The 57,671-nt window shown below is 65.2% G+C and carries 42 protein-coding genes and 6 tRNA genes; 16 read left to right on the top strand and 32 right to left on the bottom strand.

Annotated features, from left to right (window positions below):
* Positions 1-110 precede the first annotated feature (110 nt).
* Both Uis4E_RS01460 and Uis4E_RS01465 read right to left on the bottom strand, forming a co-directional pair.
* Complete coding sequence (locus Uis4E_RS01460; RefSeq protein WP_034528002.1) at positions 111-1,061, bottom strand: magnesium transporter CorA family protein; 951 nt, start codon at positions 1,059-1,061, stop codon at positions 111-113.
* A 148-nt stretch (positions 1,062-1,209) separates the two neighbouring features.
* Complete coding sequence (locus Uis4E_RS01465; protein WP_101621490.1) at positions 1,210-2,055, bottom strand: histidine phosphatase family protein; 846 nt, start codon at positions 2,053-2,055, stop codon at positions 1,210-1,212.
* Positions 2,056-2,164: 109 nt separating this feature from the next.
* Between Uis4E_RS01465 and Uis4E_RS01470 the strand changes: the two genes are divergently transcribed.
* Complete coding sequence (locus Uis4E_RS01470) at positions 2,165-3,457, top strand: THUMP-like domain-containing protein (protein ID WP_101621491.1); 1,293 nt, start codon at positions 2,165-2,167, stop codon at positions 3,455-3,457.
* 700 nt (positions 3,458-4,157) lie between these two features.
* On the opposite strand, the gene Uis4E_RS01475 is transcribed toward Uis4E_RS01470, so the two are convergent.
* Positions 4,158-4,409, bottom strand: a complete 252-nt coding sequence (locus Uis4E_RS01475) for a DUF2442 domain-containing protein (RefSeq protein WP_165784801.1) — start codon at positions 4,407-4,409, stop codon at positions 4,158-4,160.
* Between the two features lie 11 nt (positions 4,410-4,420).
* The gene (locus tag Uis4E_RS01480) at positions 4,421-4,663 is read right to left on the bottom strand and encodes a DUF4160 domain-containing protein (protein WP_101621493.1); all 243 of its coding nucleotides are present in this window, start codon (positions 4,661-4,663) and stop codon (positions 4,421-4,423) included.
* Positions 4,664-4,932: 269 nt separating this feature from the next.
* Here Uis4E_RS01480 and Uis4E_RS01485 point away from each other — a divergent pair, with 269 nt between their 5' ends.
* The gene (locus tag Uis4E_RS01485) at positions 4,933-5,280 is read left to right on the top strand and encodes a hypothetical protein (RefSeq protein ID WP_133125370.1); all 348 of its coding nucleotides are present in this window, start codon (positions 4,933-4,935) and stop codon (positions 5,278-5,280) included.
* Positions 5,281-5,431: 151 nt separating this feature from the next.
* On the opposite strand, the gene Uis4E_RS01490 is transcribed toward Uis4E_RS01485, so the two are convergent.
* Positions 5,432-5,836: a pyridoxamine 5'-phosphate oxidase family protein gene (locus Uis4E_RS01490; RefSeq protein ID WP_101621496.1), complete on the bottom strand. Its 405-nt coding sequence runs from the start codon at positions 5,834-5,836 to the stop codon at positions 5,432-5,434.
* Positions 5,837-6,008: 172 nt separating this feature from the next.
* Between Uis4E_RS01490 and Uis4E_RS01495 the strand changes: the two genes are divergently transcribed.
* Entirely contained in the window at positions 6,009-6,944 is a 936-nt protein-coding gene (locus Uis4E_RS01495) for a DMT family transporter (RefSeq protein ID WP_101621498.1), read from the top strand.
* 183 nt (positions 6,945-7,127) lie between these two features.
* Positions 7,128-8,240, top strand: coding sequence for a hypothetical protein (locus Uis4E_RS01500; protein ID WP_243394266.1), 1,113 nt, complete (start codon positions 7,128-7,130; stop codon positions 8,238-8,240).
* 239 nt (positions 8,241-8,479) lie between these two features.
* Here Uis4E_RS01500 and Uis4E_RS01505 read toward each other — a convergent pair.
* The 9 genes from Uis4E_RS01505 to guaA all read right to left on the bottom strand — a co-directional run bounded on the left by Uis4E_RS01505 (position 8,480) and on the right by guaA (position 16,414).
* Positions 8,480-8,552: transfer RNA gene (locus tag Uis4E_RS01505), tRNA-Ala, on the bottom strand.
* A 71-nt stretch (positions 8,553-8,623) separates the two neighbouring features.
* A tRNA-Ala gene (locus Uis4E_RS01510) sits at positions 8,624-8,696 on the bottom strand.
* 126 nt (positions 8,697-8,822) lie between these two features.
* Positions 8,823-9,533 (bottom strand): histidine phosphatase family protein, encoded by a 711-nt coding sequence (locus Uis4E_RS01515; RefSeq protein WP_101621500.1) that lies wholly within the window; start codon positions 9,531-9,533, stop codon positions 8,823-8,825.
* Positions 9,533-9,916: a ribosome silencing factor gene (rsfS, locus tag Uis4E_RS01520; RefSeq protein WP_034526502.1), complete on the bottom strand. Its 384-nt coding sequence runs from the start codon at positions 9,914-9,916 to the stop codon at positions 9,533-9,535. Before rsfS ends, Uis4E_RS01515 begins: the two co-directional genes overlap by 1 nt.
* Positions 9,917-10,002: 86 nt before the next feature.
* Entirely contained in the window at positions 10,003-11,394 is a 1,392-nt protein-coding gene (gene glmU / locus Uis4E_RS01525) for a bifunctional UDP-N-acetylglucosamine diphosphorylase/glucosamine-1-phosphate N-acetyltransferase GlmU (RefSeq protein ID WP_101621501.1), read from the bottom strand.
* A gap of 101 nt (positions 11,395-11,495) precedes the next feature.
* A tRNA-Gln gene (locus Uis4E_RS01530) sits at positions 11,496-11,566 on the bottom strand.
* 41 nt (positions 11,567-11,607) lie between these two features.
* Positions 11,608-12,627, bottom strand: a complete 1,020-nt coding sequence (locus Uis4E_RS01535) for a ribose-phosphate diphosphokinase (protein ID WP_165784802.1) — start codon at positions 12,625-12,627, stop codon at positions 11,608-11,610.
* 103 nt (positions 12,628-12,730) lie between these two features.
* A complete protein-coding gene (locus Uis4E_RS01540) occupies positions 12,731-14,524 on the bottom strand; it encodes an acyltransferase family protein (protein WP_243394267.1) in 1,794 nt (597 codons plus the stop codon).
* Positions 14,525-14,851: 327 nt separating this feature from the next.
* Positions 14,852-16,414 carry a glutamine-hydrolyzing GMP synthase gene (guaA, locus tag Uis4E_RS01545; RefSeq protein ID WP_101621506.1) on the bottom strand — a complete coding sequence of 521 codons (1,563 nt, stop codon included), beginning with the start codon at positions 16,412-16,414 and terminating at the stop codon, positions 14,852-14,854.
* Positions 16,415-16,872: 458 nt separating this feature from the next.
* On the opposite strand from guaA, the gene Uis4E_RS01550 reads away from it, so the two are divergent.
* The 3 genes from Uis4E_RS01550 (at position 16,873) to Uis4E_RS01560 (ending at position 22,585) form a co-directional block, all read left to right on the top strand.
* The gene (locus Uis4E_RS01550) at positions 16,873-19,350 is read left to right on the top strand and encodes a phosphoketolase (protein ID WP_101621508.1); all 2,478 of its coding nucleotides are present in this window, start codon (positions 16,873-16,875) and stop codon (positions 19,348-19,350) included.
* A 208-nt stretch (positions 19,351-19,558) separates the two neighbouring features.
* Positions 19,559-21,229 (top strand): phosphate acetyltransferase, encoded by a 1,671-nt coding sequence (pta, locus tag Uis4E_RS01555; RefSeq protein WP_165784803.1) that lies wholly within the window; start codon positions 19,559-19,561, stop codon positions 21,227-21,229.
* Positions 21,230-21,355: 126 nt separating this feature from the next.
* Complete coding sequence (locus Uis4E_RS01560; RefSeq protein ID WP_101621511.1) at positions 21,356-22,585, top strand: acetate/propionate family kinase; 1,230 nt, start codon at positions 21,356-21,358, stop codon at positions 22,583-22,585.
* A 151-nt stretch (positions 22,586-22,736) separates the two neighbouring features.
* Here Uis4E_RS01560 and aroA read toward each other — a convergent pair whose 3' ends face one another.
* From aroA to Uis4E_RS01575, 3 genes are all read right to left on the bottom strand, one after another.
* Positions 22,737-24,074 carry a 3-phosphoshikimate 1-carboxyvinyltransferase gene (gene aroA, locus Uis4E_RS01565; RefSeq protein ID WP_423734898.1) on the bottom strand — a complete coding sequence of 446 codons (1,338 nt, stop codon included), beginning with the start codon at positions 24,072-24,074 and terminating at the stop codon, positions 22,737-22,739.
* Positions 24,075-24,131: 57 nt separating this feature from the next.
* Positions 24,132-25,283: a hypothetical protein gene (locus tag Uis4E_RS01570; protein WP_101621514.1), complete on the bottom strand. Its 1,152-nt coding sequence runs from the start codon at positions 25,281-25,283 to the stop codon at positions 24,132-24,134.
* Positions 25,284-25,435: 152 nt separating this feature from the next.
* A complete protein-coding gene (locus tag Uis4E_RS01575) occupies positions 25,436-26,605 on the bottom strand; it encodes an ABC transporter permease (protein ID WP_133125371.1) in 1,170 nt (389 codons plus the stop codon).
* A 72-nt stretch (positions 26,606-26,677) separates the two neighbouring features.
* Between Uis4E_RS01575 and Uis4E_RS01580 the strand changes: the two genes are divergently transcribed.
* The 4 genes from Uis4E_RS01580 to Uis4E_RS01595 all read left to right on the top strand — a co-directional run bounded on the left by Uis4E_RS01580 (position 26,678) and on the right by Uis4E_RS01595 (position 29,200).
* Positions 26,678-26,751, top strand: a tRNA-Pro gene (locus Uis4E_RS01580).
* 375 nt (positions 26,752-27,126) lie between these two features.
* Positions 27,127-27,708 (top strand): Abi family protein, encoded by a 582-nt coding sequence (locus Uis4E_RS01585; RefSeq protein WP_165784804.1) that lies wholly within the window; start codon positions 27,127-27,129, stop codon positions 27,706-27,708.
* 122 nt (positions 27,709-27,830) lie between these two features.
* Positions 27,831-28,478 carry a hypothetical protein gene (locus Uis4E_RS01590; protein WP_101621517.1) on the top strand — a complete coding sequence of 216 codons (648 nt, stop codon included), beginning with the start codon at positions 27,831-27,833 and terminating at the stop codon, positions 28,476-28,478.
* Positions 28,479-28,627: 149 nt separating this feature from the next.
* Positions 28,628-29,200 carry a hypothetical protein gene (locus tag Uis4E_RS01595; protein ID WP_133125372.1) on the top strand — a complete coding sequence of 191 codons (573 nt, stop codon included), beginning with the start codon at positions 28,628-28,630 and terminating at the stop codon, positions 29,198-29,200.
* A 396-nt stretch (positions 29,201-29,596) separates the two neighbouring features.
* On the opposite strand, the gene Uis4E_RS01600 is transcribed toward Uis4E_RS01595, so the two are convergent.
* The 6 genes from Uis4E_RS01600 to Uis4E_RS01625 form a co-directional block, all read right to left on the bottom strand.
* A tRNA-Leu gene (locus tag Uis4E_RS01600) sits at positions 29,597-29,684 on the bottom strand.
* A 218-nt stretch (positions 29,685-29,902) separates the two neighbouring features.
* Positions 29,903-32,044 (bottom strand): glycogen debranching protein GlgX, encoded by a 2,142-nt coding sequence (gene glgX / locus Uis4E_RS01605; RefSeq protein WP_101621520.1) that lies wholly within the window; start codon positions 32,042-32,044, stop codon positions 29,903-29,905.
* Between the two features lie 142 nt (positions 32,045-32,186).
* Positions 32,187-32,804 (bottom strand): NUDIX hydrolase, encoded by a 618-nt coding sequence (locus Uis4E_RS01610; protein ID WP_101621522.1) that lies wholly within the window; start codon positions 32,802-32,804, stop codon positions 32,187-32,189.
* Between the two features lie 4 nt (positions 32,805-32,808).
* A complete protein-coding gene (locus Uis4E_RS01615) occupies positions 32,809-33,741 on the bottom strand; it encodes a Nif3-like dinuclear metal center hexameric protein (RefSeq protein WP_101621523.1) in 933 nt (310 codons plus the stop codon).
* Between the two features lie 50 nt (positions 33,742-33,791).
* A complete protein-coding gene (gene polA / locus Uis4E_RS01620; protein WP_101621525.1) occupies positions 33,792-36,626 on the bottom strand; it encodes a DNA polymerase I in 2,835 nt (944 codons plus the stop codon).
* 33 nt (positions 36,627-36,659) lie between these two features.
* Positions 36,660-37,451 carry an ANTAR domain-containing response regulator gene (locus tag Uis4E_RS01625; protein ID WP_101621526.1) on the bottom strand — a complete coding sequence of 264 codons (792 nt, stop codon included), beginning with the start codon at positions 37,449-37,451 and terminating at the stop codon, positions 36,660-36,662.
* Positions 37,452-37,636: 185 nt separating this feature from the next.
* Here Uis4E_RS01625 and Uis4E_RS01630 point away from each other — a divergent pair.
* A tRNA-Leu gene (locus Uis4E_RS01630) sits at positions 37,637-37,710 on the top strand.
* Between the two features lie 74 nt (positions 37,711-37,784).
* On the opposite strand, the gene Uis4E_RS01635 is transcribed toward Uis4E_RS01630, so the two are convergent.
* The 9 genes from Uis4E_RS01635 to Uis4E_RS01675 form a co-directional block, all read right to left on the bottom strand.
* Positions 37,785-39,647, bottom strand: coding sequence for a SpaA isopeptide-forming pilin-related protein (locus tag Uis4E_RS01635; protein WP_101621528.1), 1,863 nt, complete (start codon positions 39,645-39,647; stop codon positions 37,785-37,787).
* A 224-nt stretch (positions 39,648-39,871) separates the two neighbouring features.
* A complete protein-coding gene (locus Uis4E_RS01640) occupies positions 39,872-43,594 on the bottom strand; it encodes a prealbumin-like fold domain-containing protein (protein WP_101621529.1) in 3,723 nt (1,240 codons plus the stop codon).
* Positions 43,591-44,175: a hypothetical protein gene (locus Uis4E_RS01645; protein ID WP_133125373.1), complete on the bottom strand. Its 585-nt coding sequence runs from the start codon at positions 44,173-44,175 to the stop codon at positions 43,591-43,593. The genes Uis4E_RS01640 and Uis4E_RS01645 overlap by 4 nt, the downstream gene beginning before the upstream one ends.
* A 302-nt stretch (positions 44,176-44,477) precedes the next feature.
* Entirely contained in the window at positions 44,478-45,920 is a 1,443-nt protein-coding gene (gene pyk / locus Uis4E_RS01650) for a pyruvate kinase (RefSeq protein WP_101621533.1), read from the bottom strand.
* A 260-nt stretch (positions 45,921-46,180) separates the two neighbouring features.
* A complete protein-coding gene (locus Uis4E_RS01655; protein WP_101621535.1) occupies positions 46,181-47,200 on the bottom strand; it encodes a TerC family protein in 1,020 nt (339 codons plus the stop codon).
* Between the two features lie 54 nt (positions 47,201-47,254).
* The gene (uvrB, locus tag Uis4E_RS01660; RefSeq protein WP_101621536.1) at positions 47,255-49,366 is read right to left on the bottom strand and encodes an excinuclease ABC subunit UvrB; all 2,112 of its coding nucleotides are present in this window, start codon (positions 49,364-49,366) and stop codon (positions 47,255-47,257) included.
* Positions 49,366-50,007, bottom strand: coding sequence for a dephospho-CoA kinase (gene coaE, locus Uis4E_RS01665; protein WP_101621537.1), 642 nt, complete (start codon positions 50,005-50,007; stop codon positions 49,366-49,368). Before coaE ends, uvrB begins: the two co-directional genes overlap by 1 nt.
* A 199-nt stretch (positions 50,008-50,206) precedes the next feature.
* Positions 50,207-51,679: a 30S ribosomal protein S1 gene (gene rpsA, locus Uis4E_RS01670; protein ID WP_034526447.1), complete on the bottom strand. Its 1,473-nt coding sequence runs from the start codon at positions 51,677-51,679 to the stop codon at positions 50,207-50,209.
* A 219-nt stretch (positions 51,680-51,898) separates the two neighbouring features.
* A complete protein-coding gene (locus tag Uis4E_RS01675) occupies positions 51,899-52,792 on the bottom strand; it encodes a bifunctional methylenetetrahydrofolate dehydrogenase/methenyltetrahydrofolate cyclohydrolase (protein WP_101621539.1) in 894 nt (297 codons plus the stop codon).
* A gap of 145 nt (positions 52,793-52,937) precedes the next feature.
* Here Uis4E_RS01675 and Uis4E_RS01680 point away from each other — a divergent pair, with 145 nt between their 5' ends.
* From Uis4E_RS01680 to Uis4E_RS01695, 4 genes are all read left to right on the top strand, one after another.
* The gene (locus Uis4E_RS01680; RefSeq protein ID WP_101621540.1) at positions 52,938-54,131 is read left to right on the top strand and encodes a metal ABC transporter solute-binding protein, Zn/Mn family; all 1,194 of its coding nucleotides are present in this window, start codon (positions 52,938-52,940) and stop codon (positions 54,129-54,131) included.
* 120 nt (positions 54,132-54,251) lie between these two features.
* A complete protein-coding gene (locus Uis4E_RS01685; RefSeq protein WP_101621542.1) occupies positions 54,252-55,166 on the top strand; it encodes an ABC transporter ATP-binding protein in 915 nt (304 codons plus the stop codon).
* On the top strand, positions 55,163-55,999 hold the full coding sequence (locus tag Uis4E_RS01690; RefSeq protein WP_101621544.1) for a metal ABC transporter permease: 837 nt from the start codon (positions 55,163-55,165) through the stop codon (positions 55,997-55,999). Before Uis4E_RS01685 ends, Uis4E_RS01690 begins: the two co-directional genes overlap by 4 nt.
* 683 nt (positions 56,000-56,682) lie before the next feature.
* On the top strand, positions 56,683-57,639 hold the full coding sequence (locus Uis4E_RS01695; protein ID WP_101621545.1) for a hypothetical protein: 957 nt from the start codon (positions 56,683-56,685) through the stop codon (positions 57,637-57,639).
* Positions 57,640-57,671 lie beyond the last annotated feature (32 nt).

A 57,671-nucleotide genomic window follows, 5' to 3' on the forward strand; every position in this document is an offset into this window, starting at 1 on the left:
CGTCGCCAGCGCGGCGGCGACGCCCCGCGCGACGCGCGTGCGCGCGCGGGACCGCCGGCGCGTGCGGCGCGGGCGATCGTCTCGATTGCGGATGGCCGTCATACGCCTCCTCACTTGAACATGCGCGAGCGGGTGAGGAACCAGGTGACGGCGACGGAGAGGGCCACGGAGATGAGGATGATGACGGCGAAGCCCCATGACTTGTCGGTCAATGGCATGCCGAGCATGCCGTCCTGGAAGTTCATGCCGTACATGGAGAAGATGAGCGTCGGGATGGACAGCGTGATGGAGATGATCGTGAAGATGCGCATCACGTTGTTCAGGTTGTTGGACACGATCGAGGCGAACGCGTCGGTCATGTTCGCGAGAACGCCGCTGTAGATGTTGGCCATCTCGATGGCCTGTTTGTTCTCGGTGATGACGTCGTCGAGCAGGTCCTCGTCGTCCGGGTACTGCTTGATGCGCTGCAGGGTGGTGAGCTTCTCCATCACGATCTCGTTCGATTTGAGGGAGGTCGTGAAGTAGACCAAGGTCTTGGAGAGCTCCATGAGCATCACGATCTCGCGGTTCTGCATCGAGTGGCGCAGCTTGAGTTCGAGCTTGTCGCTCTCGCGGTCGATGATGCGCAGGTAGCGCAGGTACATGGTGGCGTTGCGGTAGAGGATCTGCAGGATGAACCGCGAGTGCATGTACGTGTTGAACCCGCGGATCGTGCCCTCCATGAACGGGTGGAGCACGGGCGTGTCCTGCATGCACACGGTGATGATGAGATGCTCGGTGACGATGATCGACAACGGGATGGTCTCGTACCAGTCGCGTCCGCCGCGCTCCTCGACGGTCGGGATGTCGACGATGACCATCGTGTAGTCGTCTTCGACGTCGACGCGGGACCTCTCCTCGTCATCGAGCGGCGCGCGCAGGTCGGCGAGGTCGACGCCGGTCTCGGAGGCGACGGTGGCGAGCTCCACGTCGGTGGGTTCGCTCAGGCACAGCCATGAGCCGTTCTCCGGTTTGTCGACCCGCTCCACTTGGCCGTTAATGGTGCTGAACATCCTCAACATCGTCTCTTCACCCGCCTTTCGCCGCGTCCGTCCAATCGGGGCCCTCCCCGAAAACCTCGACAAGTCTAGTCCCATGTGCGGGACGTGTGCCGACGGGGTCCACCCGTGCGGTTGAATTCGCGGTGAATTCGCGGGAACCGGCCCGTCGTCACCAGTTGATCGGCTGCCAGTCGGGCATGTGCGGGCCCCTGAGTTCGGCGGGGCCGTTCTCCCAGTCGCCGAGGTTCGCGATGGCGGGCCCCTGGTTGTGTTCGACGAGGTCGAACATCGGCTCGGCCGCGGGCTTCCCGTTGACCGTGTGGCGTACGGCGAGACGGCTCCAGCAGGCGTTGCGCATCGAGCCGACCGCGTTCATGCCGTCCGGGTCGAGGCCGAGCAGTTCGCTGATCGTCGCGACGATCCACGAGCCGTGCCCGACGAGCATCAGCGTGACGGGCCGTTCGCCCGCATAGGCGGGGTCGGCGATGATGTCGCGCACGGCCTTCGCGCCGCGCTCCCCCACGGCCCGGCGGCTTTCGACCCCGTAGGCGGTCTCGCCACCCTCATGCCGCTTCCACGAGGCGTAGGCCTCGGCGTCCACCGCGCGCACCTCGTCGCGCGTCAGTCCCTCCCATTGACCGAAGGAGCGTTCGCGCAGACGCGGGTCGGGCGTGACGTCGAGGCCAAGGATGTCGGCGAAGGCGTGCGCGGTCTGCATGGCGCGGAACAGGTCGGAGCTGATGACGGCCATGCGCCGGCGGGCGGCGGGCGCCTCCTCGTATTCGAACGTGCGGGTCCGCTCCCTCGCCTCGGGCCCCGGCTGCGGGATCGACGCGGGATCGTCGGCGAGACGGCTCACCTTCGCCCAGTAGTAGCGGGCGGCGAGCGCGAGCGCGGACTGGTCGGCCTGCCATTGGCCGACGATGTCGAGCGGTATGTCGATCTGCCCCTGCAATCGGCGTTGGAGATTGTAGTTCGTGCGTCCGTGCCTGAGCATCACGATTTCGTCGATCATCGTCGGTCCTTTCCGTCGCCTGCGGCCCTGCCGCCGTCCACGTTCCAGCTTCCCACATGCCCGCCACTGCCGCCGCCGCGGCGCGCCGGGCCGCCGGTACAATGGAGCGGTGTTGATTTCGGATGCCACGCGCGCCTTCGCCCGCGCGCATAGGGATGAGGACGTGCGCGACCTCGCGCTGCACGCGAAGCCGGGGCCGTACGTGGACCTCACGGCCGCGCTGGAGCAGATCGCCGGGTTCCGGACGGCGCGCGTGAAACTGCCCGGTTGGGCGGCATGCGAGGACGTCGTCTATCCGCCGCATCTGGCGATGGAGCAGTGCTCGTCGGAGGCGACGGCACGCTACAAGGCGGATGTCGCGCGGCGGATCGTCGCGGGCGACGCCGGCGACGCGGCCGCCGGGAACGCCGCGGCGGGCGAGCCGACGACGCTGATCGACTTCACCGGCGGTTTCGGCGTGGATTGCTCGTATATGGCGCGCGTGTTCGACCGCGCGGTCTACGTGGAGCGGCAGGAGCATCTGTGCGAGCTGGCCGCGCACAACCTGCCGGCGTTGGGGCTCGTGCACGCGCGCGTCGTGAACGACGACGCGGCTGCGTATCTTGCGACGTTGCCGGATGATGCGGCGACGATGGCGTTCCTCGATCCGGCGCGGCGTGACGCGCACGGCGCGCGCACGTACGCGATCGCCGACTGCACGCCGGACGTGCTGGGATTGATCGACCGGCTGCTCGCCGTCGCCCCGCATGTGATGGTGAAGCTCTCCCCGATGCTCGACTGGCATAAGACGGTCGCCGATTTCGCGGGGCGCGTGCATGAGGTGCATATCGTGTCCGTCGCCAACGAGTGCAAGGAGCTGCTGCTCGTCGTCGGCCGCGACGTGTGCGCCGCGTCGCGGGTCTTCTGCGTGAACGACGGTCAGGCATTGGCGTTCGACGCAGGCGGCGACGGGAATGATGGAAACGATGCCGCGATTGGTGACGGCGAGACCGGACAGGACGCCCGTATCGCCGATCCCGCCGATTCCGCCGATTCCGGTTCGTGGCGGTATCTCTATGAGCCGAACGCGTCGATCATGAAGGCGGGCTGCTTCTCCCTGCTCGCACGCCGCTTCGCCGTCGCTCCGGTCGCACGCGACAGCCACCTGTTCGTCTCAGCGGAGCCGGCCGCGGACTTCCCGGGCCGCGCGTTCGAGGTCGACGCGGTCGCCACGATGAACAAGAAGGAGCTGAAGCGCCTGACGGACGGGCTCACGCACGCGAACATCGCCACACGCAACTTCCCGATTCCGGTCGCAGCGCTGAGGAGAAAGCTCAAGCTCAAGGACGGCGGCGACGCCTACCTGTTCGCCACCACCGACGCCGCCGGCCGCCACATCGTCATCCGTTCCCACAAGCGATAAGCCGGCTTTTCGCATTTGGCGTGCAGGGGTCGGCCGCCGTCCCGATTGTTGCAGCGGATGGGTCGAACTCACGAATCGCAGGCATCCGTTCGAGATAAGCGGGGCGCGTAGCCGTGCGAAGGCTCCCGTCGTACAAGCCGGGCCATCGAATCATCCGGCAAGGCCATCCTGATTCGCCACGCAACCCGATAGAGGCCTGTTTTCCGGTTGGGTGCGAGGATCAGGCTCCCCCTCAACCTTGTGGAGGCGGGTTTGCGGGTTACGGGAGAACACGAATCCGAGTCGGGACTTGGCGCACGTGGGCCGTGTACGCGCGAAACCGCCATTTTCCAAGGATTGTCGGTTCGGAGGGTTTCGCCACTCAACCATGATTCGACCGTTCACGGCGTTGAGTGGCGAACCGGCCTCCCACTCAACCCCGAAAATGGGCGATTGCAGGTTGAGGGACAGCCTATTCCTCGCACCCAACATGGGAAACGGCGTAAGACGGGTTGAGGGAAAGGTTCCCGGCCACCCGCCCGAGGCGGGTGGCCGGGAACACGATGAACGAGGACCACACAGACCACTCACAATCGAAAGGGCCCGAATCTGCAACACCATACGGCGAAATCATGCGATCTGTGAAGCCCGGCACCGTGACGAGCGCTTCCTTCGAGAGAAAAACCGGTCCACTATTCTCCTTCGGCTGGGTTTCGCCGCGTCAGTCGACGATCATATCGGAGCGGACCCGCTCGGGGCGATGTCCATACCGTTCGGCCACGTGGGGGGCTCCGGCCACCAATCGAACACCTTGGGAAACCGACTGGTTCCGCAATGCACGGAAGTCACCTTTATCGAGGTATTGCGACATGTCGAACACGCCCCGCGCCCCGTCGGAGCAGACGACCCTCAACTTGTACCCGTCCAGCGGAGTCACTTCAGTCACATCACACAGATAATCCAGGAATGACATATCCGTCTCTCCTATCGCAGCGGTTCGATACGCATCGGCTGTTCGCCGGCGTGACAGACTTCCCATGAGGCCTTGAGCTCATCCTCGTGAATCGCCGCCCACGCCGATACAAGCCGGTGCTGCTTACGCGGCAATTCTCCCGACAGCACATCACCTTCCAATGAATACACGGCCTTCGCGCCCTGATATTCGACGTGCATTTGTGGCGGACTATGGTCGTCCGCATACATGCGGACGATGATGCCGTAGAACACGGCTCACAATCGGCATAGGACCCACTCCTTCCGATTCCGCTGCACCGCGAAATACTGTTGCATAACAGCTATCGTACATCGTGCCCAGGCGTTCAAGGCGAGTGCCAGACGCTGATTCCGACGAAGACCGCACCACCGTTGTTGCCGATTCTGCCCCTACCAAGGTATCCTGATATGTTTCCCTCTTTCAGGAAAGGAACACCGCATGAGAACGGCATATCCGGTCTCTTTCGTCTAGGCACCCACGCCTAGACGAAAGGAATCAATTCATGTCCAGAACATATAAGGATCGTCCATATCGTCTCGCGGTACGCGAGGCACAGGAAGCCGGTTACGTCGTGCATGTTCCGTTCCGACCTTTGTTCGCGACGGCGTCCGCATGGTACACGGACGTGGATGGCTATGCTTACACGCGCCATAATCGGCGAATCCACTGGCCGCTCCGCAGGTTCTCGGATTGGCGATGGATCGAGGGCGATTGGACGACCGACTATGGCAATGCGCGCCAGATCCGCCAGCATCTGAAGATGGCGTGCCATGACGCGAACAGCGGTCTCATGTCCGACGATTGGGACGACCCGGTCGTCTATCAGCGACGTCGCCGCTGGTATTGCTGAGACGGGGCTGCCGGCGAGCGCATCCAACCCGTCTGACCGGCTGTGATCCGCCGCGACACGCGACAGGGCCCCGGCCCGATGGATCGGAGACGATCATCGGACCGGGACCCTGCACGAAAAACGGGAAACGGAAAAACGTATGCCGGAAGGCTCAGTCCTTCTCGATGGTCTTGCCGGCGGTGGGGCCGGAGGCGAGGTTCTGGATCTCGGTGACTTCGAGCACCGGGATGACGGCCGGCTTCTTCGTGCCCTTCTCCTCGGCGACCTTCACCTGCTCCTCGTAGATGGCGTCGTCGGAGTGCAGGGTCACGGTGCCGCGGAAGCGGTAGCCCTTCTTCTCGGCGAGGTTCGCGAACGCGATGACCAGCGGGGAGCCGTCCTTGAGGTTCTCGTAGGCCTGGCCGGCGGTGCGCTCGTGGTAGGCGATGTGGTTGTCGTCGAGCACGAACAGGCTCATCTTCGGGCCGAGGTCGAGCTGGCCGTCCTTGGAGACGGTGGAGATCCAGCCCAGGTTGTTCTCGATGAAGGTCTTCATCTCGGCGGTGATCGTTGCCATGGCAGTGTCCTTTCGTTGCAACGGACGGTTGTATCCGAACCCCACCTTACCCACTCCCCCGACGCGCCCGGCCGACCTCCGCTGTGAGCATGCACACATGGGCATGTCACGGCCGTGCGGGCCGTATCGTATGAGCGTCCGGCAACATTCGGGAAAGGAACGCCAAGTGGGTATGCGGATGGTCGAACGGTTCAACGCGCTGCGCAGTCGCTGGTCGCGCTCGTTCCCCCCGAATCTGGCGCGCATCATGCTGCTCGCGTGCGCGGCGCTGTGGGGCGGCAGCTATCTGCTCGCCAAGGTGGCGATGACCGCGATCCCGCCGCAATGGCTGATGGCGTTGCGCATGGCGGGCGCCTGCGCATGCATGCTCGCCCTGTTCCACCGGCATATCCTGCCGGCGCTCAACCGGTCGATCATCATACCGGCGCTCGTGGTGGGCGTCACCTATTGGGGCACGATGGTCACGCAGACCATCGGACTGAAGACGATCGACCCGGGGCGCAGCGCGTTCCTGACCGCCGCCTACTGCGTGCTCACGCCGTTCGCCACATGGATCGTCTCCCGCATCCGACCGAAGGCCATCAACCTGGTGGCCGGCGTGATCTGCCTCGTCGGCGTGGGCTTCGTCTCGCTCAAAAACGGCATGACGCTCTCCCTGTCCGTCGGCGACTGGCTGACGATCGGCACGGCCGTCGTCTTCTCGTTCAACCTCACCTGCCTCGGCGTGTACGCGAAACGCTTCGACCCGATCGCCGTCACCTTCGTGCAGTTCGCCGTGGCCGGCGTGCTGTTCGTCGCGGGAGCCGCGTTCACCGAACCGGCGCCCGACATGGCCTGGCTGGCGCCGCCCGTGGTGGCGAGCGTCCTCTACCTGTTCCTCGGGGCGACGATGAGCGCGCAGATCATGCAGAACATCGGCCTCGCGCACGTGCCCGCCTCGCAGGCGTCGATCATCATGTGCACGGAAAGCCTGTTCGCCGTCTCGTTCTCCGCCCTGTTCTGGGGCGAGAGGATCACGTGGAGCTCGCTGGTCGGCTTCGCGCTGATCTTCACGGCCGTGCTGCTGTCCGTCTTCAAGCCGACGCGCCACTCGCTGCACCGCAATTGAGCGGCGGCGGACAGCGGCGCGCCATGACGGCGGACAGGCCGCGCATGTAACGCCGATATGTCGCTCCTGTGGAGATTCGCGCCGACATGTAAGCATTCTGAATCTTTCGCGTGTGCTTCAGGCGATTCCAAGCAGGTTTGGGTACGTTCTATCTTCGTGAAGAAGTTTTTCCAAGGCATATCGATGTCGCAGATCATCGCGGGATCGCTTGCCGCAGTCACCTCGTTCCTGTTGTCGGCGAAGATCGGCATCGCGGGTTCGGTGATCGGCGCGGCGGCCAGTTACGTGATCTCCACGCTGGCGGCGAACATCTACGGCACGATTCTCAAGGCCTCCGGACAGAAGCTCCAGGAGGTCAACCCGCTGAGCAACACCGGCTCGGATGATGACGCGAAGGGCGAGGATTCCGAGAAATCCGGCGAATCCGAATCAGAGAAGGCGGACGACGCGGCGCACGCCGACGCCGGCAAGACCGGCGACGGGGCGGCCGCGACGGATGAGACGGACGACGGCGAGGAGACCGTCATCGGACGGTTCAACGGCGCGGACGTGCTCGCGGCGGGTGCCGCGGGCGCGAAGACCCGCAGACTCGGCATCGGCGACGTGCCGCTGCCGCCGGCCGCCTCGGCGGCATCCAAGGACCGGATCGGACGGGTCGCCGGTTCGAACGGGCTCGGCGCGCCGTCGCCGAACACGAGCACCTACAACGTGTCCGAACTGCGCGGCAAGCGCAGGATCGACCCGAAGCGCATGGCGATCATCGTCTCCGTGGTGAGCGGTCTGCTGGGTGTGGCGATCACGGCCGGCGTGGTCATGCTCATCACCAACGGCAACGGCACCGACACCGTGGTGCGTGACATCGTGAGCCCGTCCTCCACGTCCAAGACGACGACGGACACCGGCACGACCACGCAGGAGACGCCGACGAAGCCGGACAAGCCGACCGACCAGAACGGCTACGGCACGACCGACGACACCACGGACGGCACGACCGACGGCACCGACACGGGCACGACGAGCGGCTCGACCGGCACGGATTCCTCGACCGGCACGTCCGGGTCGGGTACGAGCGGCTCCACCGGTTCCTCGTCCGGCTCATCCTCCTCCGGTTCCAGCTCGTCCGGGTCGACCGGCAGCGGCACGACCGGATCCGAATCCGGCTCGTCCTCCTCCGGTTCCAGCTCGTCCGGGTCGACCGGCGGCGAATCCACCGGGTCGAGTTCGTCCGGGTCGACCGGTTCCGGATCCACGTCGTCCGGGTCGACCGGTGGCGAATCCACCGGAACGACGAACTGATGGCGAGCCGACTGGGGTGTGAGGCCGGCAACGGCTGATCGGAGATGGCCACCCCACTCCCACCCCCAGTCGGCTTCGCCGACAGCCCCCGCCAGCGGGGGCATGTTGTATCCCGCCCGCCGTCACGCATGACAGTCCGACAGCCCCCGCCGGCGGGGGCATGGTTGCAGGAATGTGGCAAGGGCATGCAAACGCGAAGGCCCGCAGGACTTGAATCCTGCGGGCCTTCATCGTAATCGTGGAGCTAAGGGGATTCGAACCCCTGACCCTCTCCATGCCATGGAGATGCGCTACCAGCTGCGCCATAGCCCCGTATTCATTTATGCGCATAGTTATTGATACGCAAACGCCGTCATCGGAATCATCCGAATCATCACGTTTCGTGGAGCTAAGGGGATTCGAACCCCTGACCCTCTCCATGCCATGGAGATGCGCTACCAGCTGCGCCATAGCCCCGTATTCGGTTATCGGCTCGCTCAAACGAACCTCGTATACATTACGACGGAGAACGCGATTCGGCAACTACGCGTGTCGCCCGCGTGTCGCGCTTGCGGCACACGGGCGACAAACCTCGTCATCGCGTCAGCGTTCCCTCTCCCATTCGGGCGTGTCCGCGATGGCGGGCCCGTGGTTGTAGTCGGCGAGACGCCAGCGGAACGTGCCGTCGGGCATGTCCATCAGGGTGAGTCGCACCCAATGCGCGTTGCGCATCGAGACGACCGAACCGAACGTGGGATCCACCTTGTCGAGTCCGAGCAGGGTCTGGAGGGTCTGCGCGATCCACGCTCCGTGTGAGAACACGAACAGGTCGGTGTTCTGCCCCGCGCGCGTGGCCCAGTCGTTCAACGCCTCGACGCCGCGACGCCCCACATGGCTTTTCGGTTCGGCGCCGTATTTGAGTTCGCCGCCGCCGTGCATGCGCCACGAGGCGAAGTCCTCCGGGTAGCGTTCGACGAGTTCGGCGACGGCGTGGCCGTCCCATTCGCCGAAGCTGCGCTCGCGCACGCGCTCATCGTCATGTACTTCGACCCCCGCTTCCGCCCCGCCGAGCACGTCGGCGAACGCCTGCGCGGTGGCGTGGGCGCGGCTCAGGTCGGAGGAGACGATGAGACGGTCGGTCACGTTCGGCAGCCGGTCGACGTACAGCGACTTCAACGCGGCCGCGGTCTGGACGACCTGCCAGCGGCCGACGGTGTCGAGCGGGATGTCGACCTGCCCCTGCAGCTTGTGCGCCGCATTGTAGGAGGTGCGGCCGTGGCGGACGAGGAAGACGCTCCTGACGTGGCGGACCATCATTCGGCGCTTTCCGGATGCGCGAGCTCCAGGTCGATCTGCGGGCAGTCGCGCCACAGGCGTTCCAGCCCGTAGAATTCGCGGGATTCCTCGTGCATCACGTGGATCACGTAGTCGCCGTAGTCGAGCAGCACCCACTGGCCTTCGGTGAGGCCTTCGCGGTCGCGCGGCTTGCGCCCGTCGCACTTGAGGTAGAGGTCCTTTTCGATCTCCTCGGCGACGGCGAGCACCTGACGCTCGTTGGACGCGCCGGCGATCATCATGATGTCGGTGATACCGAGCGGCCCGGTCACGTCGTAGGCGACGATGTCGGTCGCCTTGACGCGGTCGGCCGCCTCGGCGGCGATGCGGATGTCGTCGATGGATGACTGCAGTGCGGTCATGAATCTCCTCGTGTCTGTTGCGTGATCTGAATGGTCGGAATGGGGTCGCACGGGTCCGTCGTCCGTCGTCCCGTCGGGCGCGCCGGTCAGCGCTCCCAGGCGGGCTTCCAGCCTTCGACGTTGTGCTGCGTGTTCTCCGAGTACACCATCGTGTCGTCGGGCACGGCGTGGCGGATGACGGAGCCGGCGCCGGAGGTGACGTTGTCGCCGACCTCGACGGGCGCGACGAGCAGGTTGCCGGCGCCGATGTGGCAGCCGGCGCCGATCGTCGTGCGGTTCTTGTGCACGCCGTCGTAGTTGGCGGTGATGGTGCCGCCGCCCACGTTCGTGTGGTCGCCGAGCTGCGCGTCGCCCACGTAGCTCAGGTGCGGCACCTTGGTGCCGTTGCCGATGTGCGCCTTCTTCATCTCGACGAAGGCGCCGGCCTTCGCCTCCTCGCCGAAGTCGTTGCCCTGACGCAGGTACGTCCACGGGCCGATGTTGGTGGCGCGGCCGATGTGGGATTCCTGCACGCGGGAGCGTTCGACGACGGCCTCGGCGTCGACGGTCGCGTCGATGAGGGTCGAGTACGGTCCGACGACCGCCTCCTCACCGATGACCGTATGGCCCTGCAGGAACGTGCCGGGCAGGATGGTCGCGTCGCGGCCGATCTCGACGTCGTCCTCGATCCACGTGGTCTCCGGGTCGAGGATGGTGACGCCGGAGTGCATCCACGCCTCGCACACGCGGCGGTTGTGCGCCTTGGCGAGCGCGGCGAGCTGCACGCGGTCGTTGACGCCTTCGACGCTCAGCGGGTCGGGGGCGGTGAACGCGCCGACCTTGCCGTTGGCGCGGGCGGTCTCCAGCGCGTCGGTCAGGTAGAACTCGCCCTGCGCGTTGTTGGATTTGAGGTCGGCGATGGCGCGGGCGAGCAGTTCCGCGTCGAACACGTACACGGAGGTGTTCACCTCCTGCACGGCGAGTTCGCTGCGGTTCGCGTCCTTCTGTTCGACGATGCGCAGCACGTTGCCCTCGCGGTCGCGGATGATGCGGCCGTAGCCGGTCGGGTCGTCGAGCACGGTGGTCAGGACGGTGGCGCCGTTGCCGGATTCGTTGTGGAAGGCGACGAGCTTGGAGAGCGTGTCGGCGTCGAGCAGCGGCATGTCGGAGGCGGCGATGAGCACGGGGCCGGCGAGCGGGCCGTCGGCGGCGAGCTGCGCCATCGCGCACTGCACGGCGCGTCCGGTGCCGGGGATGTCGTCCTGATTGACGATGGTGACGTCCGCGTCGTAGGAGCGCGCGGCGGCGGCGACGCGTTCGGCCTGGAAGTGGACGACCACGGCGAGCGTGGCGGGGTCGAGCGCCTTCACGGAGTCCATGACGCGGTTGAGGAAGGTCTTGCCGGCGAAGGTGTGCAGCACCTTCGGCTTCTTGGATCGCATGCGGGTGCCTTCTCCCGCGGCGAGGATGATTGCGGCGGTCACTGCCGAGGATGCCATAAGCGTGTCGTTCCCTTCACTTGGCGTGTCATCTGTTTCCAGCACCTAACGATAGACGGCCGCCCGGATGAGCCGGACGGCCGTCTGTTGCGGTGTAGGCGTTCCCCCACCTGGATTCGAACCAAGACAAAGGGTTCCAAAGGCCCGTGTGCTGCCATTACACCATGGGGGACCGGCGGCGTTCGCCGCCAAGTGTTTATTTATACCATAAGGTCAGGCGAAAAGGAAACCCTGGCCATGGTGTTCGGGGTACGTGTCGAACAGTTCGGCCACGGAGCCGTCCTCGAACACGGCGCGGATGGCGCCGGCGAGCAGCGGGGCGATGGACAGGACGGTCAGGCCGTCCCAGCGCTTCTCCTCGGGGATCGGCACGGTGTCGGTGAGGACGACCTCGCGGGCGCCGCTCTCCTTGAGGCGTTCGACGGCGGGGCCGGACAGCACGCCGTGCGTGGCGACCACGGTGACGGAGTTCGCGCCGGCGTCGCGCAGCACCTTGCAGGCGCCGGCGATGGTGCCGGCGGTGTCGATGAGGTCGTCGACGAGCACGCAGTCCTTGCCCTTGACGTCGCCGACGACGCGGTTGGCGACGGCCTGGTTCGGGCGGGTGATGTCGCGCGTCTTGTGCACGAAGGCGAGCGGGCCGCCGCCGAGGCGCTGCGCCCACTGTTCGGCGACGCGGATGCGGCCGGCGTCCGGGGAGACGACGGTCACGTTGTCGAGCTGGCCCTGGAAGCGGTCGCGGATGTAGTCGACGAGCACCGGCATGGCGATGAGATGGTCGACGGGGCCGTCGAAGAAGCCCTGGGACTGGGCGGCGTGCAGGTCGACGGACATGATGCGGTCGGCGCCGGCGGTCTTGAGCAGGTCGAAGATGAGACGGCAGGAGATGGGCTCGCGGCCACGGTGCTTCTTGTCCTGGCGCGAGTAGCCGAGCAGCGGGCAGACGGCGGTGATGGAGCGGGCGGAGGCGCGCTTGAGCGCGTCGATCATGATGAGCTGCTCCATGATCGCCTTGTTGATCGGCTTGTAGTGGCTTTGCAGCACGAACACGTCGGCGCCGCGCACCGATTCGGTGTAGCGCACGTACATCTCGCCGTTCGCGAAGTCGTATGCGGTGGTTTCCAGCACGTCGATGCCGAGCTGGTCGGCGACGTCCTGCGCGAGTTTCGGATGAATCCTTCCCGTGACGAGAATAAGGTTCTTGTCGGGCTTCCCTTCGAGGATTGCGCTCACCGTATCTCCCAAACGTTGTTTGCAGTTATCAATGGACGGAATTCAAGTGTAATGGCCATAGCCGACCGCCCCGGCGGCCACGCGTCGGGGCGTGGCGGCCGGCTCAGTGGCCGGCGTCGATCCACGCCTGGATGGCCTGTCTGACGGCCTGCGCGTAGTAGTCGCCTCCGTCGGGGTGGATGCCGTCGGCGGCGAGGTGGGACGCGTTGGCGGCGGCCGCGGAGTCCCAGTCGGCGACGACCACGTTGTCCGGGTGGGCGGCGGCGAACTGTTGGAGCAGCTGGTTGTTCTGGGGGATCCACGTGCGGTCGCCGTGCGCGTTGACGAGCACGAGCACGCGGTCGGGCCCCACCATGTTCAGGTATTGGTCGAGGTGTTCGGGCGGGATGGGGCCGTTGGTGGCGAGACCGAGCACGACCCACTGCCGCAGTCCCGCGCCCTTGCCGGAGACGATGCCGAAGCCGGCGAAGCTGGAGCGTGATACGGCCGCGTCGAGGTCGATGCCGGGAAACACCTCCTGCATGCCTTTGGCGCTGGCGAGCATGACGGAGTCGCCGACGGCGGTGATCTGGTCGCCGGTGGGCATGGTGTGCGGCGGTTTGCGCGGCGTGGGCACCTGTCCGCGTCCGAGCGCCTGTTCGGCGGCGAGTCGCGCGGTCTGGCGTTCGAGCGCGATCTCGACGGAGGTCTTTTCGGGCGCGTCGCGTACGGCGACCACGCCGCCGGCGATGACGAGCAGCAGTGCGATGGCGGAGGCGACGGCGCGCACGACGTCGCGCCATGTGCATCCGGGGCCGGGCACGACGATCGAGCTGATGCCGCCGCGGACTGCGGGCCGTTCGACGAGGATCCACGAGACGGCGGTGGCGACGAGGGTGATGACGAGCGTGACGGGCAGCACCCACAGGTGCGTGCCTTTGCCGGGCACGAGGCGCGGCAGCGTGGCGGCGACGATGAGCCATACGGGCCAATGCCACAGGTAGATGCCGTACGAGTAGCGGCCGAGCAGGGCGAGCGGGCGGAACACGAACTGGGATTGCATCCACGAGTCGGTCTGCACGGTGCCGGCGATGAGCAGGATGGACAGCACGCTGGCGAGCGGGATGCCCCATTGGAACGAGTCGGCGTCCTGGTTGCCGCGGATCGCCATGTCGATGAGCGCGATGGCGGCGACGAACGCGACGACGGGCGCGAGGACGCGGCGTGCACGCACGGCCCACGGCAGGTGGTCGCCGACGGCGATGCGCCGGTTGACGACGATCCAGGCGAGGGCGACGCCGAGCATGAACCCGGTGGCGTGCGTGTCGGTGCCGAAGTAGACGCGCGTGGGGTCGGCGCCGGGCGTGTACGTGAGGTTCATCGACGCGGCGCTGCCGACGGCGATGGCGAGCGGCACGAGCAGGGAGCATCGGGTGTGCCGGATGCGGTGCATGAACCATGCGACGATCGGGATGACGAGGTAGAGCTGCATGAGGACGGAGACGAACCACAGGTGCCTCAGCAGTTGGGGGTTCATCTGGCCGAAGTAGCTGTTGCCGCTGGCGATGGCGTACCAGTTGTAGCAGCCGAGCGCCACGGTGACGATCTGGTCGCGGATGTGGACGAGGAGGTCCTTGTCGAGGCACCATGCGGCGAAGGAGACGGCGGGGATCATGAGCACGAGCGCCGGGTAGAGGCGGGTGAACCGCCTGGGCCAGTAGCGTTCGAGACCGAGCCCCTCCCCCGCCTTCAGCCTGGTGAACAGGCCGATGGCGGCGAGGAATCCGGAGACGGTGAGGAACACGTCCACGCCGTAGAATCCTCCCGGTAGCCATGACTGTTCGCAGTGATACAGGATGATGGCGATGAGGGCGAGCCCCTTGATGCCGTCCAATCCGACGAAATGCCGACGTGCCACGATGACCGCTCTACTTCTTCTCGTTCTTGGTTCTTTGGTTCTCTCTATGGTTCCGCGGCGTCAAACCGCAGACAGTGACAGATTAGTAACCCTCCCCCACCAACACGCCTTCCCCGCGTCGTCGTTCACGTCACGTACAAAAAAGGTCCGGAACGCGCGGAGCGTTCCGGACCTTCCGTCCCGTCACTCAGGAATCGCGGGATGCGTGCGGAGGCCGCCGTCACCCGTGGAATCCGGTGATGCGTGCGGCAGCAAGGCGCACCGAGGGAAGGCGTGCGAAGGCACGTCGACCGAGGGGCAACGCAGCTGACGCTCCATCACCGGATTTCACTCCCATTCGATGGTCGCCGGCGGCTTGGAGGTGCAGTCCAGCACGACGCGGTTGATCTGGCGGCATTCGTTGGTGATGCGGGTGGAGATGGCGGCGAGGACGTCGTAGGGGACGCGGGACCAGTCGGCGGTCATGGCGTCTTCGGAGGAGACGGGGCGGAGGACGATGGGCGAGCCGTAGGTGCGTTCGTCGCCTTGGACGCCGACGGAGTGGACGTCGGCGAGGAGGACGACGGGGCACTGCCAGATGTCGCGGTCGAGGCCGGCCTTGGTGAGTTCCTCGCGGGCGATGGCGTCGGCTTCGCGAAGGACGTCGAGACGTTCGCGGGTGATCTCGCCGACGATGCGGATGCCGAGGCCGGGGCCGGGGAACGGCTGTCGCCAGACGATCTCGTCGGGCAGGCCGAGTTCGGTGCCGATGGCGCGGACCTCGTCCTTGAAGAGGGTGCGCAGCGGTTCGACGAGCTGGAACTTGATGTCCTTGGGGAGGCCGCCGACGTTGTGGTGGCTCTTGATGTTGGCCGCGCCGTCGCCGCCGCCGGATTCGACGACGTCCGGGTAGAGGGTGCCCTGCACGAGGAACTTGACTTCCTTGCCGCGGGCGCCGGCCTCTTCGAGGACCTGGAGCTGGGCCTTCTCGAAGGTGCGGATGAACTTCTCGCCGATGATCTTGCGCTTGCGTTCGGGTTCGGAGACGCCCTTGAGGGCGTCGAGGAAGTCGTCGGCGGCGTCGACGGTGATGAGGCGGATGCCGGTGGCCTCGACGAAGTCGTGCTTGACCTGCTCGACCTCGCCCTTCCTGAGCAGGCCGTGGTCGACGAACACGCAGGTGAGCTGGTCACCGATGGCCTTGTGGACGAGGGCCGCGGCGACGGCGGAGTCGACGCCGCCGGACAGGCCGCAGATCACTTCGGCGTCGCCGACCTGCTCGCGGATCTTCGCGACCTGGTCCTCGATGATGGAGGAGGCGTCCCAGTCGGAGCCGAGGCCGGCGCAGTCGTGGAGGAACGTCTCGATGAGCTTCTGGCCGAGCGGCGTGTGCTTGACTTCGGGGTGCCACTGCACGCCGTAGAGCTTGCGGGATTCGTCGGCCATGGCGGCGACGGGCGCGCCTTCGGTGTGGGCGAGGACCTCGAAGCCGGCGGGCGCGGTCTTGACGGCGACGCCGTGGCTCATCCACGTGCTCTGTTCGGCCGGGGAGCCGGCGAGGATGGCGTCGGCGTGGTCGATCGTGGTCTCGGTCTTGCCGTATTCGCCGAGGGCGGCCTTGTCGACGTCGGCGCCGAGGGCGTAGGCCATGGCCTGGAAGCCGTAGCAGATGCCGAGCACGGGCACGCCCGCCTCGAAGAGCTTCTTGTCGACGCGCGGGGCGCCGGGCTCGAACACGGAGGCGGGGCCGCCGGAGAGGATGATCGCCTTCGGATCCTTGGCCAGCATCTCGTCGACGGGCATCGAGTGGGGCACGAGTTCGGAGTACACATTGGCCTCGCGGACGCGGCGGGCGATGAGCTGGGCGTACTGGGCGCCGAAGTCGACGACGAGCACAGGACCTGTTGCCATGGAAATTCCCCTAACGTTTATCGGGATGTAACTTGATGACTTGCCGCCTTATTATCCCCGTCGAACGAGACAAGGCGAAACGACGTATTTTCTGTGCGAAAAACGCACTTCCTTCACATGACGGCGTTGTCAACACGCCGGGAGTGAACATAACGAAACGAACGTGGACGTATCGGATAAACCCTTTGTTTCCAGCGGGATTCCAACGTTTTCATCGTGTTATCGAACAATTTCGATGTGCACAATCGCACGGGCAATTCACACAAAACCAGCAAAAATCGAAACAATTCCGAACACACCCGCAAGAAATCGTTCAAAAGTCGCGTTGTCCTCGTACCATAACGAGTGATTGGGAGCGGAAACCGCATGACCGCAAGGCTGTGAGGCACCGCGACCGAGTGGAAATAATCAATCGCGCGACGATCGCACGATCGGCGCGCAGGAGTACAGGAGTACACATGACGAGTCCTGTTATTGGCACCCCTTGGAAGAAGCTGAACGCTCCGGTTTCCGAGGAGGCCCTCGAAGGCGTTGACAAGTACTGGCGCGTTGCCAACTACCTCTCCATCGGCCAGATCTACCTGCGTAGCAACCCGCTGATGAAGGAGCCCTTCACCCGCGAGGATGTCAAGCACCGTCTGGTCGGCCACTGGGGCACCACCCCGGGCCTGAACTTCCTGATCGGCCACATCAACCGCTTCATCGCCGACCACGGCCAGAACACCGTGATCATCATGGGCCCGGGCCACGGCGGCCCGGCCGGCACCTCGCAGTCCTACCTGGACGGCACCTACACCGAGACCTTCCCGAAGATCACCAAGGACGAAGCCGGTCTTCAGAAGTTCTTCCGCCAGTTCTCCTACCCGGGCGGCATCCCGTCCCACTTCGCTCCGGAGACCCCGGGCTCCATCCACGAGGGCGGCGAGCTGGGCTACGCCCTGTCCCACGCCTACGGCGCCATCATGGACAACCCGAGCCTGTTCGTCCCGGCCATCGTCGGCGACGGTGAGGCCGAGACCGGCCCGCTGGCCACCGGCTGGCAGTCCAACAAGCTCGTGAACCCGCGCACCGACGGCATCGTGCTGCCGATCCTGCACCTCAACGGCTACAAGATCGCCAACCCGACCATCCTGTCCCGCATCTCCGACGAGGAGCTCCACGAGTTCTTCCACGGCATGGGCTACGAGCCGTACGAGTTCGTCGCCGGCTTCGACGATGAGGACCACATGTCCATCCACCGTCGCTTCGCCGAGCTCTTCGAGTCCATCTGGGACGAGATCTGCGACATCAAGTCCGCGGCCAACACGGACAACGTGCACCGTCCGTTCTACCCGATGCTGATCTTCCGCACCCCGAAGGGCTGGACCTGCCCGAAGTACATCGACGGCAAGAAGACCGAGGGCTCCTGGCGTTCCCACCAGGTGCCGCTGGCCTCCGCCCGCGACACCGAGGCCCACTTCGAGGTCCTCAAGAACTGGCTCGAGTCCTACAAGCCGGAGGAGCTGTTCGACGAGAACGGCGCCGTCAAGGACGATGTCCTCGCCTTCATGCCGAAGGGTGAGCTGCGCATCGGCGCCAACCCGAACGCCAACGGTGGTGTCATCCGCGACGACCTGAAGCTCCCGAACATCGAGGACTACGCCGTCAAGGAAGTCGAGAAGTACGGCCACGGCTGGGGCCAGCTCGAGGCCACCCGTCGTCTGGGCGTCTACACCCGCGACATCATCAAGAACAACCCGCACGACTTCCGCATCTTCGGACCGGATGAGACCGCCTCCAACCGTCTGCAGGCCTCCTACGAGGTCACCAACAAGCAGTGGGACGCCGGCTACATCTCCGACGAGGTCGACGAGCACATGCACGTCTCCGGCCAGGTCGTCGAGCAGCTGTCCGAGCACCAGATGGAAGGCTTCCTGGAGGGCTACCTGCTCACCGGCCGCCACGGCATCTGGAGCTCCTACGAGTCCTTCGTGCACGTGATCGACTCCATGCTCAACCAGCACGCCAAGTGGCTCGAGGCCACCGTTCGTGAGATCCCGTGGCGCAAGCCGATCGCGTCCATGAACCTGCTGGTCTCCTCCCACGTCTGGCGCCAGGACCACAACGGCTTCTCGCACCAGGATCCGGGTGTCACCTCCCTGCTGCTGAACAAGTGCTTCCACAACGACCACGTCATCGGCATCTACTTCGCCACCGACGCGAACATGCTGCTGGCCATCGCCGAGAAGTGCTACAAGTCCACCAACAAGATCAACGCCATCATCGCCGGCAAGCAGCCGGCCGCCACCTGGCTGTCCCTCGACGAGGCTCGCGCCGAGCTCGAGAAGGGTGCCGCCGCCTGGGATTGGGCCTCCACCGCGAAGTCCAACGATGAGGCCGAGATCGTGCTTGCCGCCGCCGGCGATGTCCCGACCCAGGAGATCATGGCCGCCTCCGACAAGCTCAAGGCCATGGGCATCAAGTTCAAGGTCGTCAACGTGGTGGACCTGCTCGCTCTGCAGTCCGCCAAGGAGAACGACGAGGCCCTGTCCGACGAGGAGTTCGCCGACATCTTCACCGCCGACAAGCCGGTGCTGTTCGCGTACCACTCCTACGCCCACGACGTGCGCGGCCTGATCTACGATCGTCCGAACCACGACAACTTCAACGTCCACGGCTACGAGGAGGAAGGCTCCACCACCACGCCGTACGACATGGTTCGCGTGAACGAGATCGATCGTTACGAGCTGACCGCCGAGGCCCTGCGCATGATCGACGCCGACAAGTACGCCGATGAGATCAAGAAGCTCGAGGACTTCCGTCTGGAAGCCTTCCAGTTCGCGGTCGACAACGGCTACGATCACCCGGACTACACCGACTGGGTGTACTCCGGCCTGAACACCTCCGAGAAGGGCGCCATCACCGCCACCGCCGCCACCGCCGGCGACAACGAGTGACGCGCCGCCTCTCCACGAGGTGATCGCATCCCGTAAGGGCTGAAATGGGGGCCCGGGTTTCCACACCCGGGCCCTCATTTGCGTATTCCGGTGCATCTTCCTGCAACTTTCCGCGTTTTTCCCGGCAACACGGACGTGAACGATAACAAGCGCCGCTACAATGAGGGGTGGCACATCCGCACTGAATCATCAAAGGAGACTGACACCAGTGACCGTCACCCGTGTATACATCGCAAGCCCGGAAGGCGCCAACGGCCGCAACGTCGTCGCGTACGGCGTCCTCAACGCACTGACCTCCAAGTACAAGACGATGGTGTTCCGCCCCGCCGTATCCAACCACGACCACTTCACCCCGGTGCTGCTCGCCGCCTCGAACGCGGGCCTCGGCGTCGCCCTGTCCACCGGACTCGACATCCACAAGGTCCGCGCCGACAAGGAGACCGCCCGCGGCGACATCGTCGGCGCCTTCAACGACGCCCTCGCCGTCTCCCGCGCGGACGCGGCGCTCATCGTCGGCACCGACAAGTCGCACGTCAACGATCCGACCACCTACGAGTTCAACGCGAACGTGGCCGCCGACCTGCAGGCGGGCGTGTTCCTGTCCATCTGCACCATCGACCGCTGGCCGGACGAGCTGGACGAGACCGTGAAGCTGTCGATCGAGGGCATGGAGGCCGCCGGCAACCGCGTGCTCGGCATCTTCGTGACCGGCTGCGAGCCGCGCCACGCGTTCTCCGTCAAGCAGACCCTCGCCAAGTACGGCCTGCCCGTGTGGACGATCCCGCAGGTGCCGTTCACCGACGAATCCAACAAGACGCTGGCGCTCGAGACGTTCCGCGCGAACGCCCCCACCGAGGAGGTGCTCGCCGCGCTCGACGTGGACGTCGACTTCCCGATCACCCCCTATGCGTTCCAGTACGGCCTGATCGGCAAGGCCAAGACGAACAAGAAGACGATCGTCCTGCCGGAGGGCGAGGAGGACCGCATCATCAAGGCGGCCGACTTCCTGCTCGAACGCGAGGCCGTGAACCTCATCATCGTCGGCGAGAAGGACGCGATCCTCGCCCGCGGCAAGGAGCTCGGTCTCAAGCACCTCGACCGCGCCCGCTTCCAGTCCATGGACGACGAGGAGGTCCTCAAGCCCATGGTCGACAAGCTGTGCGAGCTGCGCGCCAAGAAGGGCATGACCGAGGAGCAGGCCCGCAAGCAGCTCCGGGACGCCAGCTACTTCGGCACGATGCTCGTCGTGCTCGGCTACGCGGACGGCCTGGTCTCCGGCTCCGTCAACTCCACCGCCAACACGGTGCGCCCGGCCCTGCAGGTCATCAAGACCAAGCCCGGCCAGAAGCTCGTCTCCGGCGCGTTCCTCATGTGCTTCAAGGACCATGTGGCCGTGTTCGCCGACTGCGCCATCAACCTGAACCCGACCGCCGAACAGCTCGCCGAGATCGCCATCCAGTCCGCGGCGACCGCCAAGGCGTTCGGCATCGAGCCGAAGGTCGGCATGCTCTCCTACTCCACGCTCGGCTCCGGCAAGGGCCCGGACGTGGACGTCGTCGAGGAGGCCACGAAGCTCGTCAAGGAGAAGGCCCCGGATCTGCCGGTCGTCGGCTCCATCCAGTTCGACGCCGCCTGGTCGCCCACCGTGGCCGCCACGAAGGCCAAGGGCAACGACGTCGCCGGCCACGTCAACGTGTTCGTGTTCCCCGACCTGTGCGCCGGCAACATCGGATACAAGGCCGTGCAGCGCTCCTCCGGCGCCCTCGCCATCGGCCCGGTGCTGCAGGGCCTCAACAAGCCGGTCAACGACCTGAGCCGCGGCGCGCTGGTGCAGGACATCATCAACACCGTCGCCCTCACCGCCGTCACCGCGCAGTGAACCGGTGAACGTCCACGGGCTCCCGTCATTCGGCGGGAGCCCGTGTCTTGTAGCAAGCAGCGAGTATTCTAAACACTTGGAAAGCCGTGTTCCACGGTACGACAACCACAATGGAGGATGCCCACAATGGCGAAAACCGTCCTTGTCATCAATTCCGGCTCCAGCTCGATCAAGTACCAGCTGGTGGACCTCGAGACCGGCGAGGGTCTCGCTTCCGGCCTCGTCGAGAAGATCGGCGAGCCGATCGACGGCCACTACAAGCACGAGTACAACGGCGAGAAGCACGAGCTCGAGGAGCCGATCCACGACCACGAGCAGGGCTTGAAGCGCGTCCTCGGCTTCTTCGAGGAGTACGGCCCGAAGCTGGCCGACGCGGGCATCGTCGCCGTCGGCCACCGTGTCGTCCAGGGCGGCTCCCTCTTCCCGAAGCCGGCCCTCGTCACCGACAAGACCATCAACCAGGTCAAGGATCTGGCCGTCCTCGCCCCGCTGCACAACGGCCCGGAGGCCAAGGGCGCCGAGGTCATGCGCTCCCTGCTGCCGGACGTGCCGCAGATCTTCGTCTTCGATTCCTCCTTCTTCTTCCAGCTGCCGAAGGCCGCCAGCACCTACGCGCTGAACAAGGAGATCGCCGACCAGTACCACATCCGCCGCTACGGCGCCCACGGCACCTCCCACGAGTTCATCTCCTCCGTGGTGCCCGAGGTCGTCGGCAAGCCGGCCGAGGGTCTCAAGCAGATCGTCCTGCACATCGGCAACGGCGCCTCCGCCTCCGCCGAGGTGTCCGGCAAGCCGGTCGAGACCTCCATGGGCCTCACCCCGCTCGAGGGCCTCGTCATGGGCGGCCGCACCGGCGACATCGACCCGGCCGTGGTCTTCCACCTGATCCGCAACGCCCACATGAACGTGGACGAGCTGGACGCCCTGTTCAACAAGCGTTCCGGCATGACCGGCATGACCGGCTTCGGCGATCTGCGCGAGGTCCACCGTCTGGTGGCCGAGGGCAACGAGGACGCCAAGCTGGCCCTCGACGTCTACGTGCACCGCATCGTGAGCTACATCGGCAACTACACCTACCAGATGGGCGGCTGCGATGTCATCACCTTCACCGCCGGCGTCGGCGAGAACGACGACATCGTGCGCAAGATGGTGTGCGACAAGCTCGCCCCGTTCGGCGTGAAGCTGGACGAGGAGAAGAACGCGACCCGCTCCAAGGAGCCGCGCGTCATCTCCACCCCGGACTCCTCCGTCGTCATCGCCGTCATCCCGACGAACGAGGAGCTGGCCATCGCCCGCAAGTCCGCCGCCATCGCCGAGGCCGGCGAGGACACCTACGGCAACACGTTCGCCAAGTGAGTCCATCGCTTGAACGTGTCCGGCGGGTCGCATAGACCATAGCCGGCATGGCATGGGAAGGCCCCTGACACTCCATCGGAGTGTCAGGGGCCTTCCCGTATCCGGTTGCCGCTGGGGCCGTTCCGGGCCGTCCCGGCGGCCGCTCCGACGGCTACTTCCCCAGCAGGCCGCGCCACATGCCCACGAAGTCTGGCAGCGTCTTGCGCGTGGTCTCCACGTCGACGACATGCACGCCCGGCACCGCGAGACCGATCATCGCGGCGAACGTGGCCATGCGGTGGTCCGCGTAGGATTCCATCACCGCGCCATGCAGGTTCCCGCGCGGCACCGGCGTGATCGCGATGCCGTCGGGCAGCTCCTCCGCCTCGCCGCCGATGCGTCGGATCTCGGTGACGAGCGCCTCCAGACGGTTCGTCTCGTGGCCGCGCAGGTGCCCGATGCCGATCATGCGCGTCGGCGCGTCGGCGAACACGAGGATCGCGGCGAGCGACGGCGCGATCTCGCCGGCCGCGGTCAGATCGAAATCGCCGAGACCCCGGATCGCGCCGTCGGACGTGACCTGGCAGTAGCGCACGCCGTCCTCCTCGGGGAAGGTGACGGTCGCGCCCATGCGTTCCAGATAGCCGGGCAGGAGACCGCCCGGCTGCGTGGTCTCGACCGGCCAGTGCGGTACGCGCACGGTGCCGCCGGCGATGAGCGCCGCGCCGAGGAACGGCGCCGCGTTCGACAGATCAGGTTCGACGACGACGCGTTCCGGCAGCTGCAGCCCGCGCGGCGCGACGGTCCACACGCGCGCCGCCTCGTCGGCGGACGCCGCTCCCCCGGCGCCGTTCACGTCGGCGACGGTCATGCGGATGTGCGGCAGGCTCGGCGTCTTCGCGCCCGTGTGCGTGAGCGTGAGACCGCCCGGCAGACGGGAGCCGACGAGCAGCAGTCCGGAGATGAACTGCGACGACCCGGACGCGTCGATGGACACGTGCGCGGATTCGGCGGGAAGCGCGGCGGGCGGCGTGACGGTGAACGGCAGGAAGCCCTCCTCGCCGTGATAGTCGACCGTCGCGCCCAGTTGTTCGAGACCGTCGAGCACCGGCTTCATCGGACGCGCGTACGCCTGCTCGTCGCCGTCGAAGCGCACCGGGGCGTCTGCGAACAGGGCGAGTCCGGGCACGAAACGCATCACCGTGCCGGCGAGTCCGCAGTATACGTCCACGTTGCCGTGGAATCGTCCGTCGGCGGGCGGCGTGACGGTGACGGTCGTTCCAGTGTCCGGGTCGACGGTGCAGGTCACGCCGAGCGCCTCCAATGCGCCCATCATCAGTTCGGTGTCGCGCGAGCGCAGCAGGCCGACGAGCGTGACCGGCCTGGACCCCAATGCGGCGAGGACCAGATACCGGTTGGACAGGGATTTGCTGCCGGGGACGGTGACGACGGCGTGCAACGGGCCGTCCGCCTTCGGCGCGGCCCACAGGTTCTTCTGCGATTCGTTCATGCCACCCATCGTATCGGCATCATGGCCGAACCGGGTGGATGCGTCCGCCGGAGCGCGCTACTTGGACTGCGCCTCGTAGCCTTGCTTGAGCGTCGCGTTGAGCTTCTGCAGCAGCGTGGACGGGTTCGCGTTCTCACGCGACTGACGGAGCTTGTCCTGGAAGTCGTTGATCGCGCCCGAGGAGGCGTCGAGGTCGACGAGCTGCGAGGACAGGGATTGCAACTGCTGCGCCTGGTCGGAACCGGATTTGATGGCGGACGGGTCGCCGAGCGCCTTGATCTGCTCGATCACCGAGGCCATCTGGTCGAGCGACTGGGTGAGCGTGCCGGAGAATTCGGAGACGACCTTCGCCTTCGCCTTCGCCAACGGTTCCGCCGACGTGCGGCAGGAGGCGATGTACTGCTCGTACTGGGTGGCGAAGTCGCTGTCGTACACGGTGCCGCTCGGCGTGTTCCCGCACGCGTCGTTCATCGTGGACAACGCCTCCGCGGAATCGGCGAGGTTCGCGGACAGTTCCGCGAACCGGTCGGCCTGACGCACATACGACTCGTAGGCGGCGGAGACGTCCGCGTCCTTGTTGGCTCTGAGATCGGCGAACGAGGCGGCCGATTCGCGCAGCTTCGTCGCCTGCACCTTCAGCCTGCTCACCTTCTGCGCGTCGTACGCGGTGTCCTGCGAGTAGAGGAAGCCGAGCGCGTCGTCGATCGCGGCGGAGGTCTTCTCGTACTGCTGCTGCATGGCGACCGTCTTCTGCGTTCCGGTCGAATAGTCGGAGGCGCGCACCGAACCGAACGGGCGGACGACGACGAGCACGGCGACGAGCGCGACCACCGCGACGACGGCGACCACGATGCCGGCGACGGCGAGCGCCGGCGGGCGGCGACGGGGAAGTTCGACGGGGGCGACGAGCGTGTCGAAGTCGGGGGCTTCGAGCGGGTTGCGGGCGTCGTCCGGACGTGAGGCGGCGTCCGCATCCCGCGCTCCCTCATCCGTCGATGCCGCATCGCGGGCGTCGTCCGTCGTATCGTGCGCATCCGCATCGGCCGTCGTATCGGAGGCATCGGACAGGTTCCCGGCGACGGACGCGGCAGGCGCGACAGCGGATTCCGACGGCGCGTCGGTCATGTCGAGAGGAGGGATGACGGTCGTTTCCTCACCGTGTCCCCGCACGTCCTCGGACGAGTCTTCACCCTGCTTGTCGTCAGCCATAACCTTCTCCCTCTGTCTGGCGGGTGGCGGGAAACGCGGCGCGATACGGCCCATGCGTCCATGCGATTGCGAAAGTCCAGTGTACTTGCGAGAGACGACGGCGACATGTCGCCCATGTCACATGCCGTCGGACGTCTGCCGCATGCCGCGCGTCACCGGTCGGAGGCGATGCGGGACTCGGGCATGCGTTCGCGCCGCTCACGCTGTTCGGCGGTCTGCGCGTGTACGAGCTCCATCGAGACGCGGTCCGCCTCGATGGCGGCGATCTGCCGCGAGAACACGATGAACCAGCCGAGGAACAGCATGCCGGCGAGCGCCTCCACGTTGGTGAGCGTGTTGTGGCCGAGCATCATGTTCCCCCAGAATCCGGCGCACAGGAGCGCCGCCAGATCGGAGCCGACCATGACGACCTTGCTGATGCGCGGGGCGAGCCACGGCAGCATGAGGAACAGGACGAGCATGACGAACGGCAGGCCCTTCGCGCAGATGTTGTGCATGAGGTTGTGCGGCGTGTAGCGGAACGCGCCGATGCCGATGAACGCGAGTCCGGAGATGGTGAGCAGGGCGGACAGCACGGCGATGCGCATGGCGAAGTGCGGGATGTCGTAGCCGTGGTTCGGATCGTCGCGCGTGCGGTCGTGCCACAGGCGCATGAGCCGTTCCGTGGTGACCAGCTCGGATACGGCGAAGTAGCTGACGATGATGACGCATACGCCGGCGAGCATGAGGGTCGAGTTGAACATGGTGGCGGCGAACGTGGTGCGGTCGCCGAGCTGGGAGAAGTTATTGTGGTACCAGTACGGGTCGTCGGTGGTGAGTCCGGCGACGCATACGCCGGAGACGACGAAGAACGGCAGGAGCGAGGCGAGGGTCTTCGCGCTCATCATCTCCGCCTGTACGAACGTCATGTAGCCGACGACGCCGGCGAACGCGGCGCACGCGGACGACATGTAGCCGACGAACAGCGTGCCCATCATCTCGTTGATGGCGCCGAGCAGAGCGAACGTGGAGAGGAACGTGGTGGCCGCGTACACGACGGACAGGGCGAGCGTCTCGAACGTGCGGCGCAACGGCACCAGCCATCCGGCCTTGAGCGTCATCGAACGCGAATGGCTCATGTATCCGGCGCAGAAGGAGATGACGGCGCAGGCGGCGACGATGCCGGAGCATACGGAGAAGCGGCGTTGCGTGACCTGCCAGATGGCGGGCGCGTATTCGAGGTACAGGTTCATGCCGACGGCGCCTGCGAACGCGCACAGGATGAAGGCGACGAGCCCGCCCGTCTCGGCGCGCTGGTGGCGGCCCATGACCATCCGTTCCATGACTCCTCCCGTTCGCGTCACGTCCACCTGTATTGTACAATGACTGATTGTGCCTGCTACGGCGAGGCACGACGGGCTGTAGCGCAGTTTGGTAGCGCGCCTGCTTTGGGAGCAGGATGTCGCAGGTTCAAATCCTGTCAGCCCGACCGCGAATGCTCCGTTCACCCACGGGTGAGCGGGGCATTTTCTCTTTTCCCCCGTCCCGCCATTCCCATGGTGCGGCAACACACAATCTCCATATCGGCGGAAAATGGCCGTTTATAGCGACCGCACCATGGCGATTTCACCGCACCATGGCGATTTCACCGCACCATGGGGTCGCGGCCGGCGCACGACAGCACGGCAACGCCGATAACGCAGACATACGGAAAAGACCCTTGCAAAAAGAGAAATCCCCGGGGTTTCATGATGTTTCGCATGAGTGACGTTCCGGGGCATTCGCCAGTAGTATAGCCAGTATGAGCCCCGAAAGTCAACCCGTTACGCTCGCCGATTTGCAACGATGGTTCTCCATCGAACGCATGGATACCTACGTGCGGTCCGCGCAGGCCACCGGATGCGACGTGGTCGATTTGTATGTGTGGAACGGACGCGTCTCCAAGGCTCTTCTTGAGGATGTCGCGCATGTGGAGGTGCTGCTACGCAACTTCATGTCCGTTCGTCTCGCCAAGGCCTGCGGGCATGACGACTGGTACAGGGACAATACCAGGTTCCGGTTCAACTCGTCGAGGACGAGCCGGTTCGAGAATTCAATCGACGAGATCGAACGTCAGATACGGTACTCGGGCAAACCGGTCACGTCGGGACGCGTGGTCGCCGACATGTCGCTTGGCTCATGGTGCTTCCTGCTCTCGTCCAGACTTGAACAGACCGTGTGGCGGGCGCTTCGCGACCCTGCGAATGGTGGTATGCCGAACTATCCATCCCGCAAACGCGCCGTGTTCGAGAGCCACACCAAGACGATGCGCGACCTACGCAACCGCCTGTCGCATCAGGAGCACATCGTGCTCGATGACCTTGCCGATGAGCAGCGCTATCTGGATAAGCAGTGCGCCAATCTCGACTGGATTGCCCGCGCCATCGATCCAAAGGCCGCCGACTGAATCCACAGCCAATCACGGGTGGCTGAGCTACGCAAGCTACGTCCTCATCGCTCGGCATCGAATTAATGACATACAGTGACCACGATTCCAATAATCACAAGGGCTTTGATTATGATCGAGGCATGTCCACCACGATTGATGTGTATCCGACGACGGATTACCTGCCCTTGGTCGAAGAGACGAGGAGCCGCACCCAAGAGCTCTATCAACAGCTGCTCGACCGATACGGAATCCACAGCACCGTGGAGGTGAAGGCTTTCTATCCCCGTAAGCCCGGCGAAGAGCTGCGGTACGTGGATCCGGCTACGCGCTGGAAAGTGGAGATGGATCTCGGCTTCGCATATCTGATCAACGGCAAGTGGCGGGCGAGTTCATGGCCGTCGCTGTGGGAACGTTCTCGAATCGATCAGCCGTGGGTCGACGACTACATACAGTCCGGCGGAGAGGAAGGGTATCCGCCGTCAATGCTGGGCGAATGCTGGCCTATCGAAGCCGACGAATTCGACCTGCCACTATCCGATGAGGACATGAGGCTGTTGAATGCACAACCACACATGTGGCATGACATACGGAACTTCTCCGGCCCGGCCGTCTCCTCGACCGGATACGGGTTCGTTGCCGCCGCCCTGGCCGAGGAAACCCATGGTCGGGTAGCATCCTACGATTGCGCATTTCCATGCAGGGGCCACAACGGCGAAACCGCCGAACAATTCCTGACATGGTGGGGTGCCGAGCAAATGAACTTCTACGGCAAAGAACCCTTCCTGTGACACGTACAGATTGTCACTGGTACATGGCCGACAGCACCCCTCTCAGTTCTTCCTCCCACAATCGGCGCACCGCCTCTACAATTACCTAGGCAAAATTGATACGAAGTGACGAAACTCTATCTTCGATGGACATAGGCGAGGAATTAATCATGGACGAAGCCACGGCTGAAAAGCTTGCAAAAGCGGCTTATCCGGATTGGGACATATGCGGCGCCGCCGAGAATGATCTGGCATACGTATTCTTGGGTGATTATTACGATGGTGAGACAGGTGCGCTATCCCACATCGCCGTCGATAAGAGCAATGACTCAGTTCATCTACTGGTGCCTGGCACCGCGGAAGACAAGCGGTACTGGCCAATCGACACGAAGATTCTCTGGACGCTATTCTACGAACCCGGCTACGAGAAGACGGAACGAGGATGGCGGCCACAGCAAACGAGGTATACGGAAGACTTAGGCGGCAAGATTGAAGAAATCCTGATGTCCATCTTGCGAAGAGAAGGCCTGGACGATGTCATCGTCCAGGCCATGGATTGCATCAATCATAATGAATGGGATGTCGGCATTAGCATCGGCTTCGAAGCACTATTGCACAGACGCATCAAGCTGGAGCCGGAGTCTTTGGACGTTTTCGGCAGATTCGCACGCCAGTATGCAAGCAATGATGGTTATCTGGAAGATGACTTCCTGGAACAATACGAAAACTTCAAGAATCTGTGAACCGGTCCATAGCGGTGCCTCAGAAAAAAGAGAACACCCAGTGCATCACGGCTAAGTCCGTACGGAGAGGCCCTTTGGTGGAATCCACGGGATACAGTAGTGGGCTATGAGCCGACAGCCAAATCCAATAGCCGATTGCTTTCTCTCGCGGACACCCGTAAGGGAAGCCCACAAGAAAGAGCGCCCCGCCATTCCCATGGTGCGGCAACACACAATCTCCATATCGGCGGAAAATGGCCGTTTATAGCGACCGCACCATGGCGATTTCACCGCACCATGGGGTCGCGGCCGGCGCACGACAGCACGGCAACGCCGATAACGCAGACGTTTGGGTCCGATAGCCCAGACATACGGAAAAGACCCCGGGTTCCTTGGGGAACCGCGGGGTCTTGCCGGTGTCCGGGATGAGACTTGAACTCACACGCCTGTATAAAATAGGCACTAGCACCTCAAGCTAGCGCGTCTACCATTCCGCCACCCGGACAGGTGTTGTCTTGGCAACGAGTGAATACATTACCAGAACATGACGAGTCGTCAAATCCGCGACACGCCGATGAACAGGAGCGGGGAACCGCGGCGCACCGTAGGCAGGCATGGCCGGCCGACCTCGGAGCGGCGGCATCCGCCGCCCCGAGGTGCCCGCCGCCGATGCCACGCCCGCCGCTCCCGAATCTCACCGGCGGCGTGCCGCCGCCAACACCGTCAGAAGTTGCGCGGCTGCTTCGGCTTCTGCGCGCTCATCAGCAGCATGAAGCTGCGCGACTGCGCGGTGATCGCGAACCCGGCCTCGTAGTTGAGCACGGGGCCCTTCGGGTTGTGCGTGTCGACGACGAGCTTCCACTTACGCCCGTATCGCTCGTCCGGCAGCGTGAACTGGATGGGCTCGTAGTGGGCGTTGAAGATGAGGATGAAGTCATTGTCGACCATCGGATTGCCGTAGTAGTCGAGTTCGGGGATGTCGGACCCGTTGAGGTACACCATCATCGAGAACGCGTGCGTGTTGTGCCAGTCCTCCATGTCCATGATGGAACCGGTGTGGTCGAACCATTCGACCTGCGGGATGGTCTCCGTGTCCTCCCCCGGCTCGCGCCCGGAGAAGAAGCGGCGCCGGTGGAGCACCGGATGCTCGAGACGCAGATGGATGAGCTTCGAGACGAACTCGAACATGTCCTTGCGGGTCTCGTCGAGATCCCAGTCGGTCCACGAGATTTCGTTGTCCTGGCAGTAGGCGTTGTTGTTGCCCTGCTGGGTGCGTTCGACCTCGTCGCCGCCGCAGATCATCGGGATGCCCTGGCTGACGAGCAGCGTGGAGAACATGTTGCGGATCTGGCGTTGGCGCAGCTCATTGACGTCGCGGATCGTGGTCGGGCCTTCGACGCCGCAGTTCCACGAGCGGTTGTTGCTTTCGCCGTCGCGGTTGCCCTCGCCGTTCGCCTCATTGTGCTTGCCGTTGTACGAGACAAGGTCGTTGAGAGTGAAGCCGTCGTGCGCGGTGATGAAGTTCACCGAGGCGACCGGGCGTCGGCCGTTCATCTGGTACAGGTCGGACGAGCCCATGAGTCGCGAGGCGAACTCGGGTAGCGTGGACGGCTGCGAGCGCCAGAAGTCTCGCACAGTATCACGGTAACGACCGTTCCATTCGGACCAGCTGGATGGGAAGCCGCCCACCTGGTAGCCGCCGGAGCCGAGATCCCACGGTTCGGCGATGAGCTTGACGCGGCTGATAATCGGATCCTGTTCGACGATGTCGAAGAACGCGGAGAGCTTGTCGACCTCCTGGAACTGGCGGGCCAGCGTGGCGGCCAGATCGAAGCGGAAGCCGTCGACGTGCATTTCGGACACCCAGTAGCGCAGCGAGTCGGTAATGAGCTGCAGGGCGTGCGGCGAGCGCATGAGCAGCGAGTTGCCGGTGCCGGTGGTGTCGAAGTAGTGCCGCTGGTCATTGTCGACGAGACGGTAGTAGGCACGGTTGTCGATGCCCTTGAAGCTCAGCGTGGGGCCCATGTGGTTGCCTTCGGCGGTGTGGTTGTACACCACGTCGAGGATGACCTCCATGCCGGCCTGATGGTACGCCTTGACCATCGACTTGAACTCGTTGACCTGCTGGCCGCGCTCCCCCGCCGACGAATACGCGTTATGCGGGGCGAAGAATCCAATCGTGTTATAGCCCCAGTAGTTCGACAGTCCCTTCTCCTGAAGGAAGGAATCGTTGACGAACTGGTGGATCGGCATGAGCTCGATGGTGGTCACGCCGAGCTTCTTGAGATATTCGATGACGGTCGGGTATGCGAGGCCCGCATAGGTGCCGCGGATGTCCGGCGGCACGTCCCTGTTGAGATTGGTCATGCCGCGCACATGCGCCTCGTAGATCACGGAATCGTGGTACGGGATGCGCGGGTGACGGTCGGCGCCCCAGTCGAAGTACGGGTTGACGACCACGGACTTCATGGTGTGCCCGGCCGAGTCCATGTCGTTGAGCAGGCCGTCATTGTCCGGATCGGAGAACCGGTAGGAGAACAGGCTCTCGTCACCGTCGATGTTGCCTTCGATGGCTTTCGCGTAGGGGTCGAGCAGCAGCTTGGACGGATTGCATCTGAGTCCCCGCGACGGATCGTAGGGACCGTGCACGCGATAGCCATAGCGCTGCCCCGGCTGGATACCCGGGATGTAGTTGTGCCAGATGTACGAGTTCTGCTCGGACATCTCGATGCACGTCTCGTTGTCGTCCTCGTCGAACAGGCACAGTTCGACGCTGTCGGCCACTTGGGAGAACAACGCGAAGTTCACGCCGGCTCCGTCGTAGCTTGCGCCGTACGGATAAGTCAAACCTGGTCGTATCTGCATATTCACCAGTATCGCACCTCCATGTGTGGTGAATGGTCACCGTGTATGAACAGTCGGTGATGGTCTGGGTCGGGTCTGTCGAATCACACGAATCTCACGGATTCTTCGGAATCCGACCGATGGCGGTCGAAACCGCCGGAAGTCAATCGTGTTCGGTCAATCGCCGTATCGTCTCGTGCTGGATGGCGATGATCGAATTGGATGCGGTGACGCGTGTGGCGAGCAGTTCGTCCCAGCTCACCCAAGCGGATTCCACGTGCTCGTCCGGGTCGAAGTGCCGGGGCACGCGTTTCCACGCGTCCAGATGGATGACCATGATGTGCGCGAGCTCGTCGGTCATCCCTTCTGACGAATAATAGTCACCGACATGGTCAATGTGCAACCCGGCGTCGCTCGCGGGCGCGACACCGGTCTCTTCGGCGAGTTCGCGCAACGCCGCCTGCCGCACGTTTTCGCCGTCGTCCATGAGTCCGGCCGGCAACCCGTATGCGAAGATGTCGCTGCCCGCGCGGTATTCGCGTTCGATGAGATAGCGGTCCGCGGCTGTGTCGTGCACGAGCATGACGACGCAGGGCGCGTGACGCAGCACCTGTCGGCGGATCGGCACGATGCCGCCGCCGTTCGTGGTCAATCCGATGGTCATATCCTCCACGTGGAAGATAGCGCCGCGATAGACTTCGCGGCGTTCCAGCACCTTCGCCGGCACGTTCATGTCGATGCCGTCGGAGCTGGCGTCGAGGATGTCGCGTTCGTCGGCCATCGTCTCACCTCCCCTCCGTCGTCATGTCCGTCGTCGCGTCGTCGCTCCGGTGGAGCGACAGCGTCCACGGATCCGTGTTGCGGCGGATCCAGTTCGTCGCAGGCCGCTCGCCGAACCGTCGTTCGAGCGCGTCGGCGATGTCGTCGACGGCGTAACGGAACCACATCGATTCGATGGCCGAGTGCGGCGTGTTGACGAGGCTGGGGCGCGCATGCGCGTCGCCCATTCCGAGCGTGACGCCGGCGGCGCGCATCGAAGCCTCGTACCGCGCCTGCTCGATGGCGTCGGTGGCCGGATGATGGCGCAGGTCGCTGGTCACGTACACGTCCACGCCGGCGGCGCGCACCTCGTCGAACAGGGAGTCGCCGGAGCCGGGCAGCACGGCGACGGTCTCGACGGGCGTGTCCGGGTCGCCGCACACCTGCACGCCGAGCGCGGTGTCGATGGGCAGCGCGTCGCACACACGCTGCGCGAACTCACGCAGCGTGACGGGCGACGGCAGACGCCCGACGCGCCCCAGTCCGACCGGACCGGCCGCGTCCGAATCGTCGATCGGCACGAGCGCGCGCTGATCGACGAGACCGAATCCGTCGGCTGCGGCCTCGCCGACGCCGCGCACCGCGCAATCCGCATTGGTGTGTCCCACCCACAGCGCGCATCCGGCGCGGCTGAGACGGTTCACGATCATGCCGCGTGCGCCCAAGCCGGACACCTGGTGCACGGAACGGAAGAACAGCGGGTGATGCGTGACGAGCAGGTCCGCGCTCCACGCCAGCGCCTCGTCGATTACGGCCATGGTCGGGTCGCAGGCGAACGCGATGCGCGTCACCGGTGCCGTGAGGTCACCGACGATGAGGCCGGGTGCGTCCCAGCTTTCCGCGTATTTGAGCGGATACAGCGTTTCGAGCGTCCCGACGACCTGATTGAGGTTCGTCATTCTTCTCTCCTTTCCTTCCACCGACGGCGGGCCGGCGCGGCCGATGCGGATCAGTGCGCGGCGAGCTGCCAGTCGTCGCCGATGCCGGTGGACACGTCCAACGGCACGTCGAGTTCGACGGCGTGCTCCATCGCGTCCCTGACGAGCGAGGTCGCGCGGTCGGCCTCGCCGGGCGCGATCTCGACGACGAGTTCGTCGTGGATCTGCAGGATGATGCGGCTCTTGAGTCCACCGTCCCGCAACGCCGAATCGGCATGGATCATCGCGATCTTCATGATGTCGGCGGCCGTCCCCTGGATGGGCGCGTTGAGCGCGGCGCGTTCGGCGGCGTCGCGCACGTTGCGGCTGGTCGACTTCAAGCCCGGGAAGTAGCGGCGGCGGCCGAACATGGTCTCCGTGTAGCCCTTGCGGCGGGCCTCGGCGACGCATGATTCGAGATAGTCGTGCACCTTGCCGAACGTGGCGAAGTACTTGTTCTTGAGTCCCTCCGCCTCGCCGGGGCTGATTTTGAGCTGCTGCGAGAGGCCATACGTGCTCAGCCCGTAGGCGAGACCGTAGCTCATGGCCTTCACGTGGCCGCGCTGGTCGGAGGTGATCTCGTCAACGGGCAGCTGGTAGACGAGGCTCGCCACGTAGCGGTGGAAGTCGGCGCCGCTTCGGAACGCCTCGATGAGCGCCTCGTCGCCGGACAGGTGCGCCATGATGCGCAGCTCGACCTGCGAGTAGTCGCAGCTCATCAGCGACTCGTAACCCTCCCCCGGCACGAACGCGGACCGGATCTCGCGACCGGCCGCGTTACGGTTGGGGATGTTCTGCAGGTTCGGGTCGACGGAGCTCAGACGCCCGGTGGCGGCCACGGTCTGCTCGAACGTGGTGTGGATGCGTCCGTCTGCCGGGTTGACCGCATCGATCAGCGTGGCGACGATCTGCTTCAGCTTGTTGGTCTCGCGGTGACGCAGGAGGGCGCCGAGGAACCCGCTGGCGCGGTCGTCATCGGCGTTGCGCACGTACAGGGTCTGCAGCGCGTCCGCGTTGGTGGTGTACGAACCGGATTTGGTGCGTTTCGTCGGCTTCAGGCCCATGTCCTCGAACAGGACCTTGGCGAGCTGCTTGGGGCTTTGCAGGTTGACACGCGATCCGGCGTTCTCCCAGGCGATGCGCTGTGCCTGCTCGGCGTCGGCCGCGAAGCCGGCGCGCATGTCCTCCAGACGGCGTTCGTCGACCTTCGCGCCTTCCGCCTCCAGCCCGTACAGGACGCGGGAGACGGGCAGCTCGATGTCCGTCAGGAGCTTCGACTGCCCGTCGGCGGCGATGCGCGGCCTGAGTTCGCGGGAGAGCGCGGCGACGATGGCCGCGTCGCGCAACGCGCCCCGGTCGGGTTCCGCGCCGTCGGCCGTGTCTGCGGCCGCGCCGTCGGCGGTCTCGCCGGCGTCGATGTCGAGCAGGCCCTGCGTCGCCTCCTCCTGCTCCTCCAGATGCAGGTCGAGGAACTGGGCGGCGGCCTGTTCGAGCGTGTCCGCGTGGAAGTCGGGTTTGATGAGGTAGCCGGCGAGCTTCGTGTCGAACGCGGGCGCCGGCAGCGCGATGCCGGCGGCGGCGAGCAGGTGCAGATGCTCCTTGTAGCCGTGGACGGTCATCGTGTCCGCGTGCGCGTCTACCGCGTCGCGCAATGCGTCGACGGTCGCGTCGTCCGCCAACGCCGTCTTGTCGACGACGACGGCCTCGCCGCCGGCGAGCAGGACGACGGCGTCGACCGCGGCGCGGCCCGGTCGCGCGTCGCCGGACGCGTACAGCACCCAATCGGACGCGTCGTCGGATGCCGTTCCATCGTCCGTCTTTCCGTCGGCTGCGGGCAGGTGGCGTTCCTCCCATGCGCGCAGGGACGTGGCGTCCGTCGCGTGTTCCGCGTGAGGCATGTCGAGCGTCGCGGAATCGTCGGCGGCGGGTGCCGTCGCGCCGGACGGGAGCACGGGCGCGACGCCGTTGTTGAACGTCTTCAGCAGGCGGCTCTTGGTGCGCGAACCGAATTCGAGCTTGGTGAAGAGGGCGTCGAGACGTTCCGCGTCGATGCCGGAGAACGTGAGGTCGTCGACGGTGACGCCGAGGTCGACGTCGCGCACGAGCGCGTTGACCTTGCGGTTGAGCATCACCTGGTCGATGTTGGCGCGCAGCGCCTCGCCCTTCTTGCCGCCGATCTCGTCCGCATGCTCGCGGATCGCGTCGAGCGAGCCGTACTGGTTGATCCATTTGGCGGCGAAGCCGTCGCCCACGCCGGGCACGCCGGGGATGTTGTCCGCGGTCTCGCCGCGCAGGGCCGCGAGATCCGGGTACTGCTGCGGCGTCACCTTGTATTTGGCGACGACCGCGTCCGGCGTCATGTGCTTCAGGTCCTTGAAATGATGGCCCGGGTAGAGCACGGTGATGTTGTCGTCGATGAGCTGGAACGCGTCGCGGTCACCGGACAGGACGAGCGTATGGTAGCCGGCCTGCTCGCCCATCGTGGCGAGCGTGCCGATCACGTCGTCGCCCTCGTAGCCGGGTTTCTCGATGTAGGTGACGCCCAGCGCGGCGAGCATCTCCTGGATGAGCGGCAGCTGGGTGAGCAGTTCCTCGGGGGCCGCGTCGCGCGTGCCCTTGTATTGGGGCAGCAGCTCGTTGCGGAAGGTGCCGCCCTTCACGTCGAAGGCGACGGCGAGATGGTCGGGCTTCTCCGAGTCGATGACCTGCGAGAGCATCGAGGCGAACCCCCAGACGGCGTTCGTGGCCTGTCCGGAGGAGGTGGAGAAGTTGTCGACCGGTAGAGCGAAGAACGCGCGGAACGCCAGCGAATGGCCGTCTACGACCAGCAGCGTTCCGCGCGTCGGCGTGGATTCGTGTTGCGCCATGTATCCGTGAACGTCCGTTCCTTACGGTCCGGCTCAGCGCTCGTTGCGTTCCGGCTTCGGGTCGCCGTACTTGGCGATGATGGCCATGGCGAGACGCTTCTTCGGGATGCGCTGGTCCATCGAGGTCTTCTGAATCCAACGGAACGCGCCCTGCTCGGAGAAGTCGGCCTTGTCCATGAGCAGGCCCTTCGCACGGTCGACGAGCTTGCGCTCCTCCAGCGTGTCCTGCGCCTTCTGGAGGTCGGCCTGCGCCTTGGCGAGCTCCTCCTTGGTCTCCTTGAGCTTCGCCTCGCTGCGCTCGACGTTGTCGAGCAGGTCGTTGATCTCGGCGAAGCGGCCCATCGCGACCTCGAGGGCCGGGATGAGCTTGGACTCCTCGTACGGCTTGGTCACGTAGGCCATCGCGCCCGCGCCGGTGGACTTCTTGACGAGATCCGGCTGGGAGAAGGCGGTGAGCATGACCACGGGGGCGATGTTCTCGTCGCAGATCAGGCCGGCGGCGGTGATGCCGTCCATGCGCGGCATCTTGACGTCCATGCACACCACGTCCGGACGCTTGGCGCGCGTCAGTTCGACGGCCTCCTCGCCGTTGGCGGCCTCGCCGACGACCTCGTAGCCGTTGTCCTCGAGCATGCCGACGAGGTCCATGCGGTTCACGGATTCGTCCTCGGCGACCACGACGGTGCGCTTGCGGTTCTCGTCCGCCTCGGCCGGGGCGGTCTCCTCACGGGGGGCGGCGGCCTCCTGCGCGACGGCCTCCAGCTCCTCCTCGGTCAGCACGGGCTCCATCTTCGGAGTCTGATCATCGGCGTTCTTAGCAGCCATGCCAGTCCTTTCCTCACAATACAACTATATCCTTGGAGATTTTAACGCATAATCCCGGCGCCCGCCCGCACGACGTGCCCTCCCCTGAACGAAATCGCCACGCGGGGCATGCATCGCGTGCGCGGTATCGCGCCGATGTGCTATATTGTCACGAGTGCCTTACGGCGCCCGCGACGATCGGATACGCCCCCGTATCCCAATTGGTAGAGGAAGCAGCCTCAAAATCTGCGCAGTGTGGGTTCGAGTCCCACCGGGGGCACCTACGGAGAATCCCCCGCAATCATTCACGATTGCGGGGGATTCCTTTACCCCTTTCGGGCACGTTCCGGGCACTTACGCGTGCAGGGCGCGCTTGGTGGCGCGGGACTTCGCGAACACGGTGCCGGCCGCGCCCGCGAGCAGCAGGCCGACCACGGTGAACAGGACGATGCCCGCCGCACCGGTCTTCGGCAGCTCGGTCACGTTGCGCACGTTGATCACCGAGTAATCGGTGATCTCGCCGCCGTTGAGGTCCGCGTTGCCGGAGTCCTGGGAAAGACCGTAGATGTCGGCGTGCTTGAAGTACACGGCCTTGCCGCCCTTGATGGTCACCTCGAACTCGGCATGCACCTGCTGGAGGAATCCGTCGGGCACGCGGGTCTCGGTGACCTTGTACACGCCGTCGGCGAGACCGGTGAACGTGACCTTGCCGTCCTCGTCGGACGTCTGGACCGCGTCGGCCGGGGTGACCGGCACGACCTTGTCGTTCGTATCGTCATCGGCCGCGCTGATGGTGAACTCCGCGCCCGCCAGCGCGGTGCCGTCCGCCGCCTTCTTGACGAAGCCGAACTTGCCGAGCGTGAGCTTGGTCTGGTCGGTGGCCTTCGCGTTGTTGTCGTTGACCTCGACCTTGTTGGTCACGTCGGGCGTATCGCCGTTCTGATCGGGCGTGGCGGTGATCTTCGCGGCATACGTGATCTCCACGTACTTGCCGGCGTACTTGGTCTGATAGTCGGCGGACTGCACCAGCTTGGCGAAATCGAAGTCGAACCATGCGGCGTCATCGGCCGCGCCCTCGATCACCGGGTTCAACGGCTGTCCCTGCTGCGTGGTGGACGTGGTCACCGTGAACGTGGTGTCGCCGGCGGTCAGCGTGGTGCCGTCGCCGGTCTTGTCGCCATTCGCATTGACGTCGTAGATCTTGACCGTGTAGGCGCCCGTGTTGGATGCCACAGGCTGGTTGTCATCGTTCAGGAAGCCGTTGAGGTTCACTTCCTGGCCTGCACCCGGGTAATCCTTCAGGGAGAACTGGTAGTCGGTGAATCCGGTGGTGAACGACGGCAGCTGGGAGCCCAGCGTGTACCGCACGTACTGCGAGTTCGACACGGTGCCGTCCTTGTCGTCGTACGTCTTGACGACCGGGGTCACATGGTTCTTGAAGTCGATGGTGTTGAAGCCGCTGCCGTCCTCCGGCTGCGCCCAGTTCACGATCTTGCCGTCCTTGACATATCCGGAGGCGAGCACGATCGGCGCGGATTGGGTGACGACCTTGCCGCCGACCGTATTGTCGACGTCGCCGCTGTTCTGCTCGGTGCCGTTCTGGATGGTGCTCTTGCTTAAACCCTGATCATTCACATCGGCGTTCTTCACCGTATCCACGAACAGGTAGACGCCCGCAGGCAGTCTGACCCAACGGTTCTTGTATCCGTGGCCCTCCTGCGAGGTTCCGCCATCATACGTCGGCCACGTGATGGTCTTGAAGTTCGTCGCGTCACCGGTGACCTTCGCATCGGCGGCGAGCGCGTCCGCGAAGTTGCGGGTGGAACCGATCCACGGCGCGCCGGTCTCGTTGTCCAACGCGCCCTGCTGCAGCGCCCACGCCATCAGATCGGTTCCGCTGTCGGCTGACGGGACCTGACCGTCAAGCTTGGTGCCCTTGACCGCGGCATCCAGTGCGGATTTGATCGCCGTCTTGTCCGCAGTCGGCGTCGTCTGCACGCCGAAAGGACCCGACGTGGTGTAATCCACATAATCGGCGAGCTTATAGTACTTGACCTCGCGATTCGCCCACTGATCGGCGTCGTCGGCCATGAACTGGAATACGACGTCGGTGTCGATCACCCGAGACGCGGCATTCGCGGTACCGGCACCGAACGCCATGCCTCCGAGCAGCGTCGCCGCCGCCGCGAGACCCGCGAACAGTTTCCTCATCCTCATGAGATGATTCCTTCCTTCCTTGGTTTCCTCTATGAATGGTTACGGTCTGTAAGGTCGGGCCGACTATCGGCGGCCTCGGCCACCCCCGGTCGGCTTCGCCGACAGCCCCCGCCGGCGGGGGCGACTGCGGGACACGGGCGCTTCACCCGCATCCCACGATGCCTCTGCCGGGCGGAAGTAACCATCGACGACGGCCGGCTCCCGCCCGGCGGGGCGAAGCATTGTCAGGCGAGCCCCTTCCTCTTGCGGTACTCGTTGACCAGGGCGAGCGCCAGCGCCGCGGCCACAGCCGCGATGCCGCCGATCAGCAGCCAGTCACGCGCATCCAAGCCGCCCGTCAACGGCAGTGCCGCCACGGTCTTCACGTTCACGAGCCGGCACGGGGTCGGCCCAGAACCGGTCGTGGAGGCGACCGCGACGCAATCCGCGGAGGAGCCGGCGACGTTCATCCGCGCCCACAGGCCGTGCAGGCTCATGGTCGCGTCACCGGTTTCCGGCACGGTGATGAGCGCGTACGTCGTCGCGTCCGGTTTGGCATAGCCGTCGGGCGCGGTGGCCTCGGTGAGCTTGTACGTGCCGTACGGGAGGTTCCGGATCGTGATGTATCCGCTGCCTCGGCTGTCGACGTCCTCGTAGTACTGCTTGCCGTCGGAGGGCGTGGTGCAGCTGCCGGTCGCGCAGTCGACGACCGTGTGCGCGGAGTCCTTGACGATGTTCGCGCACGTCGTGCCGCCGTTCGTGGTGTCGCAGGTCTCCACGGTCCATACCGTGCCGGGCAGGAGCGCCTGGTCGTCGGCGCCGATCTTCGTCCATGTGACCTGCGTGGGCTTGTTCGTGATGCGGCCTTCGGACTTGTCCGCCCACGTGACCACGCCGGAGCCGTCGATCGTGAACGCACGACACGTGTCCGTGGGCTGTTGGTAGCCGACCGGCACGCCGGTCTCGCACAGCTTGTACGTCTTGTCCACGGTGAGGCCCTTGACGGTGAACCTGCCGGCGGTCGGGTTCTCGTCCTCGCCGGAATACGAGGCGTCGCCCGTATTGTCGGCGATGTTCCCGAAGCCGGCGATCGCGTTGCCGTTCTCGTCGGTGATCTTCCACGTGGAACCGGGCAGAAGCTTCGTATCGTCGTTCGCGTCGATCTTGTCCCAGCTGACCGATTTCGTCTCGGGCAGGTTGCCGATCACCTTGCCGGTCGTATCGAGCGGCCCCTTGCCGTCGGACGAGGAGGTTCCATCCGGCTTGTTCGCCACGATCAGCGCCGGCTCCTCGTACTTGCTGCCGGCGGCAGGCTGCGTGACCGTGAACGTGTACGTGGTGGTCGTCTGCTGGTAGTTGGACGGCGCCCCGGTCTCCTGCAGCGTGTATGTGCCGGCCTTCAGGTTGTTGATGCTGATGTCGCCGGGGGTGCGGTCGTTGTCGCGGGTGCCGTTGTCCTCGATGATGACCCACTTGTCGCCGGTCTTGTCTGCGAGGTTGTGCCAGCAGGAGTCGGAGACGACGCGCGCGGTCGCGTCGGTCACGCAGTCGGCGGGACGCATGTTCGCCTCCAACGGGCCGCCGTCCGTGGTGGAGAGCTTCCACTTGGAACCGCCCAGACGGTCGGCGTCGGTCTTGACCGTCGCGTTGTCCGCCGTACCGGAGGCCTTCGCCTTCGACCACGACATGGTGTACGGCGTGGAGAACATGACATTGCCGTCCGTACCGAACGCACCACCGGACAGGGAGACCGCGTTGCCGGTGAACGTGACCAGCGCGTTCGCCTTCGCCTCGGCCTTCAGATCGTCGCTCACCGAACTGGTCAGGCCCACGCCCGCGGTCTTGCCGTGGCCGTCCACCTGCGTCTGGTTGATGTTCGTCGTGCCGGTCCACTGGCGTTTGCCGTCCGCGTCGAGGCTCGAATACTTGGCGTTGTCCTTCGCCGTGTCATGCGTCAACGGGACGGTGGACAGATCGGTGCCGTTACGGTCATAGCCGGTCGAGCTCCTGCTCGGCTGCTGCCCGTCCGCGCTCCATGTGATCGCGCCGCTCTCACCGGCCCAGTTCTCGTCGGACAGTTCGAAGCTGTTGGTCGTGATGCCGTTCTTCACCGGAGCCATGATCGCGAAATCTTCGCCGGATTGGCCATACTCGGTTTTCTGCGCGATCTGCGTGCGCTTCGTAGCGTCCTTCACCACGTCGACGTCGTATGTGGCGTCCACGCCGTTGTCGAACAGCAGCATGTTGCCGCCCTTCGAGTTGAAGCCCACGCCTGACGGGCACAGCCACAGGCCGCCGCCGAAGTGGCCGGCATGGTTGTTGTACGCCACGGACTTGCCCATGAACGTGGTGGTCCGCTCCTCCGTATACACGGCTCCGCCCAGATGCTCGGCCTGATTGCCCTGGAACCAGACCGGGGTGTTCGGGGTGACGTTCCCGTATGCCGGTGCGTTCCTTCCCGAGATGCCGGTGAAGATGGCCGTGCTCCACCAGCCTACGAAGATGGCGCCGCCGTCGCCGTGCGTGGCGTTGTCGAGGAACGTGCCGCGGGAGACGATCAGCGTGCTGTGGAAGCCGCTGCCGTCACCGGTGCTCCAGGGATTGGGATGGCCCGCGTTGCCGGAATAGATATAGATGGCGCCGCCGCCGCTCCACCCGGAGGTCATTCCCTCGACGTAGTTATCGGCGAACACGCCGCCGTCGATGGTCACATCGCCCTGCGCCCATACGACGCCGCCGCCGCTATGCGCCTGGTTCTTCGCCGCGACGGTGTTGTTGGTGAACTCGCCGCCGCTGATCTCGAGCTTTCCGCCGATTTCCCTATTGCCCGACGGTGTGATCAATCGGATGACGCCGCCGCCCGATTTGATGTTCTTCGTCCACGTGGCCTCGTTGGAATCGAACGTGCCACCGGTGATCGTGGTGGTTCCACCCTCGCTGACCATCACGCCGCCGCCGGGCGCCTTGTTGCCGGTGAACGTGCCGCCGTTGATGGTGGTCGTCACGCGCTGCTCGTCGGCCGTCACGCCCTGCTGCTTGTCGTAGATGACGCCGCCGTCGCTTGTGGTCTCGTTGCCGACGAACGTGCCGTCGTCAAGCTTGACACCGAACGTGCCGCCGTTGATGGTGAGCGTGCCGCCGTCGTTGTAGACGACGCCGCCGTTACGCGCCTTGTTGCCGGTGAACTCGCCGCCGTTGATGGTCACGTCGCCCGCGCTGTAGGCGATGGCGCCGTCCTTGTCGGCGGACGTGCTGATGTCGTTGCCGGTGAACTTGCCGCCGTTGATGGTGAGCGTGGCCGTGGAGGCGACGTAGACGAGGTTGCGGGAACCGTCAGAGTAGGTGAAACTCGTGTCCTTCCCGTTCTCGCCGATGGTGAGGTTCGAACCGGAGTGGACGACGAGGAACGCGCCGGTACCGCCGTTGGCGGTGCCGTCCGCATTCTTGCCGGTGAGTTTCGCGCCGTTGACCGCGGTCAACGTGACGGTCACGGCGGCGGTGTCCGTGCCGACGTCGATCGCGCCGGTCGCGGGGACCGGAATATCCTTCGTGATGACGACATCACCCGACTGCGCGAAGCAGCCGGCGAGCGTATCCCAATCCTGCACGTCGTCGCAACCGACGGCGGTGGGAGCGGGGGCGGCCGTCTGTCCGTCGGACTGCGTCGCGTCGGTGGAACCGGAGGCGGCGCCGGATTGGGCGTCGTTCGTCGCCGCACCGTCGTTCGTGCCGCCGTCCGCGCCGCCGTTCCCGTCGGCGGTGCCGGCCGTATCGGCTCCGGCGCCGCCGGACGTTCCCGCATCCGTGCCGGTCGATGTCGAAGACGACGAATCCGACGTGGCGGCGCCGACGGTGCCGACGGCCGTATCCTGCGCGACGGCGGGTGACGCCCCCGCCACGAGCATGGCGATCGTCGCGATCGTCGCCGCCGCGAGACGCGCCATGCGTCTGCCGTTCATGCCTGTCATGCTTCCTGTCCTTCCGATTCCTGACGTGCCGACTGTTCCTCATTCGGCCGATCGGTCATGCCGAGCCGTTCGCGCAGCATGCTGTTCTCCTTCTCCAATCGGTCCACGTATCGCGACAACTGGTCGATGACCCGACCGGGTGAATACCCGTATCCGCCGCAATCGGTTCCTTCCCGTCCGCCGGCGCCTGCGCGTGCGTCCGATGCGGTCAGCCGGACGCCCGCGCCGGATTGCGCCGGCGTGCCCGCGACGAAGAACCGTTCATCGTCGCCGGCGTCATCGCTCTCAAGCAGGAGAGCCGCGTTCGACCGCCAGCGCTGGAAGCATCGTTCGATGCGTTTCGCGCCGATCACCGCAGGGTCGAGTCCCGCCTTGCGGAACAGGTCGGTGGGATTCGCGCCGTTGAGATACCTGCGCAGGCACGCGCGTTGGAACCCCTTCGCGTAACGGATGCGCGAAGGTCCCACGGAGATCACCGCGGGCAGGCCGCTCAGATAGGTGATCTGCGCCGCCGAGAACATCGGCGCGCGCACGGGAATGCTGCGCGCCTCGGCGCCCTCGCCGATCACCTCCAACGGCATGACCACTCCTCCGTCTTCGTTCCCGCGAATCCTGCACTTCACCTCGATGCACGGGCCTCTAAGCCCTTACACCCTCTGTCTGAAACAGATACCCCCCCCCGAGACGGATTCATGGTTGGCCGGCATGTCGTTGTGAGCGCGCACACATGCAGTCGGCGTCTCCGTCGAGGCATGCGAAAAGCCCCTTACCCGCGTTTGAACGGGTAAGGGGCTTTCACGTCGAACCGGAATCCTACGGAATCCTAGGGAATCCCACGGATACCGGATTCAGCCTGCCGGCTCATGCACCGGACCGATCGGAATCAGTCGCAGGCGCCCACGGTGTGGACGTAGATGGAGTCGGTGCTGCCCGGCTGGTGCTCGCCCTGGGCGGAGCTCAGGATGACGATCTTGTCGCCGTCGACGACCTTGCCGGCGTCGCGCAGCAGCTTGTCGGTGAAGACCATGAGGTCCTTGCGGGACTTGTCATGGTAGTCCTCGTCGAGCAGGAAGGCCTCGGTGCCCCAGGAGAGGGCCAGCCAGTGGTAGGTGTGCTCGTTGTTGGTGATGCCGTAGATCGGGGCGGCCGGACGCTCGCGGGAGACGCGGTGCACGGTGTTGCCGGTCTGGGTGTAGGCGACGATGGCCTTGGCGTTGAGCTTGTCGGCCAGGTCGACGGCGGCGGAGGAGACGGCGCCGGTGGAGGACATGTCCAGGTTCTTCAGGGCCGGGATGCGGTCGAAGCCGTGCTCGGTGGCGAAGCCGGAGATGCGGGACATGGTGGCGACGGTGACGGCCGGGTACTCGCCGACGGCGGTCTCGTTGGAGGTCATGGTGGCGTCGGCGCCGTCGAGCACGGCGTTGGCGCAGTCGGAGGCCTCGGCGCGGGACGGGACCGGGGAGTGGACCATGGAGCCCAGGACCTCGGTGGCCACGATGACCGGCTTGGCGTAGTGGCGGGACAGCTCGATGATGCGCTTGGTGGCCAGCGGGACCTCCTCGAGCGGGCACTCGACGGCCATGTCGCCACGGGCGGCCATGATGCCGTCGAAGGTCTTGACGATGTCCTCGAGGTTCTCGAGGGCCTGCGGCTTCTCGATCTTGGCGACGATCGGGATGCGGCGGCCTTCCTCGTCCATGATCTCGTGGGCGCGGTCGATGTCGGTGGCGAAACGCACGAAGGACATGGCGATGATATCGGCGCCGGTGCGGATGGCCCAACGCAGATCCTCTTCGTCCTTCTCGGTCAGGGCCGGCAGGGAGACGGCGACGCCCGGCAGGTTGATGCCCTTGTGGGAGGACACCGGACCGGCCACGACGACCTTGGTGTGCACGTTGTTGCCCTCAACCTTGGTGACCTCGAGACGGACCTTGCCGTCGTCGATGAGGATCGGGTCGCCCGGGTGGCAGTCGCCCGGCAGGCCCTTGAAGGTGGTGGAGGTGATGTGCTCGTCGCCCTCGACGTCGTCGGTGGTGATGACGAACTCCTGGCCTTCCTTGAGCTCGACCTTGTCCTCGCCCTCGGCGTTCTTCTTGAACCAGCCGCAGCGGATCTTCGGACCCTGGAGGTCGACCAGCACGGCCACGTTGCGACCGGCGGCCTTCGAGGCCTGACGCACGTTGTTGTAGACCTTGAGGTGGTCCTCCGGCGTGCCGTGGGAACGGTTCAGACGGGCCACATCCATGCCGGCTTCGACGAGGCTGGTGATGCCTTCGAGGGATTCGCTGGCGGGGCCGATGGTATCGACGATCTTGGCTTTGCGCATGTTGCCTATTCCTAACTATTGCAAGGGACGCAGGCCGGACGGCCTACGTTTTCCACGGAACAGTGTACTAGCTTTCGTTCGTTCGTTCCAGTTTTTCCCCCGGTGTGTTGTTAACGCTCACAGCCCAGTCGCCGCAATGCAAAGAACGCTCACGGAACTCCCCTGTTCAGGGAATTCCGTGAGCGTTCTCGTAGAATTCACCGGACCGACGGACCGTTCGCCGGCCACCGGCTCCGATCGGACCGGCCGTCACGCCGACGTCACTCGGCGCCGGAACCGGACTCCACGGCGGGCTTGTCGGCCTTGCCCGCGTCCATCGCCTTCATCTTGACGACCGAGGCGAGCGCCGCGCCGCCGATCGCGACGACGATCACGGCAAGCGACAGCCACGTGGGCACCTCCGGCACCCAGTGGACGCCCTCGCCGCCGTTGATGAACGGCAGCGTGTTGCCGTGCAGCGCCTCCATCACCAGCTTCACGCCGATGAACCCGAGCACGACGGACAGGCCGAGCGGCAGGTAGACGAGCTTGTCGAGCAGCGCGCCGAGCAGGAAGTAGAGCTGCTGGAGGCCCAGCAGGGCGAACACGTTCGATGTGAACACGAGGAACGGGTCCTTCGTCAGGCCGAAGATGGCCGGGATCGAATCGAACGCGAACATCACGTCGGTGGTGCCGATCGTGAGGAACACGATGAGCATCGGCGTCCAGTAGCGCACGCCGTTATGGGTGGTCCTGAGCTTCTCGCCGTCGTATTCGTCGGTGATGCGGATCACCTTGCGCAGCGTGCGGATGAGCCCGTTCTCCTGGTACTCCTCGTCATCGTCGCCGCCGATGACCAGCTTGATCGCCGTGTAGATGAGGAACGCGCCGAAGATGAAGAACACCCACGTGAAACGGCTGATGAGCGCCGCGCCGATGAGGATGAACACGCCGCGGAAGATCAGCGCGATCGTGATGCCCACGGACAGCACGTACTTCTGGATCTGCTTCGGCACGGCGAAGTTCGACATGATGATGACGAACACGAACAGGTTGTCGATGGACAGCGAATACTCGGTGAGCCATCCGGAGTAGAACTCGATGGCTGGCTTGGAGCCGGCGAAATACCAGATGCAGCCGCCGAAGATCAGCGCCATGACCACGAAGAAGGCGATGTGCTGGACGCACTCCTTCGTGGAGGGCACGTGCGGCCTGCGTCCGATGACGAACAGGTCGACGATGAAGAACAACGCAAGCACCACGAACGTGGCGATTTCAAATGCAAGAGGGGTTTCGGCCATGATTCCCTACCCTAACGCATCTCTATGACCGTTGTCCCTCCGTTCGCCGTCCTTCTACCTGTTGGCCTCGGTCATCTGCCGCAGTTCCTTCTTCAGGTCGCGGATCTCGTCGCGCAGGCGGGCGGCGAGCTCGAATTGGAGCTGTTCGGCGGCGGTGTGCATCTGCTCGCTCAGCTGGCGGATCAGGTCGGCGAGGTCCTGCGCGGGCAATCCCGCCTTGAGGATCTCCTCGTGCCGCTTGTCCGCCTCGGCGGCGTCGAACGCGGGCACGCCCAGATGCGTGTTGCCCGCCTTGCCGGCGTTGCGGTAGCCGCCTTCGAGCAGGGTGGCCGTGTCCACGTCCTCCTTGGCGAGCATGTCGTTGACGTCGCTAATCTTCTTGATGAGCGGCTTCGGGTCGATGCCGTGCTCCTTGTTGTACGCGATCTGCCTCTCGCGGCGGCGTTCGGTCTCGTCGATGGCCTTGCGCATCGCCTCGGTGACCTCGTCCGCGTACATGATGACCGTGCCGGACACGTTGCGAGCCGCGCGGCCGATCGTCTGGATGAGCGAACGGTAGGAGCGCAGGAAGCCCTCCTTGTCGGCGTCGAGGATCGCGACGAGCGACACCTCGGGCAGGTCGAGGCCCTCGCGCAGCAGGTTGATGCCGACGATCACGTCGATCTTGCCCTCGCGCAGCATGCGCAGCAGCTCGACGCGGCGCAGCGTGTCCACGTCGGAATGCAGGTATTCGACCTTGATGCCCCGTTCAATGAGATAGTCGGTCAGATCCTCGGCCATCTTCTTGGTGAGCGTGGTGACGAGGGCCCGCTCCCCCTTGGCGACGCGGTCCTTGATCTCGGCGAGCAGGTCGTCGATCTGCCCGTCGGTGGGACGCACCTCGACCTTCGGGTCCAACAGTCCTGTCGGGCGGATGATCTGCTCGACCACCCCGTCCGACAGCCCGAGCTCATAGTCGCCGGGCGTGGCGGACAGGTACACGGTCTGGCCGACGCGCTCAAGGAACTCCGGCCATTTGAGCGGACGGTTGTCCATCGCGGAGGGCAGGCGGAAGCCGTGTTCGACGAGCGTGCGCTTGCGCGACGCGTCGCCCTCGTACATGGCGCCGATCTGCGGGACGGTCACATGCGACTCATCGATGACGAGCAGGAAGTCGTCGGGGAAGAAGTCGAGCAGCGTGTGCGGCGGCGTGCCGGGTTCGCGCCCGTCGAAGTGCCGCGAATAGTTCTCGACGCCGGAGCACACGCCCACCTGGGTGAGCATCTCCAGATCGTACGTGGTGCGCATGGTGAGGCGCTGCGCCTCCAGCTTCTTGCCTTGCTTCCTCAATTCCGCGACGCGCTCGTCGAGCTCCTCGCGGATCGTCTTCAGCGCGCGTTCCATGCGTTCCGGCCCGGCCACGTAGTGCGAGGCGGGGAAGATGTGCACCTCGTTCTCTTCGGCGATCTCGTCGCCGGTCAGCGGATGGAGCGTGGAGATGCGGTCGATCTCGTCGCCGAAGAACTCGATGCGCACGGCGAGCTCCTCGTACACGGGGATGATCTCCACCGTGTCGCCGCGCACACGGAACGTGCCGCGCGTGAACGCGATGTCGTTGCGCTTGTACTGCATGGCGACGAACCGCCGCAGCAGCTGGTCGCGGTCGATCTGCTGGCCGACCTTGAGCAGCAGCATGCGTCCCGCGTACTCCTCCGGCGTGCCGAGGCCGTAGATGCACGACACGGTGGCGACGACCACGCAGTCGCGGCGCGTGAGCAGGTTGGCGGTGGCCTGATGGCGCAGCCGCTCCACATCGTCGTTGATGTTGGAGTCCTTCTCGATGTACGTGTCGGTCTGCGGGATGTACGCCTCCGGCTGGTAGTAGTCGTAGTAGGAGACGAAGTAGCTCACCGCGTTGTCCGGCATGAGCTCGCGGAATTCGGCGCACAGCTGCGCGGCGAGCGTCTTGTTCGGCTCGATGATGAGCGTCGGGCGCTGCAGCCGTTCGATGAGCCAGGCGGTGGTGGCGGTCTTGCCGGTGCCGGTCGCGCCCATGAGCACGACGTCGTTCTCGCCGTTCTCGATGCGCGTGGCGAGCTCGTCGATGGCCTGCGGCTGGTCGCCGCTCGGCTTGTACGGCGATTTGACGACGAACGGCCTGTCCTCGCGTTGGATGTTGAATCCCATCACTGCTCCTTCCACTCGGCGACCAGTCTATCAACCTGCTCGAACATGCGTTCGAGCGGTTGCGTGGAGTCGATGACGACATCGGCGATGGCCTCGCGCTGCCCGCGCGTCGACTGATGGCGGATGCGCGCCTCGGCCTGCTCGCGCGTCATGCCGCGCGTCGCGGCCATGCGCGCGATCCGCGTCCCGACAGGCGCCTCGACCGTGACGATATGGTCGAACCGGAACGGGATGTCGCCGATCACCTCGGCGAGCAGCGGCACGTCGTGCACGACGACGATCCCGCGTTCCCCCGATTCCCGTGCGGCGTCGCGAGCCGCCGCCACGCCGCGTTCCTCCCGCCGTCGCGCCTCGGCGTAGATCAGCGGATGCTCGATCGCGTCGAGACGTTCCCGCGCGCCGGGCTCGGCGCCGCGCCCGAACACGTGTTCCGCCATCCACGCGCGGTCCAGCGAACCGTCCGCGGCGATGGCCGCATCGCCGAACTCACGCGCGATCGGCTCCAGCGCCGCTCCCCCGCGCGCGGTGATCGCATGGGCGATCGCGTCATAGTCGACGTGCAGCGCGCCGTCCTCGCGCATCCGCGCCGCCACCGTGCTCTTGCCCGCCGCGATGCCCCCGGTCAGTCCGATACGGATCATTTTTCCCCTTCCCCTTCATTCCCATGGTGCGGTGAAATCCCCATGGTGCGGTAGGCGGAAACGGCTTGGTTCCGCGGTTATGAAGAAAGTGTGTTGCCGCACCATGGGAGAGACGACCGATATACGACGAAACCCGGCCCATCGTGGACCGGGTTTCGTTTCAGGCGTTACGCCGTGAGCTCATGCCGTGAGGCGGAACTCACTTGCCGAGCAGCTGGTCGCGCAGGGCGGCGAGCTGATCGGAGTCGGCGAGCGTGCCGGTGGAGGTGTTGTCGGAAGAGTAGTTGGACACCTCTTCGACCTTCTCCTCCTTCGGGCCCTGGCCGTCGGCGGCGGCGGACTCCTCCGCGTGCGCCAGCTCCTTGGCCACGAACTCCTTGTGCTCCTCCCACAGCTGGTGGGCGGCCGCGTACTGGGACTCCCACTCCTCGCGCTGCTTCTCGTAGCCCGCGATCCACTCGTTGGTGTTCGGGTCGAAGCCTTCGGGGTACTTGTAGTTGCCCTGCTCGTCGTACTCGGCCGGCATGCCGTAGATGGCCGGATCGAAGTCCTCGGAGGCCGGGTCGACGGAGTCGTTGGCCTGCTTGAGGGACAGGGAGATGCGGCGACGATCGAGGTCGACGTCGATCACCTTGACGAACACGGTCTCGCCCGGCTTGACCACGGTCTCCGGGTTCTCGACGTGACGGTTGGCGAGCTCGGAGATGTGCACCAGGCCCTCGATGCCGTCCTCGACGGAGATGAACACGCCGAACTGCACGATCTTGGTGACCTTGCCCTTGACGATCTGGCCGGGGACGTGAGTGCGGGCGAAGCGCTGCCACGGATCCTCCTGGGTGGCCTTGAGCGACAGGGAGATGCGCTCGCGGTCCAGATCGACGTCCAGCACCTCGACGGTGACCTTGTCGCCGACCTTGACGACCTCGGACGGGTGGTCGATGTGCTTCCAGGACAGCTCGGAGACGTGGATGAGGCCGTCCACACCGCCGAGATCGACGAACGCGCCGAAGTTGACGATGGAGGAGACGACGCCCTCGCGGATCTGGCCCTTCTTGAGCTGCGAGAGGAAGGTCTCGCGCACTTCGGACTGGGTCTCCTCGAGGTACTGGCGACGGGACAGGACCACGTTGTTGCGGTTCTTGTCGAGCTCGAGGATCTTGGCCTGGATCTTCTGGCCGATGTACGGGGTGAGGTCGCGGACGCGACGCATCTCGACCAGGGAGGCCGGCAGGAAGCCACGCAGGCCGATGTCCACGATGAGGCCGCCCTTGACGGCTTCGATGACGGTGCCTTCGACGACGCCGTCAGCTTCCTTGATCTTCTCGATGTCGCCCCAGGCGCGCTCGTACTGGGCACGCTTCTTGGACAGGATCAGACGGCCTTCCTTGTCTTCCTTGGTGACGACAAGGGCCTCGACGGTGTCGCCGACCTCGACGACCTCGTCCGGATCGACGTCCTTCTTGATGGAAAGCTCGCGGGAGGGGATCACACCCTCGGTCTTGTAGCCGATATCCAGGAGGACCTCGTCGTGATCGATCTTGACGACGGTACCCTCGACCAGATCACCATCGTCGAAGTTCTTGATGGTGGAATCGACTGCCTTGATGAAGTCCTCTTCGGTGCCGATGTCGTTGATGGCGACCTTGGTGACCTCAGTGTTGTTCTCTGCCATGTAGGTAATGGTTTCTCAATAGTTGGATGGATAATTACTCGATATTCAGTTATGGATGTGCCCATCGGACACGCGACTTTCCACAATACAGTCAGCCATGCCCAAAATCCCGGGCGTGTCGCGGCGGGGCGGGCGCCCGGACCATGCTGCCGGACGCCCGCCCCGCACCTCGCCCGGCCGTCGGATCGACATGGTGGCACCGGGCGCGTCTCCGCCGGGTCAGGCCCTGCCTTCGGCCTTCGCCCGGCGCTCGGCCATCTCCACCACGTTGGCGAGGAGCATGGCTCGGGTCATCGGGCCGACGCCGCCCGGGTTCGGCGAGTAGGCGGACGTCTTCTCGTGGGCGGCCTTGTCGACGTCGCCCCTGACGCGCCAGCGGCCCGCCTCCTCGTCGTAGACGCGCGAGACGCCCACGTCGAGCAGCACGGCGCCGTCCTTGACCATGTCGGGCTTGACGAATCCGGCGGAGCCCATAGCGGCGACGACCACGTCGGCGCGGCGGATGTGGTCGACGACGTCGCGCGTGCCGGTGTGGCACAGCGTGACGGTCGCGTTGACGGCGCGGCGGGTGAGCATGAGGCCGATCGTGCGGCCGATCGTGATGCCGCGGCCGAGCACGCACACCTCCTTGCCGTCCAGGTCGATGTCGTAGGCGTTCAGCAGTTCGATGCAGCCGCGCGGCGTGCACGGCAGCGGCGTGTCGATGTCGCCCTTGACGTGCAGCACGAGCTCGCCGAGGTTGTACGGGTGCATGCCGTCGGCGTCTTTGGCCGGGTCGATGAGGTCGATGATCGCGTTCTGGTCGATGCCCTTCGGCAGCGGCAGCTGCACGATGTAGCCGGTGCACGCCGGATCCTCGTTCATCTCGCGCACCACGGCGGCGATGTCGTCGAAGGTCGCGTCGGCGGGCAGCTCGTGCTTGATGGAGCGGATGCCCACCTCGGCGCAGTCCGCGTGCTTGCCGGCCACGTACTTGACCGAGCCGGGGTCGCTGCCGACCAGCAGCGTGCCGAGGCCGGGCTCGACGCCCACGGTCTTGAGACGCTCCACGCGTTCCTTCAAATCCTGCTTGATCTGCGCGGCCACGGCCTTGCCGTCGAGTTTCACGGGCATGTCGACTCCTTCTCTTGCGTCCCATCGTTTCTCAACGCGTCCCAACGTGTCGTGGGATGCGGTGGACGCTACTACGATTAGGTAACATGTCGGTTTCGCCGAAGACGGATATGGACGCGCGGCGAGGAGCGGAAGGGTTCGGACGATGAATGTGGGACAGCTGGGACGACGGTTTGGTCGATGGTTCGGGAACGCGCGACGCGTCGCTGCGGCGGTCGCCGCGGCCGCGTTCGCCCTCGCCTGCGCCGCCTGCGGCACGGCGGCAGGCGACGGCGGCACGACCGACGGCGCGCAGACGACGACGGAGAAGACCGGCGCGATCGAGGTGGTCGCCTCAGTGAACCAGTGGGGTTCGCTCGCCAAGGAGATCGGCGGCGACGCGGTCGACGTCACGTCGATCCTCTCCTCCACGGGCGTCGACGCGCACGACTTCGAGCCGAAGACCTCCGATCTGGCGAAGCTGAGCCGCGCCGAGATCGTCGTCGCGAACGGCGCCGGGTACGACACGTGGGCCACGAAGTCGCGCGGGCCGGATTCGACGCTCGTCTCCGCCGCGCAGATCGTGGGCGCGATGGACGGCGACAACCCGCACCTGTGGTTCTCGAAGGACGCGCGCGCCGGCATGGCCAAGGAGCTGGCCGACGCCTTCTCGAAGGCGCGGCCGAAGAAGCGCAAGGCGTTCGCCGCCAACCTCAAGGCGTGGCAGTCGCGCGAGAAGGAGCTCGACACGCGCATGGCCGACTTCGCCGACGCGCACGAGGACCTCACCTACGGCGCGACCGAGGCGGTCGTCTACTACCTGATGAGCGACATGTCGTTCGACGACGTCACCCCGGAGGGCTACGCGCAGGCGGTCGCCAACGGCGGCGAGGTCGCGCCCGCGGACCTGCAGACCTTCCAGGAGGTCATCGAGAAGAAGCGGGCGGACGTGCTGGTCAACAACACGCAGGAGGCGTCCGACGCGACGAACATGCTCATCGGCACGGCCGGGCGCTCCGACGTGCCCGTCGTCGACGTGAGCGAGCAGATGCCGGAGAAGTACGACACCCTCGTCGACTGGATCGGCGCGCTGGCCGACTCGATCTTCACGGCCGTCGATCCGGACTACGGCAAGGACGGCACGACCGGCGGATGCGCCGCGGACGGCACGGACGGCGGCGATTCGGCAGGATCGTCCGATTCGGCCGACGGGAACGCGGCCGACGGGAACGGCGGGACGACGTGCGACGCCACGGACGGCGGCACCGGTTCGTCCGCTTCGGAATCCTCGGACGGCTCGGGTGTCTCGGACGGCTCAGGCGCCGACGCCGGCGGCACCCAGCCCGACCCCGGCAAGTAGGCGGCGGGAGCGTCGGGTTCTCGCCGACACTCCCGTAATTGAGAACGGTTGTCAACATCATTTGCGATAATCCTGCGGTAGATTCGTGAATCCCAATCCATGACCACAGGAGGCCCGACCATGGGCGAACCGCTTCAGGACGCGATCGTCTTCCACGACGCGGCGATCAGACGCGGCGACCGCGTCATCTGGCAGCACGGCGACTTCGCCATCCCCGCCGGATCGGTCACCGCGATCGTCGGCACCAACGGCGCCGGCAAGACCACGATGATGAAGGCGGAGCTGGGACTGCTGCCGCTCTCGCACGGCTCGCTCACCGTCTTCGGCAAGCCGGCCGGCGAGGCGAACGGCGTCATCGGCTACGTGCCGCAAAGCTACACGTCGGACATCGACGCGAACATCACCGCCGAACAATCGGTGCTGCTCGGACTGACCGGCACGCGGTTCGGCATCCATCCGGCCACACGCGCGCAACGCGCCAAGGCGCGCGAGGCGATGGCGTTCGTCGGCATCGACGACAAGGCGCGCTACCGGCTGTCCGAACTGTCCGGAGGCCTGCGCCAGCGCGTCGCCATCGCGCAGGCGATCGTCTCCGACCCGAAGCTGCTCATGCTCGACGAGCCGCTCGCCAACCTCGACCTCGCCTCCCAGCGCGCCGTCGCGCACCTGCTCGCGCGCCTCAACCAGGAACTCGGCATGACAATCCAGATCGTCGCACACGACCTCAACATGCTGCTGCCGATCCTCACCGGCGCCGTCTACCTGCTCGACGGACACCCGCACTACGCCGACATGCGCAAGGTGCTCGACTCGAAGCTCCTCACCCACCTGTACGGCACGAACGTGCAGGTCGTGACCACGCCGCAGGGCGACATGTTCGTCACTCCCTCCCCCGACGAGCCGAAGGACCAGCCGATGGACATGCATACGGCAGCCGAGGTGGCGGAGCTGCACCATCACGCGCACACCGACGACATGCACGCGCACGCGAACGTTGCGGACGGACACGGCGAACACGAAGGAGCGAGGAAATGAGCCACATCGATTTCAGCTTCGACCCCAACTGGATGGACACGCTGACCGCGCCGTTCATGGCCAACGCGTTCCTCGCCGGCCTGTGCATCGCGTTCGCGGCCGGCGTGATGGGCTACTTCACCATCGCCCGCCATTCCACGTTCGCCGCGCACGCGCTCGCCCACATCGGCCTGCCCGGCGCGACCGGCGCCGTACTGCTCGGACTGCCCGTCTCGCTGGGCCTCGGCGCGTTCGCGCTGGGCGGCGCGCTCGTGATCGGCGCGCTCGGCAAGCGCGTCTCCGAACGCGAGATCGCCACCGGCACGGTGCTCGCCTTCGCGACCGGTCTCGGCCTGTTCTTCGCCCGGTTGTCGAGTTCCGCCTCGCAGCAGATGCAGTCGATCCTGTTCGGTTCGATCCTGACGATCACCACCATGCAGATCATCGGATTCGCGATCTTCGACGCGGTGCTGCTGGCGGTGCTCGCCGTCATCTACCGGCCGCTGCTGTTCAGTTCGCTCGACGAGCAGGTGGCGCAGGCCAAGGGCGTGCCGGTCGGATGGATGAACGTCGCGTTCATGGCGATCATGGCGGGCGTGATCACGATCGCCGTGCCCGCGGTGGGCACGCTGCTCATCTTCGCGCTGGTCATCACGCCGGCCGCGGCGGCGAACATCGTCGCGTCCTCGCCGCTCAGGGCGATGGTCGCGGCCGGGGCGATCTGCTTGGTCTCGATCTGGGGCGGACTCGTGCTCTCCGCGATGTTCCCCGCTCCCCCGAGCTTCATCATCGTGACGATCTCCACCCTGTTCTGGGCCGCCGCCAAAGCTGTAGAGGCGCTTCGGCGGCGCTGACGCGGCGCATCCCAGCCATCCCATCGTCGACCGCTCGCCCGCCGCGTTCCTTCCCTCGTCCCACGTCCCCCGCGCAAACTATCCCGGATAACGGCCGCATCGTCCAGGATAGTTTGCGCTGGCAGCGTCTCAGCGCAAGTTTTCCCGGAAAACAGGCCGCTCGTCCGGGATTGTTTGCACCTACCCGCATTCAGTGCAACTATTCGGGGACGACTGGCCTAGTTTCCGGGTTTTATCGCGTTCAGGCCACCCACGGCTTCCTGTCATAGATCCCTGCCCGGGACTTCCGACCGCCAGACATACCGCCGAGACGTCACCACCGCTACATCGTATTCAGTGCAATTCATGGAAGGTTCTCCAAACATTGGAGACACTCTCATTCGGTTGCGCGCAACCATCGTCACGGATCCGCGCAACACGGTCAGAGCGTTCGTTCCGCACCCGCACCTTGACACCCAACGACGCCGCCTCATCCGCAAGGACCGCAGACTGTTCGTGGCCAAATCGACCGATCCGGAAGCCTCCCGGCAAAGACCCTCGTCCCGATGAGATTCATTCCCGACATGGTCCACGCCTCCGCCATGGCGGGGCGAAAACCCTTGGGACACGCCTGAAGGGAGGGTGTTATCCACATTACCCGGTTCGGCTTGTCATGAGGATTCGGATTCACGTAGCGTCAAAGCATGAAAGAGCACAAAGGAGTCACCGCACTGCTGCGGACCGCCGAACGGGAACGACGTTGCGCCATCGGAAAGGCCGGCGACGCCATCTACCATGCCCTACGCAGGAGGGTGAAGGCATTGGAAGTGGTATCCCCATACCCCAATCTCTTCGCGGACGTCCTGTACTGGAACAACCTCGATCCCGAGGAACGATCACTGCATGTGATCCGATCGCTGGCGCAGCACCACCCACGGTGGACGTTCGCCGGACTCAGCGCCGCATGCGTCTACGGATACCAACATTCCTACGCGCTGCACGACGGGTCGGTGAGCATCGCCTCGCCGAAGGGGTCCGGACATGGCGTCGCCAAACAGTTGCGCCGCCTCTACATGCACAAGATTCCGCGCCGACGATTCCACGGCATACCAGTCACATCCCCTGCCCGCACGCTCATCGATTGCGCCGCGATACCGTTCGCCGACGCCTTGGCCATCTACGATTCCGCGCTGAGGAACGGTCACGTCACCATCGCGGACGTCGAAACGCTGATGATCCAGATCGCCTGCGACGAGGCCGCGGTGGCGAAACTCCTGAAGCACGCCAATCCCTTGCGGGAGAACGGAGGCGAGTCCTGGACATATGCGCATATCATCGGACTCGGGTATGCCGAGCCTTCATTCCAAGCCGAATTCGCCAATCCCGAGACACCTTCGATGCCATATCGCGTCGATTTCTGTTGGAGACTCGCCGACGGACGCGTCATCGTAGGCGAATACGACGGCATGGCGAAATACGCCGACACCAGCAACCCGAACCGGGCAAGTCTGCAGGCGAAACTGGACTACGAGCACCGTCGGGAGCACGCGCTCAAAAGTCAGGGAGTCACCGCCGTCACGCACTTGTTCTACGAGGACGTGAAGGACTCGGCACGGTTGGACGCCAAGCTTGCCGGAGCCGGAGTGCCGAGAATCCGTTGAAAGCACGGGCGCCTCTTCCGGAGACGATCATC

Origin of the sequence: Bifidobacterium parmae, from assembly GCF_002860365.1 — a bacterium.
GTDB lineage: Bacteria > Actinomycetota > Actinomycetes > Actinomycetales > Bifidobacteriaceae > Bifidobacterium > Bifidobacterium parmae.

What these genes read in the sequence shown, in the direction of transcription:
- Uis4E_RS01595 (WP_133125372.1), top strand. Translation starts at nt 28,628, where the DNA reads ATGGACGAAGCCACGGCTGAAAAGCTTGCAAAAGCGGCTTATCCGGAT.
- Uis4E_RS01550 (WP_101621508.1), top strand. Translation starts at nt 16,873, where the DNA reads ATGACGAGTCCTGTTATTGGCACCCCTTGGAAGAAGCTGAACGCTCCG.
- Uis4E_RS01685 (WP_101621542.1), top strand. Translation starts at nt 54,252, where the DNA reads ATGGGCGAACCGCTTCAGGACGCGATCGTCTTCCACGACGCGGCGATC.
- glmU (WP_101621501.1), bottom strand. Translation starts at nt 11,394, where the DNA reads ATGGCATCCTCGGCAGTGACCGCCGCAATCATCCTCGCCGCGGGAGAA.
- Uis4E_RS01640 (WP_101621529.1), bottom strand. Translation starts at nt 43,594, where the DNA reads ATGACAGGCATGAACGGCAGACGCATGGCGCGTCTCGCGGCGGCGACG.
- Uis4E_RS01515 (WP_101621500.1), bottom strand. Translation starts at nt 9,533, where the DNA reads ATGGTCCGCCACGTCAGGAGCGTCTTCCTCGTCCGCCACGGCCGCACC.
- Uis4E_RS01645 (WP_133125373.1), bottom strand. Translation starts at nt 44,175, where the DNA reads ATGCCGTTGGAGGTGATCGGCGAGGGCGCCGAGGCGCGCAGCATTCCC.
- Uis4E_RS01655 (WP_101621535.1), bottom strand. Translation starts at nt 47,200, where the DNA reads ATGGCCGAAACCCCTCTTGCATTTGAAATCGCCACGTTCGTGGTGCTT.
- Uis4E_RS01570 (WP_101621514.1), bottom strand. Translation starts at nt 25,283, where the DNA reads ATGGCTGACGACAAGCAGGGTGAAGACTCGTCCGAGGACGTGCGGGGA.
- rsfS (WP_034526502.1), bottom strand. Translation starts at nt 9,916, where the DNA reads ATGACCGCACTGCAGTCATCCATCGACGACATCCGCATCGCCGCCGAG.
- Uis4E_RS01485 (WP_133125370.1), top strand. Translation starts at nt 4,933, where the DNA reads ATGTCCAGAACATATAAGGATCGTCCATATCGTCTCGCGGTACGCGAG.
- Uis4E_RS01635 (WP_101621528.1), bottom strand. Translation starts at nt 39,647, where the DNA reads ATGAGGATGAGGAAACTGTTCGCGGGTCTCGCGGCGGCGGCGACGCTG.
- Uis4E_RS01610 (WP_101621522.1), bottom strand. Translation starts at nt 32,804, where the DNA reads ATGGCCGACGAACGCGACATCCTCGACGCCAGCTCCGACGGCATCGAC.
- Uis4E_RS01495 (WP_101621498.1), top strand. Translation starts at nt 6,009, where the DNA reads ATGCGGATGGTCGAACGGTTCAACGCGCTGCGCAGTCGCTGGTCGCGC.
- coaE (WP_101621537.1), bottom strand. Translation starts at nt 50,007, where the DNA reads ATGATCCGTATCGGACTGACCGGGGGCATCGCGGCGGGCAAGAGCACG.
- Uis4E_RS01490 (WP_101621496.1), bottom strand. Translation starts at nt 5,836, where the DNA reads ATGGCAACGATCACCGCCGAGATGAAGACCTTCATCGAGAACAACCTG.
- glgX (WP_101621520.1), bottom strand. Translation starts at nt 32,044, where the DNA reads ATGCAGATACGACCAGGTTTGACTTATCCGTACGGCGCAAGCTACGAC.
- aroA (WP_423734898.1), bottom strand. Translation starts at nt 24,074, where the DNA reads ATGAACGAATCGCAGAAGAACCTGTGGGCCGCGCCGAAGGCGGACGGC.
- Uis4E_RS01575 (WP_133125371.1), bottom strand. Translation starts at nt 26,605, where the DNA reads ATGGAACGGATGGTCATGGGCCGCCACCAGCGCGCCGAGACGGGCGGG.
- Uis4E_RS01475 (WP_165784801.1), bottom strand. Translation starts at nt 4,409, where the DNA reads ATGTCATTCCTGGATTATCTGTGTGATGTGACTGAAGTGACTCCGCTG.
- rpsA (WP_034526447.1), bottom strand. Translation starts at nt 51,679, where the DNA reads ATGGCAGAGAACAACACTGAGGTCACCAAGGTCGCCATCAACGACATC.
- uvrB (WP_101621536.1), bottom strand. Translation starts at nt 49,366, where the DNA reads ATGGGATTCAACATCCAACGCGAGGACAGGCCGTTCGTCGTCAAATCG.
- Uis4E_RS01465 (WP_101621490.1), bottom strand. Translation starts at nt 2,055, where the DNA reads ATGATCGACGAAATCGTGATGCTCAGGCACGGACGCACGAACTACAAT.
- Uis4E_RS01460 (WP_034528002.1), bottom strand. Translation starts at nt 1,061, where the DNA reads ATGTTGAGGATGTTCAGCACCATTAACGGCCAAGTGGAGCGGGTCGAC.
- Uis4E_RS01500 (WP_243394266.1), top strand. Translation starts at nt 7,128, where the DNA reads ATGTCGCAGATCATCGCGGGATCGCTTGCCGCAGTCACCTCGTTCCTG.
- Uis4E_RS01675 (WP_101621539.1), bottom strand. Translation starts at nt 52,792, where the DNA reads ATGCCCGTGAAACTCGACGGCAAGGCCGTGGCCGCGCAGATCAAGCAG.
- Uis4E_RS01615 (WP_101621523.1), bottom strand. Translation starts at nt 33,741, where the DNA reads ATGACGAACCTCAATCAGGTCGTCGGGACGCTCGAAACGCTGTATCCG.
- Uis4E_RS01560 (WP_101621511.1), top strand. Translation starts at nt 21,356, where the DNA reads ATGGCGAAAACCGTCCTTGTCATCAATTCCGGCTCCAGCTCGATCAAG.
- Uis4E_RS01695 (WP_101621545.1), top strand. Translation starts at nt 56,683, where the DNA reads ATGAAAGAGCACAAAGGAGTCACCGCACTGCTGCGGACCGCCGAACGG.
- guaA (WP_101621506.1), bottom strand. Translation starts at nt 16,414, where the DNA reads ATGGCAACAGGTCCTGTGCTCGTCGTCGACTTCGGCGCCCAGTACGCC.
- pyk (WP_101621533.1), bottom strand. Translation starts at nt 45,920, where the DNA reads ATGCGCAAAGCCAAGATCGTCGATACCATCGGCCCCGCCAGCGAATCC.
- Uis4E_RS01690 (WP_101621544.1), top strand. Translation starts at nt 55,163, where the DNA reads ATGAGCCACATCGATTTCAGCTTCGACCCCAACTGGATGGACACGCTG.
- Uis4E_RS01625 (WP_101621526.1), bottom strand. Translation starts at nt 37,451, where the DNA reads ATGGCTGCTAAGAACGCCGATGATCAGACTCCGAAGATGGAGCCCGTG.
- polA (WP_101621525.1), bottom strand. Translation starts at nt 36,626, where the DNA reads ATGGCGCAACACGAATCCACGCCGACGCGCGGAACGCTGCTGGTCGTA.
- Uis4E_RS01680 (WP_101621540.1), top strand. Translation starts at nt 52,938, where the DNA reads ATGAATGTGGGACAGCTGGGACGACGGTTTGGTCGATGGTTCGGGAAC.
- Uis4E_RS01590 (WP_101621517.1), top strand. Translation starts at nt 27,831, where the DNA reads ATGTCCACCACGATTGATGTGTATCCGACGACGGATTACCTGCCCTTG.
- Uis4E_RS01585 (WP_165784804.1), top strand. Translation starts at nt 27,127, where the DNA reads ATGGATACCTACGTGCGGTCCGCGCAGGCCACCGGATGCGACGTGGTC.